The organism is Streptomyces sp. NPDC002870 (genome assembly GCF_042888505.1).
Taxonomy (GTDB): domain Bacteria; phylum Actinomycetota; class Actinomycetes; order Streptomycetales; family Streptomycetaceae; genus Streptomyces.
This window is the reverse complement of sequence record NZ_JBIAPW010000030.1, coordinates 57728-100215: the sequence shown is the minus strand read 5'-3', so window position 1 is coordinate 100215 and position 42488 is coordinate 57728. Positions and strand designations below refer to the sequence as shown.

Below are 42488 nucleotides of genomic sequence, written 5' to 3'. Positions count from 1 at the left end.
CACGAACCACCACCGCCCTGATGCAGCGTCAGCCCACTAGACTCGAAACAGGCACGCTGACCAGGACAAATGGAGAAACGCAACTGGAGTACTAGCAGGATTCGAACCCACGACACCCGCTTTAAGGAGCGAGGAGGGGCGAGTTGGGCCCTGATCTGCGGGTCGGCGTCTTCGGCGGAAGCTGGCCGCGCTTCCTGCCGGCCGCCGCAGTTCCCCGTGACTCCCCGCCTGATCTGGCACGGTTGTGGCACGGGGAACATCTGATCCGTAGCCGAATCGGTCAGCGACGGTCATACCGGCCGCTTCACGGTCCCGGAATGACATTGCCGGCGTGTGGGCGCGGGCGGGCGACGACGTGCGGCCCCGGTGGCGTAGACATGGAGGGGCAAGCGCGGCGGCGTCCGGCCGGCGCCGCCGCACTCCGTGCGGCACTCCCTGATCTCTGATCAGACTGCTACCGCAGTTCAGGAGGCCGGGAAAGCAGACGCTCGATGCGTCAAATGGACCGGCTGCTCAATCGCCGCCCGCGCCGTGAGTGATCAGAGCCGTTGATGTCAGATCTGGATGTCAAAGACCCCCAGCCTTGATCGGCTGGGGGTCTTCTCGCTGGAGCCTCCTGTCGGGTTCGAACCGACGACCCCCGCTTTACAAGTTCGAGCGGCTGACCACAACACCTGTACTTCGAGCCTGCAGAGCGATCCAACAGGGACGCAGGAGAGTGCCCGTGACTGCACCTGTGTGTCGGCGTTGCCGTCAACTACTGCCGTCGCCGCAGAGCCCAGCACGCCACTCTCCCCGCTCGGCAAACAAGGCGAGTCAACGAGTACGCCGGTAGCTGCGGTCGGCCGACGCAGCGCAAACTCGCGATACCGACGGGCCGCGGGAGAAGATCTTCTCCCAGCTCCCGTCCGTACGGTGGGCCAAGCCCGAGACACCTCGCGCTGCTAACTCGCCGCGTCCTCCTGGACGAGGCCAGCGTTCACGGCCCCCGTCCAAGCCTGTGGTGCCACTCGTTGGCATCGGGTGCGGGCTTGGTGGTCACTACCGGGTTCGGGCCCGTCTCGATGAGGTGCAGCAGCGTCCGGGCGACGCCGTAGCAGTCGCTGAGGTCACTGCTCGCATGTGGCCGCATGGTCAGCCGCCGACGTGTGCGGTAGACACATCTCTTGTGGATCAGGGAGTAGCAGCATTACTCGGGGCAACGGTTGGAGTGGCAGGCACCGTCCTCGCCTCGGCGATCACTGGTTGGTCAACACGCCAACAGGTGCAAGCACAGGCCAGAGCCGAGCATGCTCATTGGCGTAGACAGGTGCGCCGTGATGCATACAGCGCCTTCCTCGCTCCAGCCAGTGAGTCGCGGAACGCTCTGAAGATGGCCGGACGTGCGTTCGTCGGCGAGCGGGACACGAAGGAAGCCGATCGCAAACTCCAGCAAGCCCAAGACCAACTGGCCTTGGCGCAGGCTGCTTGGGCCAATCTGGCTGTTGAAGGGCCGGAGTCAGTGGAGCAGGCCGCTCGAAGCGTCTATACAACGCTCAAGTCCATGCAGACGACCCTCCTCGTATTACGTGACTCCCCGGCGGACGCCCCAGACCGTAACGTCGGCTTTCTGGAACGCCATGCCGTTGAAGTGGCTCGGCTCTCTGAGCGCATAGGCGAGTTCGCTGCGGCAGCACGGTCGGCCTTGGATGATGTTGGGGGACTGGACGTCTTGCCAGCCGATAGGAGGCGTTGAATAGAGAGGCGTTGAATAGAGCGGAACGGTTTTCAAGACCGTCCTGACTTGCGCGCCAAAGTAGGCCTGACCTGCGGCGAAATCAGCAACACCAAGGGAGGAAGCCTCACTCGGCCCACGCATGGCCCACAAGGCCCCGATTCTCCTGCCCGAGACGCCCCCGCAGGTGGACGTAGCCATACGGGTCGGACCGGAGATCACCACGGCCACCGACACCGTGAACTACGGCAAGGCCGAAGCCCAGGCGTGGGACCGGGTCCACCCGCGGCTGACCCACCGCTCGGCCTGGCTGGAGCACGACGGCGAACTCCCCATCGTCGAGGGCACTCTGGTCCGCCTCAAGGTCGAACACCTGTCGAAAGACCGGGAGGCCCCGCCGGTGTGGTTGTGGTCCTCGAAAACCGGCGCCGTCCCGGCGGACGTGGACCTGTGGTGGCAGGTGTTCCTCAGGAGATTCGATCTGGAGCACACCTTCCGGTTCGGAAAGCAGACGCTCGGCTGGACCACACCGAAGATCCGTACTCCCGAGGCGGCGGACCGCTGGACCTGGCTCCTGGTCGTCGCCCACACCCAGCTCCGCCTCGCCCGGCCGCTGGCCACCGATCTCCGCCGGCCCTGCGAGAAGCCGACCAAGCCCGAACACCTCACCCGCGCCCGGGTCCGCCGGGGGTTCAGAAACTTCCGCGCCCACCTGCTCTGCCCGGCCCGTGTTCCCCAACCGTCCGGAACCGGTCCCGGACGCCCCCTCGGCTCAAAGAACCGGCGACCCGCCACCCGCTACGACGTCGGCAAAACCGTCAAACGCCCCGAGACCCTCAAGGCCATCGGCAGACCCGGTAGATCCTGGTAGATAAAGAAGCTGGTGCGCGGGGTGTGGGCAGCTGGCAACCGTTACTCGCCCGGTCACATCGTCCGCCATGTCGGTGGGACGTCGCTGTGCATCAAGGAGCACGTGGCCAGCGCCAGCAGCAACCCGCACAACGGCCTGGAAAAGGTCACACACTGGACTGCAGTTGCGGAAGAGCTGCTGATCCCATGGTCAAACATCCAACTCTGGGAAAACTTCGAATCACCTCCAGGCACTCCTACTCCTCAGTATCGAGTAGTCACCGAGTTTGGGTGCGATTTCATGGAGCTAAGGGCATGCTTCCGAGGGAAGGAGAATTTCCACCCGAAGTTCTACTGGGCGCATGTCACGTTCCCTGCACCAAAGGGACGGCTGACGCTGCCTTATGTTGTGGAAGGTGACAGCGGCATTCCGAAAGGTAGAGGGGGTAGCTGGCACATGTATTTCGTTGGTAAAAAGGGAGATCGGTGAAGGTGGATTCCTGAGAGCGGCACTAAGAAGTTCTGGTTCTTCCTGGATGGAGTGAGAATCTCTCTCGCGGATCGTCAATCGTGAGCTAATCTGACCGCCGAAGAAGAATTGTGCGCAGTTGGCGTGCGATCAGCTCGTCTTCTGAAGTGAGAGGTCGGATCGGCGCCTATCCGACTTCGTGGTGCGAGGTCGAGTACGCGTGTTACGCACACGGCTGGAGAATAGCGGCTGCTATAAGCGTTCCGGTGATGGCAGTCCAGCCGCACTACTCCAGCTCCCGGAGCATCATGAACACCCCGAGTGTCACCAAGCAGCCGCAGCCGGCCACCGACTCGATCGATGCACCCGACCAAGACCGCGCCCCGGATGGAGCGGGGCCGCATCGTTTTGGATTCGCGTCCGTGAGTCCCGCCGTGCTCTATGCGCTGATCTCCTTCTACCTCTACCACGGCCTGTGGTCCAACCCGACAAGGAGCTATCTCACCCTCAGCGCCAACGACCAGACGCTCTTCGAGTGGCTCTTCACCAAAGCCGCACACGACCTGGTGCACCTGACCAATCCGCTGTCCACCGGGCTGCTGAACGCCCCGGAGGGCGTCAACCTCATGGCGAATACCGCCATGCTCGGCCTGGCTCTCCCGCTCGCCCCCCTCACCCTCCTCGCCGGTGCGGGCGTGACGTGGACGCTGCTGATGACGGGTGGCCTCGCGGCCACGGCATTCTCCTGGTACTGGCTGGCCGCGAAATACGTGACCACCTCACGCACCGGCGCGCTACTCGCCGGCGGCTTCTGCGCCTTCGCACCCGCGATGGTCTCGCACGCCACCGCCCACCCCAACCTCACCGTGCAGTTCATGATCCCAGTGATCATCGACCGGCTGCTGCGACTGCGGCACAGCCAGAGTCTGCCGCGCGACGGTGCCGTTCTCGGACTGTTCATCACCTACCAGGTCTTCATCGGCGAAGAACTACTCTTCATCGCGGCCATCGGCATCGCGCTGTTCGCGCTCGGCTATGCGGCCGTCCATGGTGCACAGGCCAGCCGGTTCGCCGGCCCGCTCACCCGCGGCACGGCTGTCGCGGGAGGTGTCGCCGTGACGCTGCTGGCCTATCCCCTGGCCCATCAGTTCTTCGGGTCCCAGAGCTACCGACTGAAGCACGATGCGGCAAACGAGCCGGGAGCGTTTCTCGCCTTCCCCGGACAGTCACTCGCCGGAGATGCGAAGGCGGCCCTCGCCCTGGCCGGGAACAGCGTCACCGAGCAGAACTCCTTCCTCGGCTGGCCGCTGCTGGTGATCGTCTGCGGGATCGTGATCTGGCTGCTGGACCGTCCCATGGTCAAGGTGTTCGCCGGCATGACGATCGCTGCCGCCGTGCTGTCCCTGGGCGCCCGGGGCCCGTGGTCACTGGTCGATTACCTCCCGCTGTTCCGGTCGATCGTCGAGGGGCGACTCGCCCTCATCTGCGTGGTCGGCATCGCCATGTTGCTCGCACTGGCCGTCGAGAGGCTCGCCGCACACCCGAATCAACGGGTATGCGACGCCGGGGCCCTGGCCCTGGCGTGCGCCCTGATGCCGATCGCACCAACTCCCTACCCCACCCACGAACGGGACGCGCCGCCGGCCTTCATCACCTCCGGACTCTGGAAGTCCTACGTACACCCCGGCCGCACACTGGTCCCCGTGCCCGTACCGGACAATGTCCGCGCAGGAACGATGCAATGGCAGATGCGCGCCAACATGGGCTTCGCCATTCCCGGCGGCTACTTCGTCGGTCCCATCGATAAGGACGGCAACGGCTGGTACGGACCGATCCTGCGCCCCACCGCGAAGCTCCTGCTCACCGTCTCCGACACCGGCCGCATCCCGGACATCGGACCCGAACAGCGACGCCAGGCCCGCAAGGATCTCGCCTACTGGCGGGCCGACGCAGTCGTACTCCCACCGCAGCCACACAAGCAGGAGCTGCAGACCACCGTGGACCGGCTCCTGGACGAGCGCGGAACGGAGCGCGCCGGCGTCCACGTGTGGAGAGTCTGACCGGCGCCATAGCGGACTGCCCCGGACTCCGCCGCTCCGATCATGTCGGTCATTAAGGACAGCACGCACTGGCTCGTTGAAGCCAAGTTCATCAGGCGTGGCAACGCCACCGGGGCGGTGCGCGAAGCCCTGGGGCAGCTGGCTGCCTACGCCTTCTGTCTGTATCCGCCAGAAGCTCAGCCTCGCAAGCTGGCGCTGTTCTCTGAGTCAGTCGGCGAGGTCTACACCCGGCTCTTGGAGCATCACGGCATCGCGGCGGTGTGGCCCACAGCGAAGGCTGGGCCGGGTCGCCGTCCGCGCTAACAGCAGGACTCGCGTAACGCCGCCTCCGGACCCGGGAATTGCTCCGTGAGCGCCCGACAGCGTCGTGGTATGACACAGCCCTCTGCCTGAAGAAGGCAGGCAAGGGGCTGTGGTTTTCAAGACCGTCCCGCTGAAGCCACCGATATGGCATCTGATCTGCACAAACGCGAAAGCCATGAGCTGTCAGGGCGTGATCCAGGGCCGTTCAGCCCCGTTCATTCCCGTACTCCTGCCCACCGCGTGAACCGCTGTGGACGGCGCTGTACGGGGGTGAATGAGACGGAAACTGAGACGGAGCGGCCAGCCCCGCGCTGACCTGCGCGTTAGTTCTTGAGCGCGTCAGGAGCGAGACGCTTCTAGAGCCACGATCACGGTTGTGGGGTCGCCGTCGTAGGTGAGGTGCGGTTCGTCTGCCTCTGGGGAACAAAGCGACCGCGGTACCGCTGTAGGTCGCTCTCGGAGAAGTAGATCGAGTTGGGATCGTTCGCGTGGAACTCGTTGCGCTCGCTGATCCGCGCCCAAAGTTCCTCGTGGCTGGCTGCGAGGTAGACGAGGACAGGGGTTGCGCCGGCGTCGGTGGCAATGCCCATCCATCGGCCCCGGTCCTCTGGGGTCCAAAAGCCGTGGTCAACGACTACATCGTGCCCCGCCTCAAGCTGCTTCCTGAGCTCAACCGCCACGTCTTCGAGGACCGGCCGTTCAAGGGTCGGGAAGATGCCCCGGGGAAAGTCGACTCCGTACACACCATGGCGTCGATACATCTCTTCATCCGGGCACAGGCGTACGAACCCGCGAGTAGTGAGAGCGCGGGAAAGCGTGGTCTTGCCGGAGCCAGGGAGCCCGGCCATCAGGACGCAAAACGGCGGGAGTGGTGACATCGGTCTCGCACCTCTGCAAGCAAGAGGGCGGCGTGCGCGGGTTCTGTCCCCGCGTGCGGCACAGCGCATCCACACCTTTCCGCAGCTCATCTGCTGCGGCCGGTTGCCTCCGCTGCTCGTCTCGTACGAGCAGCGCTGAGGGGAGCCGGACATTCCGACTTCAACGGCGCGCGCCCCCGGAGCTGTCACTCCGGGGGCGCTGTTCGGGCCGTTCCTCTGTGAAGGGAACCCCGCGTCGTGATGGAGATCCTCGGGCACAGTCAGATCAGCTTGACCATGGACGTCTACACACATGTGGTGCAGGACACAAAGCGCGAGGCGATCAGCCACATGGACCGGCTCTTGAAGCGCCGCCTACCGGTCACCTGACAAGGGACTGCCGTCAACTGGTGCCGTCAAAGAGGCCGCCCGCCTACCGATGCGGTAGGCGGCCGGCCTCTGATCTGGAGCCTCCTGTCGGGTTCGAACCGACGACCCCCGCTTTACAAGAGCGGTGCTCTGGCCAGCTGAGCTAAGGAGGCAGCCGTAGCAGTGTAACCAACCCCCGCGCCGCTCCGGTCGAAAATTTCGTCGCCCCCCACCTACTGACAGACCGGGAACCGCCAGGTAGCGTCACGGCAGGTCCACACCGGTGGACTACACCACTCCCTTACTCGGATCGTCCGGCACGTTCCTGCCGGTGAAGGAGAAGATCACCATGGCCACTGTCACCTTCGACAAGGCGACACGCATCTACCCCGGCTCCGAAAAGCCCGCCGTAGACCAGCTCGAGATCGAGACCGAGGACGGCGAATTCCTCGTCCTCGTCGGCCCCTCCGGCTGCGGCAAGTCCACCTCCCTGCGCATGCTCGCCGGTCTTGAGGACGTCAACGCCGGAACCATCCGCATCGGCGACCGCGACGTCACTCACCTGCCGCCCAAGGACCGGGACATCGCCATGGTGTTCCAGAACTACGCGCTCTACCCGCACATGTCCGTCGCCGACAACATGGGCTTCGCCCTCAAGATCGCCGGCGTGAACAAGAGCGAGATCCGCAAGAAAGTCGAAGAGGCCGCGAAGATCCTCGACCTCAGCGACTACCTCGACCGCAAGCCCAAGGCGCTCTCCGGCGGTCAGCGCCAGCGTGTCGCCATGGGCCGCGCCATCGTCCGTGAGCCGCAGGTCTTCCTCATGGACGAGCCGCTGTCGAACCTCGACGCCAAGCTCCGCGTCTCCACCCGTACGCAGATCGCGAGCCTGCAGCGCCGTCTCGGCATCACCACGGTGTACGTCACCCACGACCAGGTCGAGGCCATGACCATGGGCGACCGGGTGGCCGTCCTCAAGGACGGTCTGCTCCAGCAGGTCGACTCGCCGCGCAACATGTACGACCGTCCGGCCAACCTCTTCGTCGCCGGCTTCATCGGCTCCCCGGCCATGAACCTCGTCGAGGTCCCGATCACCGACGGCGGCGTGAAGTTCGGCAACAGCGTCGTCCCGGTCTCCCGCGAGGCCCTGGCCGCCGCCGCCGACAGGGGCGACACCACCGTCACGGTCGGCGTCCGCCCCGAGCACTTCGACGTGGTCGAGCTGGGCGGCTCCGCCGCCGCGTCCCTCACCAAGGACACCGAGGACGCCCCGGCCGGCCTCGCCGTCTCGGTGAACGTCGTCGAGGAGCTCGGCGCCGACGGCTATGTGTACGGCTCCGCCCAGGTCGACGGCGAGCACAAGGACCTCGTCGTCCGCGTCGGCGGCCGCTCCGTCCCGGACAAGGGCGCCGAGCTGCACGTCGTGCCGCGGCCGGGCGAGATCCACGTCTTCGCGACCTCGACGGGCGAGCGCCTGAGCGACTGATCCCGCCGTCAATTCCGCAGGACGGCCCCGCACTTCGGTGCGGGGCCGTTTTCCGTATGTCGACAAATACCCCGGCACATCGGTCCATTCACGGTCATTTCGATCCCGTACGTCAACACCCGATTCGAAAAGCATTGTCGAACCATCCCCCGGCCGAGTGACTAAATGTCGCCAAATCATCACTGACCGCTACGCTCGCTCGCGTGACCCACTCAGCCCGCCGAATCGGCCGCACTCTCGCCCTCGTTCTGCCCGTCGTCCTGGTGCTCTCCGGAACCCTCGCGGTCACCAGCGTCCCGTGGGCAGGCCGGAGCACCGAGTCGCAGATGCTCACCGCCTCATCGGAGAACGTCTCCGTACGCGCCAAGTCCCGCGCCCCGCAGGACGTTCTGCGCGACCAGCTCCTCACCGAACTTCAGCAGAAGGACGCGGGCACCGCCCTCACCCACCTGCAGCGCGCGGTCGAGGAGCGTCCCTCGCTCGCCAGGCACTGCATGGCGATCGCCCGCGCGCTCGGCCGCGCCGCCGTCGACCGGTACGGCCCCACCCACGCCCAGACCTTCTCCCGCCCCGTCTGCGACACCTCCTTCGCCTCCGGCGTCTCCCAGCAGACCCAGGGCAGCTGACGGGGGACTGCCCTGCAGGTCCCGGCCCGTTCCGCTTATCGTTCACGGCATGCATACGCCTACGTATCCGACGCAGGCCGTGGTCCTGGCGGGCGGCCAGGGCTCGCGGCTGCGCCCGTACACCGACGACCGCCCCAAGCCGATGGTCGAGATCCCGGGCACCGGGACCCCGATCATCGGCCATCAGCTTGCCTGGCTGGCCGCCGCGGGCGTGACCGACGCCGTCGTCTCCTGCGGCCATCTCGCCGAAGTCCTCCAGGAGTGGCTGGAGACCGCCGACCTGCCGCTGCGGGTCACCACCGTCGTCGAGACCGAGCCGCTCGGCCGCGGCGGCGGCCTCAAGTACGCCGCCGCCAGCCTCCCGCACCCGGACCAGCCCTGGTACGCCACCAACGGCGACATCTGGACCCGCTTCTCGCTGCGCGACATGGCCGCCTTCCACACCGAGCGGGACGCCGTAGCCACTCTCGCCCTCGCGCGCCCCAGGATCCCCTGGGGAGCCGTCGAGACGGATGCCTTCGGCCACATCACGGACTTCATCGAGTCCCCGCCGTCGCCGTATCTCATCAACGCGGGTGTGTACGTCTTCTCCTCGGCCTTCACCGCGCTGCTGCCCGACCGGGGCGACCATGAGCGCACCACCTTCCCCGGTCTCGCCCGCGAGCGCCGGCTGGCCGGATTCCCGCTGCCGAACGGCGCGTACTGGCGCGCGATCGACACCGCGAAGGACCTCACCGAGGCCGCCAAGGAGCTTGCCGCGCAAGCACGTTGACGGCATCCCCCGGCTCATGGGGATCACGCCGAAGGGGCGGCCACCGCACACCGCGGTGGCCGCCCCTTCCCGTTGGGTACGCAGACTCAGCAGCCTCAGCCGAGCAGGCCGCCGATGCAGCCTCAGCCGAGTAGACCGCCGATCACCCGGCCGCCGCCCGAGCCGCCGTCGCCTCCCCCGCCGGAACCGCCCTCGCCGCCGCCCGAGCCACCGCCCGAGCCACCGCCGCTGCTCGAGCCGCCACCGCTGCCCGTGCCGCCGCTGGACGAGGGGCCGGAGCTGCTGGACGGCGGCTGGACCGGCTGCGACTGTCCGGGCGGCTGCTGGCCCGTGCCCTGCGTCTGACTGGGCTGGCCGCCGACCTGGCCGGTCTCACGGACCGTGTCCTCTGAGGGCGTGGGCTCCTCGTCCCTCGGGCTGTCGGAACGGGTCGCGGACGGCGACGGACTGCGATCGTCGCCGCTGGTGCCCGAGGAACTGCGTGCGCCGCTGGGCTCCTGCGGCAGCGGGGACCCCGGAAGGTGGTTGGTCGGGTCCTGGTCCGGCCCCGGAACGGTCACCATGTCCGTGGAGCGCACCGCCCCGCCGAGCATCGAGCCGATCAGCAACGTGAGGCCGACCACGACGGCGGCGACGACGCTGCCGCGCCGCAGCACACGCCGTCGCAGGTCCCACAGCTCCGAACGCGGCCCGAGCTTGCGCCAGGCCTCGCCCGCGAGCCGCCCGTCGATCGAGTAGACCGGGGCGCCCGCGATGATCAGCGGGGACCAGGCGGCGAGATAGATGATGTCGGGCGCGTCGTAGGCCGGTACAGTCTTCCAGCTCACCGTGAGGATCAGCGCCGCCGACAGCAGCGCGCCGATGAACGCGGCCACCCGCTGCCAGAGCCCGAGCACGGTGAGCACGCCGACGACGACCTGGAGGAAGGCGACGCTGAGGCCGGCGCCCACCGGGTGGGACAGCGCGAAGTCACGCAGCGGCTCGGCGAGCGCCCACGGGTGCAGGGAGTTCAGCCACTTCACCATCGAGCCGCGCTCGCCGCCGTCGAAGTAGACGGGGTCGCAGAGCTTGCCCATCCCGGCGTAGATGGAGATGAAGCCGAGGAACACCCGCAGCGGCAGCACCACCACTCCGAGGTTCATTCGCCGCCCGGGGTAGTACGCGTGGCGGACGCCTGCCGCGTCGGCCGCTGATGTTCCCGTGGCGCCGCGCCGATGCGAGTGCGGCTCGCTGCTGGTCCGCTCCGGGCTGCCGGCGCGCCCGAAGCTGCCGGTCCGATCCAGGCTGCCAGTCCGATCCAGGCTGCTGGTCCGATCTAGGCTGCCGGTCCGATCCAGACTGTCCGGCCGCTCGAAGCAGTCCGTCCGCTGGAAGCTGCCGGTCCTGCCGAACTCCTCGTTCTCGTACGGCTCCTGGCCGTAGGTGTGGTACGAGTCGTACGCACCGACCGCCTTCCGCATCGGCGGCAGCAGCGGCCTGTCCCGGTCGCGGGGAGAGCCCGGCGAGTCGTACATGCCGCCGACGGCGGGCGTCTGCACGGTGTCGCCGGGCAGGTCGAATCGCGGGATGACCTGCGTGGCGCCGGTGTCGAAGGGGTCGTGCTCGGCGGTGGAATTGCGCACGGCCTGCAGCAGGCCGGTCGCCCCGACGTCACCGGGCGCCGACTTGCCGCTCCACACAACGGGCGCCCGCCGCCGCATCCCGGTCCCGGCACCGCCGACGACGGGGATCCGTGCGGTGTCCGCCAGGGTACGTGCGGGGCGCGGTCTCTGGGCGAGCTGCACCCGGAAGCTGGCGTGGTTCACGATGACCTGCGCGGGATCGCAGTCCACCTTGACCATGCTCAGCGCAGGCTGATCATCAAACCCGGGCCGGGGCGTTCTGGTGTCCACACTCATCTAACCGAGTGACTTGTCTTTAGGACACTGCCCTGACTGGCCCAATCTGTCCGAGACCCGTCAAGCCCTCCCAAGGGCCCTTTCTCAGACCCGGCGCTTGGCCGCCTCGTACAGCACGACGCCCGCCGCGACGCCCGCGTTCAAGGACTCCGCGCCACCCGGCATGGGGATCTTGACCAGGTAGTCGCACGTCTCGCCGACCAGGCGCGACAGGCCCTTGCCCTCGCTGCCGACCACGATCACGACCGGGCCGCCCAGCGCCTCGAGGTCGCCCACCTCGTGCTCGCCGTCCGCCGCGAGGCCGACCACCGTGAGGCCCGCCTTCTGGTACGACTCCAGGGCCCGCGTCAGATTGGTCGCGCGGGCGACCGGGGTGCGCGCCGCCGTGCCGGCCGAGGACTTCCAGGCGCCGGCCGTCATGCCCGCCGCCCGGCGCTCGGGGACGACCACGCCGTGGCCGCCGAACGCCGACACCGACCGGACGACGGCGCCCAGGTTGCGCGGGTCGGTCACACCGTCGAGCGCGACGATCAGCGGGTCCTCGTGGTCGTCGAAGGCCGCGGCCGCGAGGTCCTCGGGGTGCGCGTACTCGTACGGCGGGACCTGGAGCACCAGGCCCTGGTGGTTGAGCCCGTTCGTCATCCGGTCGAGCTCGGGGCGCGGCGCCTCCATGATGTGGATGTTGCCGCGGCCGGTGGCGAGCTGGAGCGCCTCGCGCACCCGCTCGTCGTTGTCGATGAACTGCTGTACGTAGAGCGTGGATGCGGGCACGCCGTCGCGCAGCGCCTCGAAGACGGGATTGCGGCCGACGACCATCTCGGACGTGCCCTTGCCGCCGCGCCGGGCGACGGGGCGGCGCGTGGCCTGCTTGGCCTGGGCGTTGGCGATGCGGTTCTTCTTGTGTCCCTTACGGGCGGAAGCGGGCGGCGTCGGGCCCTTGCCCTCGAGGCCACGGCGTCGCTGGCCACCGCTGCCGACCTTCGCGCCCTTCTTGTTGGACGTGCGGCGGTTCCTGCGCTGGCTGTTCCCGGCCATGACTACCTGTTTCCTGAATCTTCGAATGCGTACGTATGTGAAAAGTGTGCCGCCCGGGAGGCCGGGCGGCACATTGTCGCCGGTCAGCGGGGTCCGAGGGTCCAGCGCGGCCCGTCAGGACCGTCCTCGATGACCAGGCCGGACTGCTGCAGCTGGTCGCGGATGGCGTCGGCGGCCGTCCAGTCCTTACGGGCGCGGGCAGCCTCGCGCTGCTGCAGCACCAGCCGGACCAGGGTGTCGATGACGCCGTGGAGGTCTTCGCCGCGGTCGGCCTCGCCCGCCCAGTGCTCGTCCAGCGGGTCCAGACCGAGGACGCCGAGCATGGCCCGCACCTCGGCGAGCCGGGCGGCGGCGGCTTCCTTGTCGTCGGCGGCCAGGGCGGAGTTCCCCTGGCGGACCGTGGTGTGGATGATGGCGAGCGCCTGCGGGACGCCGAGATCGTCGTCCATCGCCTCTGCGAAGGCGGGCGGCACCTCGGACGCGGCGTCGACCGGGCCCCCGGCCTTCTCGACGACGCGCTGCACGAAGCCCTCGATCCGCGCGAACGCGGATTCGGCCTCGCGCAGGGCCTCCTCGCTGTACTCGATCATCGAGCGGTAGTGCGGCGTACCGAGGTAGTAGCGCAGCACGATGGGCCGCCAGCGCTTGACCATCTCGGAAACGAGCACGGAGTTGCCGAGGGACTTCGACATCTTCTCGCCGCTCATCGTGACCCAGGCGTTGTGCACCCAGTACTTCGCGAACTCGTCACCGAAGGCCTTGGCCTGAGCGATCTCGTTCTCGTGGTGCGGGAAGATCAGGTCGATCCCGCCGCCGTGGATGTCGAATGCCTCGCCCAGGTACTTGTGCGCCATCGCCGAGCACTCGAGGTGCCAGCCGGGGCGGCCGCGGCCCCACGGGGTCTCCCAGGAGGGCTCACCGGGCTTGGCGGCCTTCCACATGGCGAAGTCGCGGGGGTCACGCTTGCCGGTCTCGCCCTCGCCCTCCGGCTGCAGCAGGTTGTCCAGATCCTGGTTGGACAGCGCCAGGTAGTCCTTGAAGGAGCGCACGGCGAAGTAGACGTTGCCGTCGGCCTCGTAGGCGTGCCCGCGCTCGATGAGGCCCCGCATCATCTCGACCATCTCGGTGATGTGGCCGGTGGCGCGTGGTTCGTACGTGGGCGGCAGGCAGCCGAGGGAGTCGTAGCCCTCGTTGAAGGCGCGCTCGTTCTCGTACCCGATCGCCCACCAGGGGCGGTTCTGCTCCGCCGACTTCTTGATGATCTTGTCGTCGATGTCGGTCACATTGCGCAAGAACGTCACGTCATAGCCGCGGTACTGGAACCAGCGGCGCATGATGTCGAAGTTCAGGTAAGACCTGACGTGTCCGATGTGCGGGGCGGCCTGCACCGTAGCGCCGCACAGGTAGATCGAGACACAACCCGGCAGAAGCGGGGTGAAGTCACGGATCTGCCGGGCGCTGGTGTCGTACAGGCGAATGGTCACGCATCAAGGGTAGTGGCCCGATGCCAGTGCCCCGCGCCCCTTCTGGGCCGCGGGGACAAGTTTGTGACTGTGTCCGACCGGAATACGAGTCCGCCGCGGGTTTCCCCGTCCGCAACTCGTCCCCCGTATCGGCTATTTCACGCCAGGTTCAGTCGGCCGTCCGGAACACCAGAGCCGTGGCGATCGCGGCAAGTCCCTCGGCGCGACCGGTCAGCCCGAGCCCGTCCGTGGTGGTGCCCGACACGGAGACGGGCGCGCCGACCGCCTCGCCCAGCGCCTTCTGGGCCTCGTCACGCCGCTTGCCGATCTTCGGGCGTACGCCGATGACCTGGACGGCGACATTGCCGATCTCGAAGCCCTCGGCCCGTACGATCCGCGCCGCTTCTGCGAGCAGCGTGATGCCGGAGGCGCCGGACCACTCGGGGCGGCCCGTGCCGAAGTGGGCGCCGAGGTCGCCGACGCCGGCCGCGGAGAAGAGCGCGTCGCACGCGGCATGGGCGGCGACGTCCCCGTCGGAGTGCCCGGCGAGCCCGTCCTCGCCCTCCCACAGCAGTCCGGCGCACCACAGTTCGCGCCCCGCCTCGAAGGCGTGGACGTCGGTTCCGATGCCGATCCGGGGCACCTCAAAAGCCATCGTTGGCCCTCCTCCGGGCGAGGACCGCCTCGGCGAGTACGAGATCGAGGGGACGGGTCACCTTGAACGCCTCCTCGTGGCCGGGCACGACCACGACGGGCGCGCCGAGCTGCTCGACCATGCCCGCATCGTCCGTGGCGCCCTCGCCGTTCAGCGCGACCGTCTCGTGCGCGCGCACGAGCGTGTCCCGGTCGAAGCCCTGCGGGGTCTGTACGGCGCGCAGCCGGGCCCGCGGGGGCGTGGCGACGACCGGCTCGGGCGCGTCCTTCTCGCCCGGCTCGACCTCCTTGACGGTGTCCGCGAGCGGCAGCGCGGGCACCACCGCCGGGGCCCCGTCCCGCACCGTCTCGATGACCGCGTCCACGGTGTCGACGGGCACCAGCGGGCGGGCGGCGTCGTGGACGAGGACGATGCCGATGTTGTCCGGGAGCGCGTCGAGTCCGAGGCGTACGGACTCCTGGCGGGTGTCACCGCCCGGCACGACCAGATAGTCGGTCCGCTGGGGCAGGGCGTGCTCGTCGAGGAGGTTCTTGACCTCGGGTGCGCCCTCTGGCGGGGCCACCACGACGACGAGCGAGACGGCCCGGGACGCGGCCATGGCGCGTACCGCGTGGATGAGCATGGGCGTGCCGTTCAGCGTACGGAGCGCTTTGGGGGCGCCCGGGCCGAGCCGTACTCCCCGGCCGGCCGCCGGGATCACCGCTGCGGTGCGGTACGGGCGCGATTCGTCTGACATCGGTTGCACTCCGGCAGGTTTGTTTCCTCGGCCGACATGGGTATGGCCACAGCGTGCCGGGCGCGGCGCTTGACCGGACCCTTCCGTGACAATCTGGTCTGCGCCAGCCGCCCGGGCCCGCCACAGACAAGGGTTGGGGTGTTGTGCCTGCTGTGAGCAGCGGCGGCGGACAAGCAGGGACACGCGGAGATGGACATGCCGCAGCGCCCGGCGACAAGACTGGTAGTCACAGCATGTCAGCGGGCACCGCGGCATTTTTTATGCGTTGCGTGCGTCAGGACGCGAGGACCTCGTCGAGCAGAGCCTCGGCCTTGTCTTCGTTGGTGTTCTCCGCGAGGGCGAGCTCGCTCACCAGGATCTGGCGCGCCTTGGCGAGCATCCGCTTCTCACCTGCGGAGAGCCCACGCTCACGCTCACGACGCCAGAGGTCACGCACCACTTCGGCGACCTTGATGACATCGCCGGAGGCGAGCTTCTCGAGATTTGCCTTGTAGCGACGGGACCAGTTCGTCGGCTCTTCTGCATACGGTGCGCGCAGCACCTCGAAGACCCGGTCGAGCCCGTCCTGACCGACCACATCGCGTACGCCCACGAACTCCGCATTGTCCGCCGGCACGCGTACCGTCAAGTCGCCCTGGGCGACCTTGAGCACCAAGTAGGTCTTGTCCACGCCTTTGATCTGGCGAGTTTCGATGGCCTCGATCAGCGCGGCCCCGTGATGGGGATAGACCACGGTGTCGCCAACCTTGAACGTCATGTGACAGGTACCCCTTCCGTGGCTATCCAGAGTAACACGAGAACCGCTTGTTCTGAATGGCGTTTTCGCAGGTCAGGGCACATCTCGGGGCTTGACAACAGCAATAGGAACGTGCTGCGGACGGCTTGTGGAGGGGGGTATTCGCAGGTCGGAGCGGCTCTGCGGGCGGACAGAAACGCGCGCGATACAGAGAGCACGACCCCCCTCCAGGGGGATGAACGTCCCGATTTGCGTGGTTCCCAGTGGTGAACTTTCCGTACTCCGTTCGGCGGTCGGTCACCCGTACGGACGGATCCACGTCGAATCCGGAATTGATCACCGTCAGGTATTCGGTAAGGAATGTGCGGCGGCCCGGGGAATTGATCATCGCTGCTATGTGAACGGCGCACGAAACCGCAAGAGGGCGGGGCGGCGGACCGGCCGGGGCCGGCGAAGGGGCGGGTCGGGTGCGGGGTGGTCACGGGCGATCGGTAACCTAAGCGCGAACTGACACAGGCTTAGCGATCTGCGGGCCGGTTGACACGCCAGTTCACCAGCCCGTAGCCAGCCAGTCCGTACGTCCAAGGAGATGCCGCGCCGTGAGCCGCAGCCTTCGACGCGGCGCCCTCGCCGCCTCTGCCATCGTGTTCTCGATCGCCTCGCTCGCCGCTTGTGGTGCGGGCACCAACGCGGAGACCCTCAAGGTCAAGCCGGACAATGCCGCGACGGCGGTCGACACCATCGAGATCCAGAACGCGACGGTGATCACTCAGCCGAAGGCGGACGCGGAAGGCCCCGCGGCCATCTCGACGACGGTCTTCAACAACGGCTCCCAGCCGCAGACGCTCGACGCGATCACGCTGCCGGGGTCGAACACCGCGGTGAAGCTGTCCCCGGCGCAGGGCTCCGGCCCGATCACTGTGCCGGCGCAGGGCTCGGTGATCATCGGCGGCGCGGGCAACGCGTCCGCGGTGATCGACAAGGGCCAGGAGGTGGCGAAGAACGCGGGCGGCGTGCAGGAGGTCGCCTTCCGCTTCAGCGAGACGGGCGACGTGAAGCTGCAGGCGTTCGTGGTCCCGGCGACGAGCTACTTTGCGAGCTACGGCCCCAGCTCGCTGCCGAAGCCGCCGGCGCAGGAGGGCGAGGCCCCCGGCACCCCGTCCACGACGCCGTCCGGCACCGCGTCCGAGTCGCCTGCGGGCCACGCGGGAACGCCCGACGACGGCGAATCGGACGAGCCGGGCACGCCGTCGGGCTCGTCGTCGGCGTCCCACGACGCGGGCCACTGACGCAGCGGTACGCATACGCATACGAGGGCGCCCCGCCAGAAGCCTGGCGGGGCGCCCTCGTATGTGCCATGTGCGCCGGGCTGCCGGACTCCGACCGGGCGCTCGGCCCAGGGCGTCGCACGTGCACTCATCGCACCGCTCGGCGCCAGGAGCGCCTCACCGGCTTCGGAGCACTGTGCCGGACACCGTCCGGCCGACCCGCGCCCGCGCCCAGGCCGGTTTACGGCTCGAACTTGTAGCCCAGACCACGCACCGTCACCAGGTACCGCGGCGCACCCGGGTCCGGCTCGATTTTGGCGCGCAGGCGCTTGACGTGGACGTCCAGCGTCTTGGTGTCGCCCACGTAGTCCGCGCCCCAGACGCGGTCGATCAGCTGCATACGGGTCAGCACCCGGCCCGCGTTGCGCAGCAGCATCTCCAGCAGGTCGAACTCCTTCAGCGGGAGATCGACCTTGCCGCCCGAGACCGTGACCACATGGCGGTCCACGTCCATCCGGACCGGGCCGGCCTCCAGGGCCGCCGGGGCGACCTCCTCCGGCTCTCCGCGGCGGCGCAGGACCGCACGGATGCGGGCGACCAGCTCCCGCGAGGAGAAGGGCTTGGTGACGTAGTCGTCGGCTCCTATTTCCAGCCCGACGACCTTGTCGATCTCGCTGTCCTTGGCGGTCACCATGATGACCGGGACATTCGAGCGGCCGCGCAGCTGGCGGCACACCTCGGTGCCCGGCAGCCCGGGCAGCATCAGGTCGAGGAGAACGAGGTCGGCGCCATTGCGCTCGAACTCGTCGAGCCCCTCGGGCCCCGTGGTCGCGATGGCGACCTCGAAGCCCTCCTTACGGAGCATGTAGGACAGGGCGTCGCTGAATGATTCCTCATCCTCGACGACGAGCACTCGGGTCACGGAAGGACCTCCGGGGCAGGGATTTCGGCGTTCGGATCGGTGTCGTAAGGCCGGTCGTCGTCCTCGTCGACGCGATCCGGTCCGTTGGATGAGCGTTCCCGGCCGGCGCCCGCTTCGGGCAGCCGCAGGGTGAAAGTGGAGCCCTGACCCTCGGAGCTCCACACAGTGACTTCCCCGCCGTGCGAGGCGGCCACATGCTTGACGATGGCCAGGCCCAGGCCGGTGCCTCCGGTGGCCCGGGAGCGGGCGGGGTCGACGCGGTAGAACCGCTCGAAGACCCGCTCGCGGTCCTTCTCCGAGATGCCGATGCCCTGGTCGGTGACGGCGATCTCGATGAGATCACCGCCGGGCGCGGAGACACGGCGCGCGGACACGCCGACACGGGTTCGGGCCGGCGAGTAGTTGACGGCGTTCTCGACCAGGTTACCGAGGGCCGCGGCGAGCTGACCGCGGTTGCCCCAGATGTGCAGGTCGGCGGTGGCTCCCCCGGGGCCTCCGCCGCCAACGGCCATCGTGATCTGTTTGGTGGATGCCGGGTGCCGGGAGCGGTCGATGGCCTCGGCGACCAGTTCGTCCACGCGTACGGGTTCTGCGTCCTCCAGCGGGTCGTCGTTCTGCACCCGGGAGAGGTCGATGAGCTCCTGTACGAGATTGGTGAGCCGGGTCGCCTCGATCTGCATCCGGCCGGCGAAGCGGGTGACCGCCTCGGGGTCGTCCGAGGCGTCCATGACCGCCTCGGAGAGCAGGGAGAGCGCCCCGACCGGGGTCTTGAGCTCATGGCTGACGTTCGCGACGAAGTCCCGCCGTACCGCTTCGATCCGGCGGGCCTCTGTGAGGTCCTCGACCAGCAGCAGGACAAGCCGGGAGCCGAGAGGAGCCACCCGGGCGGAGACGGCGAGGGCCTCGCCGCGGCCGGTGCCGCGCCGGGGCAGGTCCAGTTCCACCTGCCGTATCTCGCCGTCTCGACGGGTGTCGCGGGCCATGTGCAGCATCGGTTCGACGGCGAGCTTCCCGCCGCGGACCAGACCGAGGGCGTACGCCGCGGAGCTGGCCTTGACGACGGAGTCGCTCTCGTCGAGTACGACGGCGGAGGAGCGGAGCACGGACAGAACCGTGTCGACGCCGGGCGGCAGCACGGCGTCGGTGTGCAGGGAAGTGCGGGTGGGTCGCGCCTGGTCGCGTTCGCTCCAGCGGAACGCCAGCATGGCGATGACACCGGTGCACAACCCGGCGATCGCTGCCGCTGCGGCGACCGCCGCGTTCACGTCCATGCACCCAGGTTATGCGTGCTCGCCGAGATGCTCCCAGCCATACGGGTGGCACCTCGAACAGTCGTCGCCCAGAGTTCACCAAGGGGATAGTGCTGGTTCATTTGAGGGGGAGACTCCGGACGCGTAACGGACAGAACGTGGGAGCGTGGGGGTCCGAGCCCCACTCGGACCCCGGTCACATCTAGAGAGGGACAACCCCATGCGGGACGCGTACCACGAGGAACTGGACTCGATCGGCGAGGGCCTGGTCGAGATGGCCCGGCTGGTCGGGTCGGCGATCGGGCGCGCCACCACGTCCATGCTCGACGCCGATCTCAAGCTCGCCGAGAGTGTGATCGCCGGCGACCAGAAGGTCGACGATCTGCAGCACGATCTCGAGGCACGGGCGATCGCCCTGCTGGCCCGGCAGCAGCCGGTCGCGACGGATCTGCGGATAGTGGTGACCTCGCTGCGGATGAGTGCCGACCTGGAGCGCTCGGGCGACCTGGCCCAGCATGTGGCCAAGCTGGCCCGGCTCCGCTTCCCCGACTCGGCCGTGCCGAACGACCTGCACGCCACCATCCTGGAGATGGGGCAGCTGGCGCAGCGGCTGATGGCCAAGGCGGCGGAGGTCATCATCACCAAGGACGTCGACCTGGCGCTGCAGCTGGAGACGGACGACGACGAGATGGACCTGCTGCACCGCACGCTCTTCCAGCACCTGATCGACGACCGCTGGAAGCACGGCATCGAGACGGCGGTGGACGTGACGCTGCTCGGCCGCTACTACGAGCGCTTCGCCGACCACGCGGTGTCGGTGGCGAAGCGGGTTGTGTACCTGGTCACAGGCGAGCACGCGGACGAGCTCCAGCCGCCGACGCAGGTCGAGGGCGCGTAACCGGCGCGGGGGGCCGGCGGGCGGGCCATGCATCCGCGCGCTGTTGATGCGCCCGCCGCATTGGGCATGGGATGGGCAGAGGCGGCACATCTCGTACGCCCATGAGGAGGGACCCATGGCCGAATCCCCCATGACCGAACCTCAGCAGGACACACCAGTTGAAGTGGTGTTCCTGCCCGTCCTCGGCGCCTGCGGCTGCGGTTCGGGCTGTGGCTGCGGCTGCCAGTCGGGCGCGCCCTGCCAGTGCGGTGGCTGCTGCGGCTAGCCGGGCTTCGTACAGCTTCGTATGGCTTCATACGCATACGAGAGGGCCCCGTCCTCGACGGACGGGGCCCTCTGGCGTACGTATCGCGTTACTTCTTGCCCTGGTTCTTGACCGCTTCGATCGCCGCCGCCGCGGCGTCCGGGTCGAGGTAGGTGCCGCCCGGCTTGATCGGGTTGAAGTCCCCGTCGAGCTCGTAGACCAGCGGGATGCCGGTGGGAATGTTCAGGCCCGTGATGTCGGCGTCCGAGATGCCGTCGAGGTGCTTGACCAGTCCGCGCAGGCTGTTGCCGTGGGCGGCGACCAGGACCGTGCGCCCGGTCAGCAGGTCCGGGACGATGCCGTCGTACCAGTACGGCAGCATCCGCTCGACGACGTCCTTGAGGCACTCGGTGCGCGGGCGCAGCTCGCTCGGGATGGTCGCGTAGCGCGGGTCGTCGCTCTGGGAGAACTCCGCGCCGTCCTCGAGGGCCGGCGGCGGGGTGTCGTACGAACGGCGCCACAGCATGAACTGCTCCTCGCCGAACTCGGCCAGGGTCTGCGCCTTGTCCTTGCCCTGCAGCGCGCCGTAGTGACGCTCGTTCAGCCGCCAGGAGCGGTGGACCGGGATCCATTGGCGGTCCGCGGACTCCAGTGCCAGCTGCGCGGTGCGGATGGCGCGCTTCTGCAGCGAGGTGTGCAGTACGTCGGGGAGCAGGCCGGCGTCCTTCAGCAGCTCACCGCCGCGGACTGCCTCCTTCTCGCCCTTCTCCGTCAGGTTGACGTCCACCCAACCGGTGAACAGATTCTTCGCGTTCCATTCGCTCTCGCCGTGGCGGAGGAGGATCAGCTTGTACGGTGCGTCGGCCATGTGTCCGAGCCTAATAGACGTCGCCGACGGTTGACGGCCCGCGTCAATTGGCTGGCGGCCGGGGCCCCCCGTATGTAACTTGCGGATGTGGACTAAGCCACTTACACCCGGGGGGATCCGTATGTCGGTCGCCGGTCTGAGACGTGCCGCGCGAGAGAGCGTCTCGGGACTCCCCCGTGAGTTCTGGTGGCTGTGGACGAGCACTCTGGTCAACCGACTTGGGGCTTTTGTCGCCACTTTCATGGTGCTCTATCTGACTATGGACCGGGGCTATTCGGCCACGTACGCGGGGCTGGTGGTCGCCCTCCACGGGCTCGGCGGCGTCGTCTCCTCGCTCGGCGGGGGCGTGATGGCCGACCGGCTCGGGCGGCGGCCGACCCTCCTGATCGCGCAGAGTTCGACGGCTGTCTCGGTGGCCGTACTCGGCTTCATGCAGGACCCCGTCGCCATCGCGGCCGTCGCCTTTGTGGTGGGCATGGCGAGCAACGCGTCGCGGCCCGCCGTGCAGGCGATGATGGCCGACATCGTCGCGCCCGAGGACCGGGTGCGGGCCTTCTCTCTCAACTACTGGGCGATCAACCTGGGGTTCGCCGTCTCGTCGGCGGCCGCGGGCTTCATCGCCGAGTACAGCTATCTCGCCGGCTTCCTGGGCGAGGCCGCGATGACGCTGATCTGCGCGGTCGTCGTCTTCGTCAAGCTTCCGGAGTCGCGGCCCGAGCGGGCGAAGACGACGGGGACGGGGCCCGCGGAGCCGGAGATCGGCATGGGGACCGTGCTGCGCGACCGGCGGTTCATGAGCGTCGTCGGACTTTCGTTCCTCATCGCACTGATCTTTATGCAGGGGTTTCTCGGACTGCCGCTGGCGATGGGCGCGGACGGCTTCTCGAGCTCGGACTTCGGCATGGCGATCGCCGTCAACGGCGTCCTCATCGTCGCCCTGCAGATCCCGGTCACCCGCTTCATCGAGCACCGCGATCCGCGCCGGCTGCTGATCATCTCCTCGCTGCTTGCGGGATACGGCTTCGGGCTCACCATGTTCGCCGGGTCGATCGCCGTGTATGTGCTGACCGTGTGCGTCTGGACGCTCGCCGAGATCGTCAACGCGCCCACCCAGACCGGACTCGTGGTGCGGCTGTCGCCGCTGCACGCCCGCGGCCGCTACCAGGGCATGCACACCATGTCCTGGTCGGTGGCGGCGCTGGTCGCCCCGCTGCTGGCCGGCCTTGTCATCGACCGGTTCGGCGCGGAGTGGTTGTGGGGCCTGTGCGCGGTGCTGGGGACGGTGGCCGGGCTCGGGTACTGGCTGCTGATGCGCGGGCTGTCCGCGGAGGCGGAGTACGCGGCGGACGAGGACGAGCCGGTGCGGGAGGACGAGCCGGTGCGGGAGGACGAGCCGGTGCGGGACACGGTCACTCCGCCCGCTGGCGTTCAGTAGGCGCCGACTCCTGCCGCACGATCGCTCAGGTCCGCAGCGCCCGCTGGGCCTCGTACAGATTGCCGGGGTGTACGGCGCCGGGTGCGCCGTATGCCTCCAGGCGGGAGTTGAGGCTCCCCTTGAAGTCCGGGACGTCGATCTGGTCGAACTCGCGGACCGTGGAAATGCCCACGGTCGCGCTGTACGGGGCGATCCCGTCGATCTTGATCAGTCCGGCGCGCTCATTGACGACCGTCACATTCCAGTGGGTGAAGCGAGCGCCGTAGAGAGGTCCCGCGGAGGCGTCGCCGCCGTGGCGGCCGTTGTTGTTCACAGTGATCTCGGTGCGGACGCCTGCGAACGGCATCCCTCGGTGGGTGTCGAACGTCCCCATCTCCATCCGGCCGCGCGACCAGACGTTGTAGCTGGACAGGCCTTCCACATTGATGCCGTGGAGCTGTGTGTTCGCGGGCGCCGCGACGGTGCGCTGCGCGATGGTGAAGTCCTCGATCAGGTTGTCGTGCGAGCCCTCGCGGCAGAAGTACGGGTGGTGCGAGCCACGGCCCTCGACGCGGGTGCGGCGCAGCGTACAGGCGGAGGCGGCGACCAGGCCGAAGCCGTTGTCGACGTGGCGGACGGTGATGTCGTCGGCCCAGCAGTCGTACGCACACTGGAAGGTGACGCCGTTGTACCCCTTGTCGAGGAGGTGCTGGGACTGCGGGGTCTCGACGGCTTCCAGGGTGAGCCCTTCGACGCCGGAGCCGGTGAGCGGGGTTATGAGGGTGGTGATTCTCGGGTCCCATTCGGGGCGTACGTCCAGCGGCAGCGGCCGCTCGAAGGTGACGGTGTTCCGCCTGACGGCCGTGATGCGGACGGGCCACTCGTAGGGCACGTACGAGGTCAGCTTGGTCTTGTCGTCCCATACATACGCCTCGGGGCCCGCGCCGCCGCCCGCCATGTGCTCGAGCAGGGTGTGGCCGGCGTCGTCGGCGAGGCGGAGCAGGACGAGCTGTCCGCGGCGGAGCCGGGAGGCGTCGGGGACGGTGACGGACCAGTCGCCGCGGCGCGCGGGCCGGACGGTGGCGAGGGTGTGCCACTCGTCGCGCTTGTTGCCGCTCCAGCCCTCGAAGGGCCATGCCTTGGCCTTGATGGCGTCGGTGAGGCTGGCCCAACGCCCCTGCGGGCAGAGCCAGATGAGGCCGCCGGCCCAGGACCAGGAGGACTTGTCGCCGCCGTAGCGGCTGCCGTACGGGCCGATGAGCTCGGTGAGATTCTTTGTGGCGTACAGCGTGGTGCGGGCGCTGCCGGCGCCGCGGAGGACGACGTTGCTGTGGCCGATGCGGATGACGTCGTCGATGCGGTAGGTGCCGGCGGGTATGTGGACCGTGCCGCCGCCGCGTTCGCCGACAGCGGCGACGGCACGGTTGATCGCGGGGGCGGCGTCGGCGGAGCCGTCCGGTTCCGCCCCGTACGCAAGGACGTTGGCGACGCCGGGCCGACGGGGGAAGTACCTGGCGCCTGCTCGCTGTCCGGCCCGTCCCACGTAGGGGATCTGGGGGTGGTCGTAGGGCGCGCGGCGGAACTCTGCCCACAGGGGGGAGAGAGCTCTCCTCTCACCGGCGACCGCGGTTTCGACGCCGGGGATGCCGCCCGCGACGCAGGCCGCCGCGACAGCTGTGGCACTGCCGAGCAGAGTCCGTCTGCTGATGGCGCGTTGACCGGTCTCCATGCGCCTCTCCATGAGCCCGCCTTCCATGGATGTGAACTACGTTCATGTGTGCGTCGGCGGCGAGCATGCCACGAGCCCGTGGCGCACGGAAGGGGTCGTGCGGCAGGGAACCGTCAGGTAACCCGGTCTGAATCCAGGTCAGTTGGCCGGGCGCTGAGTCAGATGTGTGAACGCGTCCAGGTTTCGCGTCGACTCGCCCCGCGACACCCGCCACGCGTACTCCTTGCGGATCGCGCTCGCGAAGCCCAGCTCCAGCAGCGTGTTGAAGGAGCTGTCCGCCGCCTCCAGGACCGTGCCCAGCAGGCGGTCCAACTCCTCCGGAGTGACCACGGACAGCGGGAGCCTGCCGGCCAGGTAGATGTCGCCGAGCCGGTCGATCGCGTAACTCACCCCGAACAGGCGGAGGTTGCGCTCCAGCAGCCAGCGGTGGACCGCCGCGTCGTTCTCGTCCGGGTGGCGGATCACGAAGGCGTTGATGGACAGCGAGTGCTTGCCGACGAGCAGTGAGCAGGTCGTCGACAGCTTGCGGGTGCCGGGGAGTTTGACCACGTACGAGCCGGGTTCCGGGCTCTCCCAGTCGAGCTCCGCGTCCTTGAGGGTGCGCTCGATGACCTGCGCGGCCTGCTGTACCGCGGCCTGCTGTACGTCAGCCATGATGCGAGCGTACCCGTCGGCGGTGTTCGTACATCGCCGCCGTGTAGACGTCCGCAGTCGCCGTCGCCGCCGTGTCCCAGCCGAAGGACCCGGCGTGCCGGGCGGCCGCCGCACCCATGCGGGCGGCGAGGGCCGGGTCGGCGAGGAAGCGGTGCAGGGCCGCCGCGTAGTCCGCCGGGTTGTGGCCCGGGACCAGGATGCCGGTCAGCTCGTCGCGTACCGCCACCGGAAGGCCGCCGACGGCGGCAGCCACCACGGGCGTGCCGGTCGCCTCCGCCTCGATCGCCACCAGGCCGAAGGATTCGCTGTACGAGGGCATGACCAGGGTGGACGCGGCCCGGAACCAGTCCGCGAGCCGGTCCTGGCCGACCGGCGGCTGGAAGTGGACGAGGTCGGCGATGCCGAGGCGGGCGGCCAGTTTCTGCAGGCCCTCCGGCTTGGCGAGGCCGCTGCCGCTCGGGCCGCCGACGATCGGCACGAAGAGCCGCGAGCGCAGCGAGGGGTCCTTCTCCAGCAGCAGCGCGACCGCGCGGAGCAGGATGTCAGGGGCCTTCAGGGGCTGGATCCGGCCCGCGAAGAGGGGCACGAAGGCGTCCTGGGGCACGCCGAGCCGGGCCCGCGCGGCAGCGCGCCCGTCAGCCGGACGGAAGCGGTCCAGGTTCACGCCGGGGTGCACGACGGCGACCTTCGCCGGGTCTGCGTCGTAGAAGCGGACGAGTTCGTCGGCCTCCTTGGCGGTGTTCGCGATCAGCCGGTCCGCGGCGCTGACGATCTGCGTCTCGCCGATGACGCGGGACGCCGGATCAGGGGTGTCGCCCTCGGCGAGCGCGGCGTTCTTGACCTTGGCCATGGTGTGCATGGCGTGCACGAGCGGGACGCCCCACCGCTCGGCCGCGAGCCAGCCGACATGGCCGGAGAGCCAGTAATGGGAGTGGACCAGGTCGTAGTGGCCGGGGCGGTGGCCGGCCCACGCCTGCATCACACCGTGCGTGAAGGCGCACAGCTGGGCGGGGAGCTCCTCCTTGGCGAGGCCTTCGTAGGGCCCGGCGTCGACATGGCGTACGAGTACGCCGGGAGCCAGCTCCACGACCGGCGGCAGCCCGCCCGCGGTCGCCCGCGTGAAGATCTCGACCTCGATGTTGATCGCGGCGAGGCGCTTGGCGAGTTCGACTATGTAGACGTTCATGCCGCCCGCGTCGCCCGTCCCCGGCTGGTGCAGCGGGGAGGTGTGAACGCTGAGCATGGCGATCCGGCGCGGCTTGCGATGACCACCGGGGAACCTGATGCGCGGAGCCACCAGACCGCTGCTGAGGCGGGAGACGTACTGGCTCACGTCGTAGGTCCTCCTCGTTCCGGGCACGGCAAACTGCGGAAGCAGCCCGTCACCAGCTGATAACAGCGGACTCTTCCCTTCCATTTCCCGGACCCCGCTGCTTTGCCAAATCATTGCCTTCCTGCCGTCGTGTCGCGAGCGCATACCCTCACTTCCATGAACCGCCCCGTAGGCACCGCGACCCGCGGGACGACCAACCCCAACCGGCTGCGCCGCATGGACCGCTGGATCGCGGCCACCCACGGCCCCGCAATGCGCCGCAGCGAGACGCCCGTCGCCGTCGATCTCGGCTACGGCGCCGCCCCCTGGACCGCCGTGGAACTACTCCAGCGGCTGCGCACCGCCGACCCCCGCTGCGAGGTCGTCGGCATCGAGATCGACCCGGCGCGAGTTGCGGCAGCGAAGCCGTACGAGCGCGAGGGGCTCAGCTTCCGGCACGGCGGCTTCGAGGTCCCCCTCCCCGCGCGGCCGACGCTGATCCGGGCCGCCAATGTGCTGCGGCAGTACGACGAGGGCGAGGTCGCCGCCGTCTGGGCGCGGCTCTGCGCGCGCCTCGCACCCGGCGGGCTGCTGGTCGAGGGCACCTGCGACGAGATCGGGCGGCGGCACGCCTGGGTGGCGCTCGGCCCGCAGGGGCCGCGGACGGTCACCTTCGCGACCCGGCTCGGTTCGCTGGAGCGACCGTCCGACCTGGCTGAACGACTGCCCAAGGCACTGATCCACCGCAATGTGCCCGGCGAGCCGGTGCACGCGTTCCTGCGGGACTTCGACCGGGCATGGGCGGCGGCGGCTCCGTACGCCTCGCTGGGCGCCCGGCAGCGCTGGATCAAAGCCGCGGGGGACCTGGCGGGCGACTGGCCGCTGGCGGACGACCGGCGGCGGTGGCGGCAGGGTGAAGTCACCGTGAACTGGGCTGCACTCGCTCCCAATTCCGTCTGAACAGGCGCGAACGGGGGAACGCAGAGGGCGCGTTGTTCGTCCCTGACGGTGGGATCGATCGGCCGATCGGCAGCGTTCGACCGCGAGCCCCTGTCGCTTTTGCGGACGTCGTGGCACCATCTCGACGTCGTCCGTAAGTTACTGACGGTAAATCATATTTCAGGTGTTCTGGCGCTCGTACGGAGTCCGGAGTCCGGAGGGGATGTCGTGAACCGACGCCGCTGTGCCACTGCCGCGATCACTTTGGTCTGCGCACTGACCGTGCTGGCGTCACCCGGGCAGGCCTTCGCGGCTCCCGAGCCGCCGCCGGCAGCCGGCCAGGGCGCGCCGAAGAAGTCGAAGACGCCTAAGAAGTCACTGGAAGAGGTACGCCTCGAGCTCGACGCGCTCTACCGCAAGGCGTCGTCGGCGACCGACGCGTACAACCTCGCCGAGGAGCAGGCCGACAAGCAGTCGGCCGAAATCGTCAAACTGGCGCAGGAGATCGTCAAGGGCCAGGCCCGTATCGACGAGTTGAAGAACCGCGCCGGCGCCGCCGCCCGCGCCCAGTATCGCGGCGGCGGACTGCCGCCCGAGGCGCAGCTGGTGCTCACCGACGACCCGCAGCTCTTCCTGGACGGGGCCGGCAGGATCCAGCAGGGCCAGAAGGCGACCAAGGACCTCCTGGGTGAACTGACCAGGACGCAGGCCGACTTGGCGTCGTACACCAAGGACGCGAGCGCCCACTGGCGGCAGCTGGAAGCCAACCGCGTCAAGCAGGCCAAGGCCAAGAAGGAGATCAACGGCCAAATCGCCGCGGCCAAGAAGATAGAGGACCGGCTGGAGAAGGAGGAGCGCGCGCGGCTGCTTCAGTTGGAGAGGCAGGCGGAGTACAACGCGCAGACGGCCTGGTTGAGCTCCGGCGCGCTCAAGGACGTCAACGGCAAGTCGAGCGCGCAGGGCAAGAAGGCGATCCGGTTCGCGACGGCGCAGATCGGCAAGCCGTATGTGTGGGGCGCGGAGGGCCCGGGGTCGTACGACTGCTCGGGGCTCACGTCAAAGGCATGGGCGGCCGCGGGGCGCGGCATCCCGCGCACCTCCCAGGAGCAGTGGCGGCTGCTGCCCCGGATCGCCGTCAAGGACATGCGGCCGGGCGACTTGATCATCTACCACGCGGACGCCAGCCATGTGGGGATGTACGTCGGCGACGGAGCGATCGTGCACGCCCCGCGGCCGGGGCGGAATGTGACGATTGCGGGCGCGGGCTCGATGGCGATTCTGGGAGTCGTACGCCCCGACAAGTGACGCAGACAACCCTAGTGACCTTCGTCATGGCCGCCATCAGGGCCGAACGGGCAAGTACCTCCCCATGCGCGGCATATGACAGTGACTCTTTGCGTTATCGCGTGCCGTACGCCATTCCGCTCCGCTGCAGGTACCGCTAGTGTCCTCGTCCGGTGGGGCGTCGAACGTCGCCCGACCGCCCTCGGGGGGAGGGAAGGAAGACCAGTCAGATGCCCGTACCTGTACCGCGACAGAGAAACGCCCCCGTCGCGGCCCCCGCCCACGGGAGCACCAATGGCGGCGACCTCACCCTCCTGGTGATCGAGGACGACCCGGCGGGCACCTTCACCGTCCCCGAGCTGCTCGACGCGGCCGGAACCCGGGTCCGTATCCGCAGCGCCCGCAACCTCACAGAGGCGGAGCGGCTGCTCACGGACGACGTCCACTGCATCCTCGTCGACCTGGGGCTGCCCGGCGCCGGCGAGGAGGATCTCGCCCCGCTCAAGCACGTGCTGCGGCTCGCGCCGCGCCACGCGGTCCTCGCCCTGACCACGTCGGGGGACGCCGAGCGCGCCGCGGAGGCGGTACGGGTGGGGGCCCAGGACCATCTGTTCCGCGACGAGCTCGACGAACGGCTGCTGAGCCGCGCCATCCGGTACGCGGTCGAGCGCAAACGCGCCGATGTGACACAGGTCAAACTCGCCGAGTCCCGGCTGCGCGCCCAGGAGAACGCCCGCCTTGAGCGCGGGCTGCTGCCCACTCCGCTGCTCGAGGGCTCGAATCTGCGGTTCTCGGCGCGGTACCGGCCGGGTCGCTCGCGCGCGCTGCTCGGCGGGGACTTCTACGACACCGTCCGCACCGCGGACGGCACGGTCCACGCGATGATCGGCGACGTCTGCGGGCACGGCCCGGACGAGGCGGCGCTCGGCGTCGAGCTGCGCATCGCCTGGCGGGCCCTGACGTTCGCGGGCCTGTGCGGGGACGAACTGCTCTCCACGCTCCAGCAGGTCCTGGAGCACGAGCGGGAGAGCGAGGAGATCTTCGCGACGCTCTGCACGGTCGACATCGCGCCGGACGGACGGCGGGCGGGCCTGTGCCTGGCGGGCCACCCCGCGCCGCTGATCGCCCGGCGGGGGCAGGCGGCGCAGTTGCTGCCGTACGACGAGGGCGGCCCGGCACTCGGCCTGCTGCCGCGGGCCCGCTGGCCGCGCCGCCAGGTGGAGCTGGGCGGCGCCTGGAGCCTGATGATGTACACGGACGGGCTGATCGAGGGCCGTGTGGGGCCGGGCGAGAAGCAGCGGCTCGGCCAGGACGGGATGGTCGAGATGATCAACCGGCAGCTGGCGGCGGGGCTCGACGGCGAGGCGCTGCTGGAGTCGGCGGTCGCGGAGGTGCGCGAGCTGAACGGCGGGGAGCTGACGGACGACGTGGCCGTGCTGCTGCTCAGCAGAAACGATTCTCGGAGCTAGCGCGACCGGCGTGGTGGCTACCGGCCGCCGTTGTACGGACCGTACGGACCGTCGCTGCTGGAGCCGCCGCCGCGGCGGCCGCCGCCGCCGGAGACCTGCTTGAGGGCGGGCCGTACGTCCACGAAGAAGACGATCGTGGCGATCAGCCCGGCGATCGACAGGAACAGCACGGAGACGAACAGGTTCAACGCGACCGTGACGCCCAGGATGATCAGCCAGAAGGACTTCTTCTGCTTGTCGGCGGCGCGGTAGGCGTCCTCGCGGGCCAGGGCAGCCATGAACAGAGCGGTCACGGAGGAGACGAGGAAGACCAGGTCGAGGATCAGCCAGAGGCCGATGTCGAATCCCGCACGCAACATGCTGAGCACCGCCTAAGAAGTGGTTTCGTAGCGCCTCGCGGCCAAGGTACCGGGAGAACGCGCCGGGCACCCCAAAAGGTGCCCGGCCCGTCCGCTCGGTACTGGCCTGTCCAGCACTGGCCTACCCAGCACCGGCACGCTTGGCACCGGCACGCTTGGCACCGGCACGCTTGGGCTGCCTGCCGGGCCTGGCCTGCACTGGCACTGGTCAGCCCTGGCATATCTGGAAGGCGGCACAGACGTGCTTGGCACCGGCGCGCTTGGTGCCGGCATGCCTGGCCTGGCCTTGCCTGGCCTTGCCTGGCAGCCGACACTGACGTGCTCGGCGCTGGCCCAGCCGGCCCGGCCTGGCCGACCCGGATGGCCTGCCTGCACTGCACTGGTCAGCCCTGCCTGGCACCGGCACTGACGTGCTCGGCAATGGCCCGGCCGGCCCGGCGGCCTACCTGGCCGCGCGGCCCGGCATGCCGACACTGGCCTACTTGGCCGGCGGCGTGGCCTTCTTCGCCGCGGGCTTGCGCGGCGGGGCCTTGCGGGCGGCCGGAGGAGCGGGCTTCTTCGTCTCGGCCTTGGCCTCGTTCTTCTCCTCGGCCTTCGGCGCCGCCTTCTCCTCGGCCGGGGGCTCGACGGCGACGGCGATCTCGGCGATCTCGTCGGCCGCCTCGCCGCGCCACGCCCTCACGGTCTGCTCGCCGTGCTCGGCGACCTTCTCGTATGCCTCACGGGCCTTGACGGCGTACTCGGCCGCCACGCCGACGCTGCGCAGCGCCAGGTCCTGAGCACTCTCGCCCAGCTTCTTCAGGTCGGTGTCGAAGGTCTCGAGCACTTCGGTGACCTTGGCCTGAACGGTGGCCTGGGCCTCCTTGGCCTGGATGGTCACCTTCTCCTGGACGGCCTTGGGGTCTGTGTTGCGTACGGCGTCGATACGGCTCGGGGCCTCGGCCTTGAGCTGCTCGATCAGCGCGGGGACCTTCTTCGCCTGCTGAACGGCGAGGTCGGCGGTGCCGGCCGCGAAGTAGAGGGGGGTCGGGTCGGTGAGGGTCTTACGCAGGTCATCGGTGATGGCCATGACTGTGGTCCTCCCGGATCGCAAGTCGGTGTTCAGGCTGAGGGTTTGTCGGCATCACTGCCGTCGGCCGTGCGGGGGCCGTCATCGTCGGCATCCATTCCATGCGCATCCGTGCCGCTCACATCTATGCCGTTTTCCCGGCGGAAGGACTCGTAGATCTGCAGCAGCACTTGCTTCTGCCGCTCGTTGATCGAGGGGTCGGCGAGGATGACGGCACGCGTCTCCAGCTCGTCCCGCTCCCGCTCGTCGAGAATTCCGGCCCGCACATACAGCGTCTCGGCGGAGATCCGCAGGGCCTTGGCGACCTGCTGCAGCACTTCCGCGCTCGGCTTGCGCAGCCCGCGCTCGATCTGGCTCAGATACGGATTGGACACCCCGGCGGCGTCGGCAAGCTGCCGGAGCGAGAGCTGCGCGGTGCGCCGCTGCTCGCGCAGGTATTCGCCGAGATTGCCGACGTTGAGTGATGCCATGCCTTGATGGTGCACCAGGCGCGCTAACTATTGCAAGCACATGCTTGCAAAAGTGTTCCAAGGCACATGTGACTGAGTGTGAGCCTGAGCACGATGGGTGTCGTTTTTGCAGGACAACTGTCGTACCAACGCGCCCAACCCAGGGTGTCCGGACGCCGCCCTGGGGGCGTCCCGTCGGACCCGACGCTTGTTCACTCAGTCGCGCCCGGGACCCTCCGCCGCTTCCCACTCAGCCAGCGTCTCGCGGAGTTCTTCGGGGATCTCGGGATGGTCGTGGAAGGGCCAGCCAGGTCGAGCAGGACGCGCCACAGGTCCCGGGCGTTACCCAGTGATGAGCATGCGCCGATCATGTCAGCGCGGACCGCAGGTGCGCCTCGGGTTTCCGACGTCGCCGCCCTCCAGCAGCACGACCACAGTCCCAAGTAGTTACTCAGCACTACACGCCACCTGGCGGTAGCTATACGAGAACAGGGCCATGATCCCCGTGGGTTCAAGGAAACCGAGGACTATTGTGTCCTTGGTCCTGAAGCGCGGGTGCTGCTGATTCGGTCGACGGCATCTGTCCATGATCTCGTCACAGGGTGAACCAGGGCGAGCCGATTTCGAGCTGGCGGTCGACGCGGAGCCGTTCGAGGGTGGCGGCGAGGTTGCGGGTGGCCCGGATGGTCAGTCTTGTACGACAGTAGGCCTCGCATCAACTGACGCGAGGCCCACTGGCTTCCGACTTTGTCGATACTGCTTCGTTGGGTGCTTAACCACGTGAAGACAACGGAGAAGGATTCGTCACCTGCAAGAGCGCACGACTCCGGATTGAATCTTGGTGGATGTGCCTTCCCAGATGGTTTCCGTAAAGTAATTGTGACATCCCGACCGCCTATCTCCATAGACGGTGACGCTTCCGGTAACAAAAGACCAATAGGTTCCGGAGGCGACGGTTTGATCAGGCCAATTATTAATCACTCTGCGAACTTCGACCCTCAGGTTGATCTTGTTCGTACAGCCCGTACGCCCACCTACGCCAACGATTCTGCCAGTAGAACTGACCGTCGGCACCTTGGCGAACCAGTTACAATCGGCGGACTCCTTCGCTGAGGCTACCGGCGTTAAAATTGCAGCTGCCACGAACACAGTTGCCAGTATCGCGATAACTCGTTTGATCATAATCCCCTCCAATTTGTGGCCCCGGTCGCGAGACGCTAGCAGCCTTTGCCTTCAACCGGCAGATTGTTTTGCGTCCCCGCTGCATGATTTTTTGTGGTGCGCGTCCACAACCACCACAAACTGAGATCTCTACCGAACCCGGGACGGTTCAATCAGGTCTTCCGGCTCCCAGTCCTGCCGCATCCACCCCACCCCTCACCGTTCACTCGTTCAGCTCAACGAGGCGGCCAGCCCGGGGAAACGAGGGCTATGGCGGTTACTCAGCGCTACACATCACCTCGCGGCAACGATACGAGAACAGGGCCCTGATCCCCGCGAGTTCGCGGAAACTGAAGGTTCTTCAGCGGGAACCCAAGGGTCTGCGGGTGCCATTGTCGGGGGTGGACCCGTGGGTTCGTGGCGAACACGCGGGATCGGCTGCGAGGTCGGCTTGGAGAAGCTGCCGGGCGGAGTCCGCGTAGCGGATCGCGGTCTTCTCGTCGATTCCGAAGACGAGCGCAAGATGGAGCGGGTCGGCGCCGTGTGTGAGGGCCTCTTCGAGCTGACGGTCGACGCGGAGCCGTCGCTGTTTGCCGGTGACAGCGTCCCGGGCCGCGATGATGTCCTCCCGGGTGACCTCTCGCAGGTGGTCGTAGCGGCTGGACCACTCCAGCAGCACCGGCTGGATCTCACCGAGGTAGGCCCAAGTCGTATGCCGGGAACGGGGCTCGGATCGCGGGCCGCCGTCGAGGAGAGTGCGAACCCAGGCTTCGACGGCGCGATGGATACCCGGGGGCATTCCGTCGAGTTTTCGTTCCAACCACCGGTCGACGGCAGGGGTGCGGTCGTCGACGAACAGGCCAAGGCGGTCCAGGACTTCGGCGATACGCACGACGGGAAGCCCACGGAACTCGTAGGGCCGGGAAGAGCTCGGAGTATCGGATCGGCTCGCCTTCGCGGAAGCCGGACCACACGATGACCAGGGCTCGGTTCACGTCGCTGGTGATCCAGCGGCTCCAGCCGCGGGCTTCTAAGGCCCAGTTCAGGCCTTGGACTTAATGTCACCTATCTCGAAAAGTTGCATCTGCTCGGTAGCGTTCGGCTCCATGGGTGATGTGAAGATCGTTGTTGAGCGCCGATACGCCCCCGACCCGATCGACTACGAGCGACTCGTCTCGCTGGTCGAGTCCACCGGCGAACGCGTCGTGCTCACTGAGGCCGACGTGCCGGTGAGTGTCCTGTTCCCGGCGGGGGTGTTGGCCGAGCTGGAGCACTGGGCCCGTGCCGAATACTCCACACCCCCACCGATATCGCAGGAAGGGGAAGAGCAGGACGCGAACGAGCCGACGTGGGACGTTGGCCGGCTCCAGGTCGAGCCGTTGGCCGGCCCGCAGGAGTACGGACCCTACATCCGGTACGTGCGCGCCGATGGCAGTCGCGTGAGCTTCGCCCGGAGCGGGGTGGTGGTGGCGGTGCAGCTGACTGCCGACGAGGCGGCGTGGCTTGAGGACAGAGCCATGCACACGCGCCAGGGATACATGGACCCCAAGCAGGCAGCGGCATTCGAAGAGTTCCTGGCCCGACAGCCACCGGTCGGCGAGCAGTGACGTTGAGAGGGGCCCAGTCTCAGGCCGGGAAGCGCCCCCATGGAAGCTCCACCGAAGCGTGATGAAACGGCCAACTACGAAACCAGGACACACAGCGCGGCGGCGATCATCGCCGCCAGTACGCCCCGCCGCAGCCGGGTACCTCGGGTTCGAACGCTCACGTCACTCCCCTTCCAGACGTTCATCTGGAAACGAAGCTATGGAGCGAACCTGCTGGTCAGCCTCACACTGTGGGGCCCTCCAGCGGGGAGACGTGAACACTGACGATGAAGCGGACGGCCTTGGCGCGGCCATTCTTTCAGCACGGCCAGGTTGGCGGGGGTGACGCCGACGCGTTCGGCGAGTTCGCTCACGGACATCTTCGCTTGGGGAGCAAGACGTCGAGGGGGCGCGGGGGTTGCTATGTCGGTTCGCCGGCATCCGTGACCATCCGGACGAGGGTGTCGACGAGTTCGTCGGAGGTCGTGCGCAATCCGTCTGTGCCGAGGTGGCCGCTGAGCTCCATGTCCGCGATGCCGTGGGCGCTGGTGAGCAGCAGGGCGCCGTAGTGCCGTGCGTTCCGCTCCCCGACGAGGTCGGCGACGATGGCCAGGAACTCGCCCTGGAAGCGTCCGGCCGCGCGGATGCGGTCTGCGGCCGGGTCGCCCGGTCCGCATAGCTGACGCCGGACGCGATCGAGTCCTTCGCCAAGTTCTTCAGGACGGTGTCCACGGCGCCTGAACAGCATCTGGTACAGGTGCGGCTGGTCCCGGCCTACGCCGATGAGGGTGCGGAGGGCGCCGCGCAGCTTGTCGGAGGCCGACAGGGCCGGATCGGTCCGCAGGGCGTGGACCCGGTCGGCGATCCGTTCCCAGCTCTCGGTCGCGACGGCAGTCAGCAGGCTGTCCTTACCCGTGAAGTGCCGGTACGGCGCTCCCCGGCTCACGCCTGCCCGCGCGCCCACCTCGCGCAAGGTGACGACTTCGGGGCCGCCGAGGTCGAGAAGGTCGGCGGCCGCGTCGAGCAGAGCGCGGCGGGTGAGGGCGGCGGATTCCGCACGAGTAACCATGACCTCCATCATATTGTTGACAGTGTCATCTGTGCTGATAGCTTAGCCAAGGTGACAACGTCATCTGAAACACGGAAGCTAGTCGTCGTAACCGGAGCCTCCACGGGCATGGGCGCGTCAGCCGCCCGCGAACTGACTCGCCAGGGATTCCACGTCCTGGCCGGCGTGCGACGCGACCGTGACGCCGACGCCATCCGATCGACCGGCATCGAGCCGGTCATCCTCGACATCACCAAGTCCGAGCAGGTGCAAGCGCTCGCCGCACGGATCGCCGACGACCCGCGCCCGCTGCACGCGCTCGTCAACAACGCCGGCGTCCAGGTGAACGCCCCGGTCGAAGCCCTGCCGATGACGGAGTGGCGGCGGGTGTTCGAAGTCAACCTGTTCGGCCACATCGCCGTCACTCAAGCGCTCCTGCCCGCGCTGCTGCACAGCAAGGGTCGTGTGATCAACATCAGCTCGGTCGGCGGCAAGTTCGCCATGGCCACATACGGCGCGTACGCCGGCGCGAAGTTCGCCCTGGAGGCTGTCAGCGACTCGCTCCGCCGGGAAGTCGCTCCGCTGGGCGTACAGGTGGTCGTGGTCGAGCCCGGCGGCGTCCGCACGGAGATGGCTGCCCGCGGGGTCGAGACGGCGAACCACCTGGCTGCCCAGATGACGCCGGAGCAGGACGAGCGCTACGGCAGCCTGGTCCAGGCGAACAACAAGTTGATGGCCTCGGGCACTGCTTCAGGCCTGACCGCCGACGCCGCCGCCCGAGTCATTGCGAAGGCCGTGACGACTCGTAGACCGCGCACCCGCTACACCGCCGGCCGGGATGCCGCCCTGATCATGCGCCTGGGCCCGATGCTGTCCGACCGCACGCTCGACCGAGTCCTCGCCGCCAACCTGCGCCGCCGCTACCCGAAGGAAGCCGTTGGCCGACGAGGACTCCACGAACGGCTCCGTCCCCAGTGGTGCGGCCACCGGTGAGCTCAGTCAACGGACAACTTTTCCTCCGGCTCGGGACGAGGGCTCTCCCGGCGTCAACCGAGGACGACCCAGTGATACTCACGCTTCCGTGAGGTGTGCGCCCGTCTTGCGCCCATGGCGAGTGCGGCCCTTCGACGAGGCGCCGCACAGCGAAGGGCTGTTGCTAGGAGGCCTTGCTGAGGGCAGGATCCGTGCGCCAGACGGTGGCGAGTTCGGGCAGTGGTACGCCAAGTACCTCGCTGAGCCGGACGATGGTGCCGAACGCGGGCGTCGGCAGCCGACCAGTCTCGATCTTGCGGAGGGTCTCCGGCGAGATCTCTGCCGCCAAGGCCACTTCGACGGGGCTGCGCCCGGCCCGGGCGGAGCGCAACGCGGCCCCGAGGCGTCGGCCCGCCTCGATCTGTTCAGGGGCGAGCGGATGGCGAACCATGCGCACATGCTAGGGCCGCAGGTGTCCTGCGGCAACCACTCCACCCACTGGTATAAATATACCTGTCAGTGCCCCGGGGAATCGAGGATCGCAGTGATCGAGCACAAATCTCCCGAAGACATCGAGCGTATGCACGTCACTGGACAGTTCGTCGGCCAGGTGCTGGCTGAGCTCAGTGACCTCGCCGCGGTAGGGGTCAACCTGCTGGACCTGGAGCATCACGCTCGCCGCCGGATCAAGGAGCGCGGCGCGGAGTCCTGCTATTGGGACTACGAGCCCTCGTTCGGCAAGGGCCCGTTCCGTAACGTGGTGTGCCTCTCGGTCAACGATGCCGTGCTGCACGGATTGCCGCACAGCTACAAGCTGCGCGACGGGGACCTGCTGACCATGGATATGGCGGTGGGCATCGATGGCTGGGCCGCGGACTCGGCCCGCTCCGTCATCGTCGGCACCCCGGCCGAGGAGGACCTGCGGCTGATCGAGGCCACCGAGGTCGCCCTGGAAGCCGCGATCAAGGTCGCCCAGCCGGGCAACAGGCTCGGGGACATCTCCGCGGCCATCGGCGCGATCGCCGCCGAGTACGGCTACCCGGTCAACCTGGAGTTCGGCGGTCACGGTATCGGCCGCACGATGCACGAGGACCTGCACATTCCCAACGACGGTCGTCCTGGCCGCGGTTGGAAGCTGCGTCCCGGCCTGACGATCGCGATCGAGCCCTGGTTCGCCGCCGGCACCAACAAGATCGTCTTTGACCCGGACGGCTGGACGATCCGCTCGGCCGACGGCTCGCGCACCGCTCATTCCGAGCACACGGTTGCCATCACCGAGACCGGCCCGCTCGTGCTCACCCGGCGCCCTCAGAGCAATAAGGGGCTGGAAGACCAGCGGGAATCATCGGCGACCGGACGCTGACGAGGGCTTCATCGAGGATGAAGCCCAGGTGGCCGACGACACGGCGACCGCGGCGATCAGCCGCGAGCGGGGCCGAGTTCAGCCGCCGGGTGGTCGGCTGGTCGATCGCCGACCACACGCGCACCGGGCTCGTCGCCGGCGCCCGCCAGGAACCCCGCGGTCACCCGCGGCACCCTGGCGAGCCCCCGGCACTCCCGGCCACCGTGCCGCCGTCAGCGATCTTCTCGTCGCCGGGCTTCGTACCTGCCGGAAAAGTGACCGAGCCGTCCGGGTTCACCGTGCAGCCGTTGCCGCGAGCGTCCGCGACCGCCACGTCCAGCTTCCGCTTGGCCACCGCCATGTCGAAGGCGAAACCGTTCAGCGCGGTGCTTACCAGACCGCACTCGGTCTGCACGTGGTGGAAGTTCTTCGACAGCTCCTGGAGCTCCCGCAGGGCGGCCTCCGCCGTGTCGCCCTTGAGCTGGTTCCGGATGCCCACGCAGATCTGGTTGTCGATCGCGTCCTTGGCCGTACTGGCCATGTCACCCGTCAACCGGTACCCGTCCGCAGCGTCCTCGTACTCGGTCGGCTTGGAGGCCTTCAGCGTCGCAAAATCCATGGCTGCGAATCACTTCTCCTTCGCCTGGCCGCCGACGGGCTCGGAGTCCTCGTACTTCGTCTTGAGCCTGTCCAACTCCCCCTTGAGCGCCTCGTCGGATCTCCGGCTCCGCGGGGCGAAATCAAACGCCACCCCAGCCCGACTCTCTAACTGCTGAACGTCGATCCGGCCGGGGTGCCTGGCCGGCCATTTCTGGATCTCGGGCGTCTTGTAATGGTCGACGTGCACGTCGCTCACTGGCTTGAGGGTGGCGTGGTGAGTGTGGTGGGTCCGTCGGTCGCGGCTTTGGCGTAGCGGCGGGCCAGGAGCGCGAAGGCGTCTTTGAGTTCGGTCGGGCCGACGACCTCGATGTCGGCGTCGAACCTGCCGATGGTGGCGGCCAGGCCGGGCCATGACCACGAGCCCAGGACGAGCCGGCAGCGGTCCGGGCCGAGTTCCTCGACGATTCCCTCGCGGGTGTAGCGGAAGACGGCGGCGGCGGGGAGGTCGAGGATCACCTCGCCGCGGCAGGGCCAGTCGCCGGAGCCATCGGAGCCCTGGAACCTGCTGGCCACGAAGGCGGCCACCTCTCCTCCGGGCAGCTCGCGCGGGGTGAAGCGGGGCCCCGTGGGGGTGCGCGGGGTGATCCGGTCGGCGCGGAAGGTGCGCCAGTCCTCGCGGTCGAGGTCCCAGGCGACGAGGTACCAGCGCCCGCCCCAGGTGACGAGATGGTGGGGCTGCACCCGGCGCGGAAGGGATTCGGCGCGGTCGTCGTCGGTGGCTCCCGGTGGAGATGCGGGAGCGTAGTCGAAGCGCAGCACTTCGCGGGCGTGGACGGCGGCGCTGAGCGTCATGAGCACGCTGCTGTCGACCTGTGTGTCCGGTCGGGTCGCGGGCCGCTCGACGGCGGTGACCTGGAGGGTGTCGATCCGGCGGCGCAGCCGTGCGGGCATGACCTGCCGGACGGTGGTCAGCGCGCGCGCCGCCGCTTCCTCGATGCCGGCACCGGTGGTGGTGGCGATCTGGAGTGCGATGGCCAGAGCGACGGCCTGCTCGTCGTCGAACAGCAGCGGGGGCAACTCCGTGCCGGCGTCGAGCCGGTACCCACCGTCCGGCCCCTTGAAGGCCACTATCGGATAGCCGAGCTCGCGCAGGCGGTCGACGTCACGGCGCACGGTGCGCGGGCTGATGTCCAGCCGCTCGGCCAGTAGCGCCCCGGGCCAGTCCCGGCGCGCCTGGAGCAGCGAAAGCAGCGAGAGCAGTCGCGCTGAGGTCTTCGGCATGACTCCATATTGCCCTGAGAAGCGGCCACACCCTGGCCGCTTCTCTTGCGACTGTTGTCTCGTGCCAGACAACGAGAACGACCGGAAGGGCCCGATCACCGTGACCGCCACGACCACGCCACCCTCGACTCTCGACGCCGAGCGGGCCGACCTGCTCGCCGGGCTCGCGACCGCGCGATCCGCCCTGACCGAAACCATCAGCGGGCTCAGCGACGAGCAGGCCGGCGAGCATCCGACGGTCAGCGCGCTGAGCCTGGGTGGGCTGATCAAGCACGTCGCGTCCATCGAGGAAGGATGGATGCGCTTCGTGGTCGACGGCCCGTCGGCGATGCGCTACGACCTGCCCGACGGTGTCACCTGGGCCGACCTCACGGCCGGTACCGCACGCGAGTTCCCGCAGTGGGCGATCGACCACCAGAACGACCTCCGGATGCTGCCGGGCGAGACGCTGGCCAAGATCGTCGCGCGCTACGAGCAGGTCGCCGCCCGGAGCGAGGAAGTCATCGCCTCCGTGCCTGACCTGTCGGCGACGCACCCGCTGCCGGAGGCGCCCTGGAACGAGCCGGGAGCAGTGCGCAGCGTGCGCCGGGTGCTGCTGCACGTCATCGCCGAGACCGCCCAGCACGCCGGACACGCGGACATACTGCGCGAGACGCTCGACGGCCAGAAGTCGTCCTGAGCGGTGGCGGGGCCCTGCCGGATCGGGCCATCGTCCTGACCGTGTCACCCAGGGATCGCAGGGCCGGGCGGCGGCTGCTCGCCGCCCGGCCCCCGGTCCCACGGCTTTGCCGGGCCGGGCAGTCGATAACTACCAATTAGCTGTACGGAGACGAGTATGTTCAATGTTCTGGGCGATGTGAGCTCTGTCCTACACGCCACCGGCCTGTCCTACACGCCGCCGGCCGTCACACGCGCGTCGCTACGCCGGCGATCGGCCGACGCGCGAGCTGCGGCATGACCCCGATGACCGTTCTCGACACCCGGGCCCTCAACCGCGCGACGCTCGCCCGGCAGTTGCTGCTCGATCGCGCCGAAGTGCCTGTCCTCGACGCCATCGCGCACCTCGGCGGCCTGCAAGCGCAGGAACCGCAGGAACCGTTCGTCGGGCTCTGGTCGCGGCTGCGCGCGTTCGACCCGGCGGTGCTCTCGGACCTGCTGACCCGGCGGAGCGTGGTGCGGGCCCACCTCATGCGCCGCACCGTCCACCTCCTCACCGCCGACGACACCCTGGCCTGGCGGGCTCGCCACGACACCATGCTGCGCCAACGGGTCCTCGGGACCTACCGCCGCGAGCTCGACGGGATAGACCTCGACGAGCTCGCGGCGGCAGGCCGGGCGGTAATGGCCGACGACGAGCCCCGTTCGATGACCGAACTCGCGCGGGCGCTGGCTGAGCGCTGGCCGTCGCCGGGAACGCGGGCGCTGGGTGAGATGTTGATCGGCGCCCTCGTCCCGGTGGTGCAGCTGCCGCCGCGCGGGCTGTGGCGCACCAGGGCGGGAGTGCGCAACGTCCTGCTCTCCTCCTGGCTGGGGCGCGAGATCGACCCGCCGGCCCCGGAGGGCTCCGATCCGGTCGGCGAAGCGCTGGTACGGCGCTACCTGGCCGCGTTCGGCCCCGCCGCCTCTGCCGACCTGCGCGCCTGGTGCGGCCTCGCCGGACTGCCGGCCGCGGTCGCCTCGATACGGGAGGAGCTGGTCACCTTCCGCGACGAGCGGGGCCGGGAACTGTTGGACCTCCCCGACGCGCCGCGCCCCGACCCCGACACACCGGCCCCGGTGCGGTTTCTGCCGGCGTTCGACAACGCGATCCTCGGCTACCACGACCGCAGCCGGATCATCGACGACGCCCACCGCGGCCTGTCGGTCGCCGGCGCTCGCGTTGTCCTGGTCGACGGCCGGGTCGCCGCGACCTGGAGCGTCAAGGACGGCACCGTGGTTGTCACCCCGCTGCGCCGCTTCTCCCGAGCCGACCGCACCACCGTCGCCGAGCAGGGGCGGGCGCTGGCGTCGTTCCTCTCCGACAACGACAGCCACCGCGTACGGGTCGCCGCGTCTCCCCGCTGAGCAGCACACGCATGGCCCCGCAGCCGGCCGCCCCCGCTCCGACCGCGCGCAGGATCGCAGCGGGTCGACCCGCCTAAGGACGTCGGCTGAACTTGAGACGTGACGAAGGGCGGCGGGGTCACCGCGACAGCCCGCGGTGACCCCGCCGCGCGGCGCCCCCCCGCCCCCCGCCCCCCCCCCCCGCCCCGCCCCGCCCCCCCCCCCCCCCCCCCGCGCGCAACTAACCGCGCGCGACAACCACGGCGCGCCCGCGGGCTGCCAGGGGGTGGGGTTGGGCC

The 42488-nt window shown here is 68.7% G+C and carries 41 protein-coding genes, 2 tRNA genes and 3 pseudogenes; 21 read left to right on the top strand and 25 right to left on the bottom strand.

The genetic code is table 11. The features are described 5' to 3' along the window. Positions 1-607: 607 nt before the first annotated feature. Positions 608-675 (bottom strand) — tRNA-OTHER (locus tag ACFYWY_RS29280). A gap of 697 nt (positions 676-1372) precedes the next feature. Between ACFYWY_RS29280 and ACFYWY_RS29275 the strand changes: the two genes are divergently transcribed. From ACFYWY_RS29275 to ACFYWY_RS29255, 5 genes and pseudogenes are all read left to right on the top strand, one after another. Continuing rightward, positions 1373-1735 carry a hypothetical protein gene (locus ACFYWY_RS29275; protein ID WP_389191391.1) on the top strand — a complete coding sequence of 121 codons (363 nt, stop codon included), beginning with the start codon at positions 1373-1375 and terminating at the stop codon, positions 1733-1735. Between the two features lie 193 nt (positions 1736-1928). Beyond that, positions 1929-2585 (top strand): annotated as a pseudogene (locus tag ACFYWY_RS29270) (transposase); the annotation flags it as partial. Between the two features lie 102 nt (positions 2586-2687). Continuing rightward, positions 2688-3053: a hypothetical protein gene (locus ACFYWY_RS29265; protein WP_389191388.1), complete on the top strand. Its 366-nt coding sequence runs from the start codon at positions 2688-2690 to the stop codon at positions 3051-3053. Between the two features lie 248 nt (positions 3054-3301). Next, the gene (locus ACFYWY_RS29260) at positions 3302-5092 is read left to right on the top strand and encodes a glycosyltransferase family 2 protein (protein ID WP_389191385.1); all 1791 of its coding nucleotides are present in this window, start codon (positions 3302-3304) and stop codon (positions 5090-5092) included. A 42-nt stretch (positions 5093-5134) separates the two neighbouring features. Then, positions 5135-5395, top strand: coding sequence for a hypothetical protein (locus ACFYWY_RS29255; RefSeq protein ID WP_389191383.1), 261 nt, complete (start codon positions 5135-5137; stop codon positions 5393-5395). Positions 5396-5763: 368 nt separating this feature from the next. On the opposite strand, the gene ACFYWY_RS29250 is transcribed toward ACFYWY_RS29255, so the two are convergent. After that, entirely contained in the window at positions 5764-6243 is a 480-nt protein-coding gene (locus tag ACFYWY_RS29250; protein WP_389191410.1) for an AAA family ATPase, read from the bottom strand. Between the two features lie 258 nt (positions 6244-6501). Between ACFYWY_RS29250 and ACFYWY_RS29245 the strand changes: the two are divergent. Continuing rightward, positions 6502-6642: pseudogene (locus tag ACFYWY_RS29245) on the top strand (site-specific integrase); the annotation flags it as partial. A 75-nt stretch (positions 6643-6717) separates the two neighbouring features. Here the strand turns inward: ACFYWY_RS29245 and ACFYWY_RS29240 are convergent. Beyond that, positions 6718-6794: transfer RNA gene (locus tag ACFYWY_RS29240), tRNA-Thr, on the bottom strand. 176 nt (positions 6795-6970) lie between these two features. Between ACFYWY_RS29240 and ACFYWY_RS29235 the strand changes: the two genes are divergently transcribed. The 3 genes from ACFYWY_RS29235 (at position 6971) to ACFYWY_RS29225 (ending at position 9505) form a co-directional block, all read left to right on the top strand. Beyond that, positions 6971-8107: an ABC transporter ATP-binding protein gene (locus ACFYWY_RS29235; RefSeq protein ID WP_389191407.1), complete on the top strand. Its 1137-nt coding sequence runs from the start codon at positions 6971-6973 to the stop codon at positions 8105-8107. Between the two features lie 203 nt (positions 8108-8310). Next, a complete protein-coding gene (locus ACFYWY_RS29230) occupies positions 8311-8733 on the top strand; it encodes a hypothetical protein (RefSeq protein WP_389191380.1) in 423 nt (140 codons plus the stop codon). 49 nt (positions 8734-8782) lie between these two features. Continuing rightward, the gene (locus ACFYWY_RS29225) at positions 8783-9505 is read left to right on the top strand and encodes an NDP-sugar synthase (protein WP_389191377.1); all 723 of its coding nucleotides are present in this window, start codon (positions 8783-8785) and stop codon (positions 9503-9505) included. A gap of 122 nt (positions 9506-9627) precedes the next feature. Here the strand turns inward: ACFYWY_RS29225 and ACFYWY_RS29220 are convergent, their stop codons facing one another. From ACFYWY_RS29220 to ACFYWY_RS29195, 6 genes are all read right to left on the bottom strand, one after another. After that, the gene (locus tag ACFYWY_RS29220) at positions 9628-11346 is read right to left on the bottom strand and encodes a DoxX family protein (RefSeq protein ID WP_389191375.1); all 1719 of its coding nucleotides are present in this window, start codon (positions 11344-11346) and stop codon (positions 9628-9630) included. A 141-nt stretch (positions 11347-11487) separates the two neighbouring features. Further along, positions 11488-12438: a 23S rRNA (guanosine(2251)-2'-O)-methyltransferase RlmB gene (rlmB, locus tag ACFYWY_RS29215; RefSeq protein ID WP_389191372.1), complete on the bottom strand. Its 951-nt coding sequence runs from the start codon at positions 12436-12438 to the stop codon at positions 11488-11490. 83 nt (positions 12439-12521) lie between these two features. Further along, positions 12522-13922 carry a cysteine--tRNA ligase gene (cysS, locus tag ACFYWY_RS29210; protein ID WP_389191369.1) on the bottom strand — a complete coding sequence of 467 codons (1401 nt, stop codon included), beginning with the start codon at positions 13920-13922 and terminating at the stop codon, positions 12522-12524. Between the two features lie 148 nt (positions 13923-14070). Continuing rightward, positions 14071-14556, bottom strand: a complete 486-nt coding sequence (ispF, locus tag ACFYWY_RS29205) for a 2-C-methyl-D-erythritol 2,4-cyclodiphosphate synthase (RefSeq protein WP_389191366.1) — start codon at positions 14554-14556, stop codon at positions 14071-14073. Continuing rightward, on the bottom strand, positions 14546-15292 hold the full coding sequence (gene ispD / locus ACFYWY_RS29200; protein WP_389191363.1) for a 2-C-methyl-D-erythritol 4-phosphate cytidylyltransferase: 747 nt from the start codon (positions 15290-15292) through the stop codon (positions 14546-14548). Before ispD ends, ispF begins: the two co-directional genes overlap by 11 nt. A 274-nt stretch (positions 15293-15566) precedes the next feature. Next, a complete protein-coding gene (locus ACFYWY_RS29195; protein WP_003953493.1) occupies positions 15567-16049 on the bottom strand; it encodes a CarD family transcriptional regulator in 483 nt (160 codons plus the stop codon). Positions 16050-16627: 578 nt separating this feature from the next. Between ACFYWY_RS29195 and ACFYWY_RS29190 the strand changes: the two genes are divergently transcribed. Next, entirely contained in the window at positions 16628-17317 is a 690-nt protein-coding gene (locus tag ACFYWY_RS29190) for a DUF461 domain-containing protein (protein WP_389191360.1), read from the top strand. A gap of 220 nt (positions 17318-17537) precedes the next feature. On the opposite strand, the gene ACFYWY_RS29185 is transcribed toward ACFYWY_RS29190, so the two are convergent. Further along, entirely contained in the window at positions 17538-18218 is a 681-nt protein-coding gene (locus ACFYWY_RS29185; RefSeq protein ID WP_108149499.1) for a response regulator transcription factor, read from the bottom strand. Continuing rightward, positions 18215-19489 carry a sensor histidine kinase gene (locus tag ACFYWY_RS29180; RefSeq protein WP_389191356.1) on the bottom strand — a complete coding sequence of 425 codons (1275 nt, stop codon included), beginning with the start codon at positions 19487-19489 and terminating at the stop codon, positions 18215-18217. Before ACFYWY_RS29180 ends, ACFYWY_RS29185 begins: the two co-directional genes overlap by 4 nt. Before the next feature lie 199 nt (positions 19490-19688). On the opposite strand from ACFYWY_RS29180, the gene phoU reads away from it, so the two are divergent. Both phoU and ACFYWY_RS29170 read left to right on the top strand, forming a co-directional pair. Then, positions 19689-20366, top strand: a complete 678-nt coding sequence (phoU, locus tag ACFYWY_RS29175; protein ID WP_389191353.1) for a phosphate signaling complex protein PhoU — start codon at positions 19689-19691, stop codon at positions 20364-20366. Between the two features lie 115 nt (positions 20367-20481). Beyond that, positions 20482-20631 (top strand): hypothetical protein, encoded by a 150-nt coding sequence (locus ACFYWY_RS29170; protein ID WP_389191350.1) that lies wholly within the window; start codon positions 20482-20484, stop codon positions 20629-20631. A gap of 88 nt (positions 20632-20719) precedes the next feature. Here ACFYWY_RS29170 and ACFYWY_RS29165 read toward each other — a convergent pair whose 3' ends face one another. Continuing rightward, positions 20720-21478, bottom strand: a complete 759-nt coding sequence (locus ACFYWY_RS29165) for a phosphoglyceromutase (protein WP_389191347.1) — start codon at positions 21476-21478, stop codon at positions 20720-20722. 121 nt (positions 21479-21599) lie between these two features. Between ACFYWY_RS29165 and ACFYWY_RS29160 the strand changes: the two genes are divergently transcribed. After that, the gene (locus tag ACFYWY_RS29160) at positions 21600-22913 is read left to right on the top strand and encodes an MDR family MFS transporter (protein ID WP_389191344.1); all 1314 of its coding nucleotides are present in this window, start codon (positions 21600-21602) and stop codon (positions 22911-22913) included. A gap of 25 nt (positions 22914-22938) precedes the next feature. Here ACFYWY_RS29160 and ACFYWY_RS29155 read toward each other — a convergent pair whose 3' ends face one another. The 3 genes from ACFYWY_RS29155 to mshA form a co-directional block, all read right to left on the bottom strand. After that, entirely contained in the window at positions 22939-24621 is a 1683-nt protein-coding gene (locus ACFYWY_RS29155; RefSeq protein WP_389191341.1) for a glycosyl hydrolase family 28-related protein, read from the bottom strand. 138 nt (positions 24622-24759) lie between these two features. After that, entirely contained in the window at positions 24760-25275 is a 516-nt protein-coding gene (locus ACFYWY_RS29150; protein ID WP_389191338.1) for a YbjN domain-containing protein, read from the bottom strand. Then, positions 25268-26608, bottom strand: a complete 1341-nt coding sequence (gene mshA / locus ACFYWY_RS29145) for a D-inositol-3-phosphate glycosyltransferase (RefSeq protein WP_389191335.1) — start codon at positions 26606-26608, stop codon at positions 25268-25270. The genes ACFYWY_RS29150 and mshA overlap by 8 nt, the downstream gene beginning before the upstream one ends. Positions 26609-26764: 156 nt before the next feature. On the opposite strand from mshA, the gene ACFYWY_RS29140 reads away from it, so the two are divergent. From ACFYWY_RS29140 to ACFYWY_RS29130, 3 genes are all read left to right on the top strand, one after another. Next, positions 26765-27547, top strand: a complete 783-nt coding sequence (locus tag ACFYWY_RS29140) for a class I SAM-dependent methyltransferase (RefSeq protein ID WP_389191332.1) — start codon at positions 26765-26767, stop codon at positions 27545-27547. A 207-nt stretch (positions 27548-27754) separates the two neighbouring features. Then, complete coding sequence (locus ACFYWY_RS29135) at positions 27755-28831, top strand: NlpC/P60 family protein (protein WP_389191329.1); 1077 nt, start codon at positions 27755-27757, stop codon at positions 28829-28831. Between the two features lie 209 nt (positions 28832-29040). Then, positions 29041-30279: a PP2C family protein-serine/threonine phosphatase gene (locus ACFYWY_RS29130; RefSeq protein WP_389191326.1), complete on the top strand. Its 1239-nt coding sequence runs from the start codon at positions 29041-29043 to the stop codon at positions 30277-30279. 17 nt (positions 30280-30296) lie between these two features. Here ACFYWY_RS29130 and ACFYWY_RS29125 read toward each other — a convergent pair whose 3' ends face one another. The 4 genes from ACFYWY_RS29125 to ACFYWY_RS29110 all read right to left on the bottom strand — a co-directional run bounded on the left by ACFYWY_RS29125 (position 30297) and on the right by ACFYWY_RS29110 (position 34209). Beyond that, on the bottom strand, positions 30297-30638 hold the full coding sequence (locus tag ACFYWY_RS29125) for a DUF2516 family protein (RefSeq protein ID WP_389191323.1): 342 nt from the start codon (positions 30636-30638) through the stop codon (positions 30297-30299). 478 nt (positions 30639-31116) lie between these two features. Then, a complete protein-coding gene (locus tag ACFYWY_RS29120; RefSeq protein ID WP_389191320.1) occupies positions 31117-31707 on the bottom strand; it encodes a hypothetical protein in 591 nt (196 codons plus the stop codon). Positions 31708-31739: 32 nt separating this feature from the next. Next, entirely contained in the window at positions 31740-32177 is a 438-nt protein-coding gene (locus tag ACFYWY_RS29115; RefSeq protein ID WP_307662606.1) for a helix-turn-helix domain-containing protein, read from the bottom strand. Between the two features lie 1501 nt (positions 32178-33678). Next, positions 33679-34209 (bottom strand): hypothetical protein, encoded by a 531-nt coding sequence (locus ACFYWY_RS29110; protein ID WP_389191316.1) that lies wholly within the window; start codon positions 34207-34209, stop codon positions 33679-33681. A gap of 214 nt (positions 34210-34423) precedes the next feature. Between ACFYWY_RS29110 and ACFYWY_RS29105 the strand changes: the two genes are divergently transcribed. Then, complete coding sequence (locus ACFYWY_RS29105; protein ID WP_389191313.1) at positions 34424-34924, top strand: type II toxin-antitoxin system Phd/YefM family antitoxin; 501 nt, start codon at positions 34424-34426, stop codon at positions 34922-34924. A 268-nt stretch (positions 34925-35192) separates the two neighbouring features. Here the strand turns inward: ACFYWY_RS29105 and ACFYWY_RS29100 are convergent. Beyond that, positions 35193-35283, bottom strand: a pseudogene (locus ACFYWY_RS29100) (helix-turn-helix domain-containing protein); the annotation flags it as partial. A gap of 41 nt (positions 35284-35324) precedes the next feature. Next, positions 35325-35972 carry a TetR/AcrR family transcriptional regulator gene (locus ACFYWY_RS29095; protein WP_389191310.1) on the bottom strand — a complete coding sequence of 216 codons (648 nt, stop codon included), beginning with the start codon at positions 35970-35972 and terminating at the stop codon, positions 35325-35327. A gap of 51 nt (positions 35973-36023) precedes the next feature. On the opposite strand from ACFYWY_RS29095, the gene ACFYWY_RS29090 reads away from it, so the two are divergent. Continuing rightward, positions 36024-36944, top strand: coding sequence for an SDR family NAD(P)-dependent oxidoreductase (locus tag ACFYWY_RS29090; protein WP_389191307.1), 921 nt, complete (start codon positions 36024-36026; stop codon positions 36942-36944). Positions 36945-37107: 163 nt separating this feature from the next. Here the strand turns inward: ACFYWY_RS29090 and ACFYWY_RS29085 are convergent, their stop codons facing one another. Further along, a complete protein-coding gene (locus ACFYWY_RS29085; RefSeq protein ID WP_389191304.1) occupies positions 37108-37374 on the bottom strand; it encodes a helix-turn-helix domain-containing protein in 267 nt (88 codons plus the stop codon). A 93-nt stretch (positions 37375-37467) separates the two neighbouring features. Between ACFYWY_RS29085 and map the strand changes: the two genes are divergently transcribed. Beyond that, entirely contained in the window at positions 37468-38286 is an 819-nt protein-coding gene (map, locus tag ACFYWY_RS29080) for a type I methionyl aminopeptidase (protein WP_389191404.1), read from the top strand. A 160-nt stretch (positions 38287-38446) separates the two neighbouring features. On the opposite strand, the gene ACFYWY_RS29075 is transcribed toward map, so the two are convergent. From ACFYWY_RS29075 to ACFYWY_RS29065, 3 genes are read right to left on the bottom strand one after another with little or no spacing between them, the layout of a single operon-like run. Then, entirely contained in the window at positions 38447-38884 is a 438-nt protein-coding gene (locus tag ACFYWY_RS29075; protein ID WP_389191301.1) for a hypothetical protein, read from the bottom strand. Between the two features lie 9 nt (positions 38885-38893). After that, complete coding sequence (locus ACFYWY_RS29070; RefSeq protein ID WP_389191298.1) at positions 38894-39121, bottom strand: hypothetical protein; 228 nt, start codon at positions 39119-39121, stop codon at positions 38894-38896. After that, positions 39118-40146 carry a helix-turn-helix transcriptional regulator gene (locus ACFYWY_RS29065; RefSeq protein ID WP_389191295.1) on the bottom strand — a complete coding sequence of 343 codons (1029 nt, stop codon included), beginning with the start codon at positions 40144-40146 and terminating at the stop codon, positions 39118-39120. The genes ACFYWY_RS29070 and ACFYWY_RS29065 overlap by 4 nt, the downstream gene beginning before the upstream one ends. A 100-nt stretch (positions 40147-40246) precedes the next feature. Between ACFYWY_RS29065 and ACFYWY_RS29060 the strand changes: the two genes are divergently transcribed. Both ACFYWY_RS29060 and ACFYWY_RS29055 read left to right on the top strand, forming a co-directional pair. Next, positions 40247-40825 (top strand): DinB family protein, encoded by a 579-nt coding sequence (locus ACFYWY_RS29060; protein ID WP_389191401.1) that lies wholly within the window; start codon positions 40247-40249, stop codon positions 40823-40825. Positions 40826-41109: 284 nt separating this feature from the next. After that, the gene (locus ACFYWY_RS29055; protein ID WP_389191293.1) at positions 41110-42210 is read left to right on the top strand and encodes a winged helix DNA-binding domain-containing protein; all 1101 of its coding nucleotides are present in this window, start codon (positions 41110-41112) and stop codon (positions 42208-42210) included. Positions 42211-42488: the final 278 nt, after the last annotated feature.

Excerpts from the sequence above, each read along its gene's own strand:
- ACFYWY_RS29275 (WP_389191391.1), top strand. The coding sequence starts at position 1,373 with ATGGCCGGACGTGCGTTCGTCGGCGAGCGGGACACGAAGGAAGCCGAT.
- ACFYWY_RS29260 (WP_389191385.1), top strand. The coding sequence starts at position 3,302 with ATGGCAGTCCAGCCGCACTACTCCAGCTCCCGGAGCATCATGAACACC.
- ACFYWY_RS29255 (WP_389191383.1), top strand. The coding sequence starts at position 5,135 with ATGTCGGTCATTAAGGACAGCACGCACTGGCTCGTTGAAGCCAAGTTC.
- ACFYWY_RS29250 (WP_389191410.1), bottom strand. The coding sequence starts at position 6,243 with ATGGCCGGGCTCCCTGGCTCCGGCAAGACCACGCTTTCCCGCGCTCTC.
- ACFYWY_RS29235 (WP_389191407.1), top strand. The coding sequence starts at position 6,971 with ATGGCCACTGTCACCTTCGACAAGGCGACACGCATCTACCCCGGCTCC.
- ACFYWY_RS29225 (WP_389191377.1), top strand. The coding sequence starts at position 8,783 with ATGCATACGCCTACGTATCCGACGCAGGCCGTGGTCCTGGCGGGCGGC.
- ACFYWY_RS29220 (WP_389191375.1), bottom strand. The coding sequence starts at position 11,346 with ATGGTCAAGGTGGACTGCGATCCCGCGCAGGTCATCGTGAACCACGCC.
- rlmB (WP_389191372.1), bottom strand. The coding sequence starts at position 12,438 with ATGGCCGGGAACAGCCAGCGCAGGAACCGCCGCACGTCCAACAAGAAG.
- ispF (WP_389191366.1), bottom strand. The coding sequence starts at position 14,556 with ATGGCTTTTGAGGTGCCCCGGATCGGCATCGGAACCGACGTCCACGCC.
- ispD (WP_389191363.1), bottom strand. The coding sequence starts at position 15,292 with ATGTCAGACGAATCGCGCCCGTACCGCACCGCAGCGGTGATCCCGGCG.
- ACFYWY_RS29195 (WP_003953493.1), bottom strand. The coding sequence starts at position 16,049 with ATGACGTTCAAGGTTGGCGACACCGTGGTCTATCCCCATCACGGGGCC.
- ACFYWY_RS29180 (WP_389191356.1), bottom strand. The coding sequence starts at position 19,489 with ATGGACGTGAACGCGGCGGTCGCCGCAGCGGCAGCGATCGCCGGGTTG.
- phoU (WP_389191353.1), top strand. The coding sequence starts at position 19,689 with ATGCGGGACGCGTACCACGAGGAACTGGACTCGATCGGCGAGGGCCTG.
- ACFYWY_RS29170 (WP_389191350.1), top strand. The coding sequence starts at position 20,482 with ATGGCCGAATCCCCCATGACCGAACCTCAGCAGGACACACCAGTTGAA.
- ACFYWY_RS29165 (WP_389191347.1), bottom strand. The coding sequence starts at position 21,478 with ATGGCCGACGCACCGTACAAGCTGATCCTCCTCCGCCACGGCGAGAGC.
- ACFYWY_RS29160 (WP_389191344.1), top strand. The coding sequence starts at position 21,600 with ATGTCGGTCGCCGGTCTGAGACGTGCCGCGCGAGAGAGCGTCTCGGGA.
- ACFYWY_RS29155 (WP_389191341.1), bottom strand. The coding sequence starts at position 24,621 with ATGGAGACCGGTCAACGCGCCATCAGCAGACGGACTCTGCTCGGCAGT.
- ACFYWY_RS29150 (WP_389191338.1), bottom strand. The coding sequence starts at position 25,275 with ATGGCTGACGTACAGCAGGCCGCGGTACAGCAGGCCGCGCAGGTCATC.
- ACFYWY_RS29140 (WP_389191332.1), top strand. The coding sequence starts at position 26,765 with ATGAACCGCCCCGTAGGCACCGCGACCCGCGGGACGACCAACCCCAAC.
- ACFYWY_RS29130 (WP_389191326.1), top strand. The coding sequence starts at position 29,041 with ATGCCCGTACCTGTACCGCGACAGAGAAACGCCCCCGTCGCGGCCCCC.
- ACFYWY_RS29125 (WP_389191323.1), bottom strand. The coding sequence starts at position 30,638 with ATGTTGCGTGCGGGATTCGACATCGGCCTCTGGCTGATCCTCGACCTG.
- ACFYWY_RS29120 (WP_389191320.1), bottom strand. The coding sequence starts at position 31,707 with ATGGCCATCACCGATGACCTGCGTAAGACCCTCACCGACCCGACCCCC.
- ACFYWY_RS29115 (WP_307662606.1), bottom strand. The coding sequence starts at position 32,177 with ATGGCATCACTCAACGTCGGCAATCTCGGCGAATACCTGCGCGAGCAG.
- ACFYWY_RS29105 (WP_389191313.1), top strand. The coding sequence starts at position 34,424 with ATGGGTGATGTGAAGATCGTTGTTGAGCGCCGATACGCCCCCGACCCG.
- ACFYWY_RS29095 (WP_389191310.1), bottom strand. The coding sequence starts at position 35,972 with ATGGTTACTCGTGCGGAATCCGCCGCCCTCACCCGCCGCGCTCTGCTC.
- ACFYWY_RS29085 (WP_389191304.1), bottom strand. The coding sequence starts at position 37,374 with ATGGTTCGCCATCCGCTCGCCCCTGAACAGATCGAGGCGGGCCGACGC.
- ACFYWY_RS29075 (WP_389191301.1), bottom strand. The coding sequence starts at position 38,884 with ATGGATTTTGCGACGCTGAAGGCCTCCAAGCCGACCGAGTACGAGGAC.
- ACFYWY_RS29065 (WP_389191295.1), bottom strand. The coding sequence starts at position 40,146 with ATGCCGAAGACCTCAGCGCGACTGCTCTCGCTGCTTTCGCTGCTCCAG.
- ACFYWY_RS29055 (WP_389191293.1), top strand. The coding sequence starts at position 41,110 with ATGACCGTTCTCGACACCCGGGCCCTCAACCGCGCGACGCTCGCCCGG.